This window comes from Psychrobacter sp. AOP30-A2-5, from assembly GCF_052378115.1.
Lineage (GTDB): Bacteria > Pseudomonadota > Gammaproteobacteria > Pseudomonadales > Moraxellaceae > Psychrobacter.
In genome coordinates this window covers 115,343-173,013 of sequence record NZ_JBQSXK010000005.1, presented here as the reverse complement: position 1 = coordinate 173,013, position 57,671 = coordinate 115,343, and the positions used below count along the sequence as shown (strand labels likewise).

Here is a 57,671-nt window from a genome sequence, read left to right as displayed (position 1 = left end):
AATTTTGTGCAGCAAGTTAGCATTACTTAAATCCTTATTTTTCCTACTTAATGAATCAGCATAAATTGCAAACAGCTCCTTGCTGAGTATTCTGACATTTTTTTTTCTTTTGGCAGCATCGATCAGAGACTTTCCTAACTGGTAAGAAATCGTATTTTTTTCCATTGATTTGTTAACTAACTTTCTTTCACTTTCAAGTTCGAGCGCGCTAATATAATCTTTTAGATTATCTATAGACCCTCCATGCTCTTCAACTAGATCACTGACTACCTTTAATTCTGATTCACTAAAATCAGTAGTGCTTTTAGATAGCATCTTATAAAGCTTATTTTTCATAGATCACCAGAATGAGTTCATGGAGGAAAGAATGTTGGAGGCTTAAATCCAAGGTAAGCCTAATCATAAAGGGCATTCTTACTTTATGATTAGGATGGTCACATTAGCGGTTAGTTACAAAATTCACAACACTCTTGCCAGATAAGTCTAAGTTCTCAAATTCACCATGAGCAACCAACACCAATATTACATCAGCTTGCTCTACAGCACTATTTAAAGATACCAGCATACCCGTATTCAATTTTTCAGGTAATTTACTAATATTAGGCTCAACTAATAAGATATCTGCATTATCAGCTTCAAGCATTTTTTGAGCAATATTGACCGCTGGACTTTCACGTAAATCATCAATATCAGGTTTGAATGCTAACCCTAACAATGCTACTGTCGGCTTTTCAATACCTTGTACTTTTAACTTATCGATTTCAGCATTGATTTTACCTATTACCCAGTCAGGCTTACTATCATTGATTTCACGAGCAGCTCGAATTATTTTAGCTTCATCAGGGTTTTGATTAACGATGAACCAAGGATCGACAGCGATACAATGACCACCGACCCCAGCACCCGGCTGTAGGATATTGACTCGTGGATGATGGTTAGCAAGCTCGATCAGCTCCCAAACATTGATGTCGAGCTTATCAGAGATAATAGACAGCTCGTTAGCAAAGGCAATACTCACATCACGGGAGGCATTTTCGGTCAACTTTGCCATCTCAGCAGTACGAGAGTTTGTTTCTAATAGTTCGCCTTCTACAAAGATGCGATAAACCTCTTTTGCCTTATTGGTCGATTCTTTAGTCATACCACCGATGATACGGTCGTTAGAGATGAGCTCTTCGACCACCTTGCCAGGTAACACGCGCTCAGGGCAATAAGCCACATAGATATCAGCTTCAACATCAGGTTCATGATACTTGGGAAAGGTTAAGTCAGGACGTGCCTCAGCAAGCCACTCAACCATCTGCTCTGTTGCACCTACTGGTGAGGTCGATTCTAAGATGACCAAATCGCCTTTTTCTAATAGTGGTGCCAAAGCTTTACTAACTGCATGAATATAAGATAAATCAGGGGTGTGGTCATCGCCCTTAAACGGTGTCGGTACGGCAATCAGATAAGCATCTGAGTGTACTGGCTTTAGGCTGGCTTTGAGTCTACCGTTATCCACAGCTTGCTTAACAATTGCTTCCAAACCTGGCTCAACGATATGAATCTTGCCTTGATTGATTGTATCGACCGCATGCTGATTGACATCGACACCGACGACATTGGCACCATGATGGGCGAACATCGCAGCTGTTGGCAAACCAATATAACCTAAACCAAACACACAAATATTTTTCATCTTAATCCCGTCTATTTAATATTAAGTTAGCTTAACGCTTTAGTTTTAGCAGTTTGCTCATAGAAAAATTCAACGATAGTTTCAGTGATACGCTGTGAGGCTTTACCATCACCATAAGGATTATGGGCTTGGCTCATTTTTAAATAAATAGCGTCGTTTTCAATCAGATTACTAACTTCAGCAACGATGGTAGGGCCATGAGTACCTACTAGCTTAACGGTACCTGCCTCGACTGCTTCTTGTCGTTCAGTCGTTTCACGCATGACTAATACCGGAATACCAAGCGATGGCGCTTCCTCTTGAATACCGCCTGAATCCGTGAGAATAATATAGCTAGTACTCATCAAATAGACAAAAGGCAGATAATCCTGTGGCGCAATAAGTTTGACATTATTAAGACCGCTTAGTAAGCGATTGACAGGCTCTTTAACATTAGGATTTAGATGAACAGGATAAACAAACTCATAGTCTGGATACTTTTGAGCCAGATCTTTGATTGCTTGGCAAATAGACTCAAAGCCTTCTCCAAAATTTTCACGGCGGTGACCCGTAATAAGGACCCGACGTTTATTAAAGTCCAATTCTGAAAACTGCTGCTGTAATTCCAATCGTAGTGATGCGTTATTTTCTAACTTATCTTTAACATCTAACAAGGCATCTACAACGGTGTTACCAGTAACATAGATGTATTCTGGGTTGTTATGCTCATCATACAAATTTTGCGCGGCAGCTTTGGTTGGAGAGAAGTGCAACTTGGTAATGACACTAGTTAGTTGTCTGTTAGCTTCTTCTGGCCAAGGTGAATAAAGACTATAGGTACGCAGCCCAGATTCAACGTGTCCGATCGGTATTTGTTGATAAAATGCTGCTTGTGCACCGCATAGTGTAGTCGATGTATCGCCGTGTACCAGTACTAAATCAGGCTTGCATTCTTGTAAAATAGGCTCAAGTGCCATTAGCATTCTAGAGCTAGCTTGGGTCAGGCTCTGATTGCTTTTCATGATATCTAAATCATAGTCGGGAACTATCTCAAATAGAGCCAGCACCTTATCTAGCATTTCACGGTGTTGGGCGGTCACACAAACGATAGACTGGATATCAGGATTGGCTTCTAAAGCCTTAACAACGGGGGCCATTTTTATCGCTTCTGGACGCGTACCAAAAATACTTAGAACTTTTTTCATAATAGCTTCTCTATAGTATATTTATATATGAAAATATATACACACGGTTACAGAAATATAAATAAGCTTGCTATCTTATATGTCTGAGTAATAGTTCTCAAGTAACCATATGTTGCTTTATTACTAAAGGATAATATACTACTTTAATATTTCTTAAGTATTACATACAAGATGCTTATAATCATAATGACTATTAAAAAAAATTCGTGACAAGTGGTTTTTGGTTGCTGAGATTAAATTATAAATATGCTTGATCCAGCTCTTCTGCCAACTCAAAAACGGCAAACATCACCAATTCTTGCTAGAATAAATGCTTTCTACCAAATAACTTTAAGCTCAACTATGTCCATACCTACTGATACCAAGTTTATGCCTACCAAACCTCTCACTATCCTCCATACTTCCGACTGGCATTTGGGGCGTAGGCTTTATGGACGAATGCGTTATGACGAATTTGAGTCGTTTTTAGGTTGGTTGCAAGACACCATTAGCCTGCAAAAAGTGGATATATTAATTGTTGCTGGTGATATCTTTGACACCATGACACCAAGCAATAGAGCTCAAGCGCTATATTATGAATTTTTAGGAAAAGTTTCAAAATCATGCTGTCAACATGTCGTCATCGTCGCAGGCAACCATGACTCTCCTACTTTTTTAGATGCACCAAGTAACGTACTCAAGTTTCTAAATGTCCATGTTATCGGTACGGCTTGTGAAGACTTAAACGATGAAGTATTGGTGTTAGACGATACAAATGGAAACCCCCATTGTATTATTGCGGCTGTCCCCTATTTGCGTGATCGTGACGTGCGTAGCAGTCAGGCTGGCGAGTCGGCTGATAGCAAAGATGCCAATGTCATTAAAGGCATTCGTGCCCATTATGATGAAGTGGCTAGTATTGCCAAAGCCAAGCAGGCTCAATTAATCGAAGTACACCAGCATCACATTCCCATCATTGCCACAGGGCATTTATTTGCAGCCGGTGGCACCACTACTGAAGACGATGGTGTACGTGAGCTTTATGTCGGCTCACTCGGTAAGATTTCTGCTGACATGTTCGATGAAAGTTTTGACTATGTGGCGCTTGGACATTTGCATGTGCCACAGCGTGTCGGTGGTCGTGAGAGCATTCGCTATTCAGGCTCGCCAATCGCGATGGGATTTGGTGAGGCTAAGCAACAAAAACAAGTATTACTGGTACAGTTTGGTGCAGTAGCAAATGACATTAGCAGTCAAAAATCAGCCTCAAATAATATAGTTGACAGCATTATTCCTCAGCTGACCAATGCCGTTACCCCGATTGAAAAACCTGTTAAGAAAGTAGCCAGTCAAACGACTGAATTTATGGATGACTTGTTTGGTTTTGACGAGCAATCAAAAAATAATGAGGTGACAAAAACTGCTGCTACAAAAAACATCCCTGATCAGCAAGATCAAAACAACCAATCAATGCCTAAAAATATCGATACTGCCAATAAAATACTGCACCGAGATGACTCTAATCAGATGCAAGTAGTATCACTACCTATTCCAAAGTTTCAACAACTGGCGCAAGTTTCAGGTGATTTGGAGTGCATTAATCAGGCTATAGATAAAGTCATTCAATCTCTTGACGCAACGCAGTCTGTATGGCTCGAAATTATTTATACGGGTGAGGAGATTATCAGCGAGTTACGTGAGCATATCCAAACGATGGTAGATAATTTGCCGTGCGAGGTGTTAAAAATCAAAAACACTCGTACCTATAATAAAGTACTAAATCAACAACAGATTTCTGAGACGCTACAAGATTTAAATGAGCAAGAAGTATTCGAGCGTTGCTTGATTGCTCATGATATTCCTGATGAGCAAAAATCATCCTTACGTGACGCCTATGATCAAATCGTTTATAACTTACGTCATGAAGATACTCAGGCTGAATAGCATTATTTAATCATAAACGCTGTTGATAGAAGCTAGCCAGAATAACAGCTTTATTTCTCATTATTGCCTTTTTTATTACTACCTATAAAAATAAGACCCTGCCATGCGCCTAATAGAACTAAGACTTAAAAACCTCAACTCCTTAAAAGGCGAATGGCACATTGATTTTAGTGACCCCGCTTTTCTTAACGAAGGTATTTTTGCCATTACTGGACAGACTGGTGCTGGCAAGACGACCATATTGGATGCGATTTGCTTAGCACTCTATAGCCAGACGCCAAGACTGGGCGATATCACTGGTTCAACGAACGAGATAATGACCCAAGGTACAGGTGAATGCTCAGCAGAAGTCATTATAGAGATTGATTCCAAGCGTTATCAATGCTACTGGTATCAACATCGTGCCCACAAAAAAGCCAAGGGCAACCTATTACCAATTAAGCATGAAATTAGTGAGGTGCAGACCGGCAAGATTTTAGAAGAGAAAAAGTCCAAAACTTCTGCCCATATACAAAACCTCATTGGCATGGATTTTAATCAATTTACGCGCTCCATCATGCTCGCGCAGGGAAGTTTTGCCGCGTTTTTAAAGTCTGATATTGGCGATAGAGCCGCGATTTTAGAGAAAATAACGGGTACGGCTATTTATGCCAAAATATCGTTAAACGTCCATGAAAAAAAACGCTCTGAGGAAGAAGTGCTTGGTAAGCTGCAAGCGGGCGTGAATAGCTTGTCGTTATTAAGTAATGAAGAAGAAAAGCTACTGGTAGCAGATTTAGAGCGCTTTAACCAGCAGCAAAGCACCCAGCGCCAAACCTTTAAAACCCTAAGTGAACAGCTACAATGGCTGGATAGCGTTCAGCAGCTACAGCAAAATCTCTCGACCTATCAGACCGATTTTGCAGCGGCACAGCATACGCATCAGACCTTTATTCCAGAAGCCCAGCGTTTAGATGGCGCTAATAAGGCTTTAGAGATTGATAGCTATTTCCGCGAGCTGAGCTACAACCGAAATTTGGTCAAGCAGTTGGATACTGAACAACAAGATTTGCTTAATAAGATTCCAACTCAGCAAGAAGCGCTGGCACAAGCCAATACCCACTTAAACGCTATCAATACCATTGAAAAGCAAGCCACAGATAGCTTATATGCTACTTTGCCTATTATTAAAAAGACGCGCGAGTTGGATGCTGAGATAAAACAGCACTCTTATTCTTTAGCTAGCGATAATCAGCGTAAAGAGGTATTAGTTAGTAACACTCAACAATTAGGTCAAGATATAGTTGACCACAAACAAACAGAGCAAAAGACTCAGACTCAGCTTAGCAGTGTAGAAAAGTACTTTCGCGATTACCAAGAGCTAAACGATCTCGATACAGATATGGTGACCTTCGATAACAGCTGTCGCCAATTAATGGCGCTGTTGGAAGATAATGCCAATCTAACAGCGGATAAACTTGCTTATAGTAATCAAGCCCGCATGCTACAGACTGATTTTGATAAGTTATATAAGCAGCAAGATGCAGAGAAATTATTGATAACGCAGCAACGCGAGCAACTTGCCAGCGTACAACAGCAGCAAGCCACACTCATTCAAAACCAGCCCATTGCTAATATGCGTAGCGAGCAAGAGCAAATCGATCAAATCAGCACCCAGATTGCGCAAGCCCATATTAAGCTAGAACAGCTGTCTGAGCGTACCAGCCAAATTCAACACATCAATGCAACGTTACCCACACTGAACCAAGAGCTTAAGACTTTAGAAGGTTTGATTGCTAGTCACAAGATAAGTATTGAAGAGGCTAAGCTCAAGAGGCAAGAGAAACAAGAGCATCTACATTTACTACAAAAGGTCGCTAAGCTTGAAGATTATATAGTAGAGCTAGAGGATGGGTCGCCCTGCCCGCTTTGCGGCGCACATGAGCATCCTTATGGTAAGCATCATCCGTTATTAGACCCTAGTACCAAGAATAATAATACCGACGCCAATGACGACCAAAACCAGTCGTCCACAATAAAACAGACTAAGGCGCAATTAACTCAGCAGCACATAGCTGAACTAGAGACCGCTATTGATAACCTTGATCAGACTTTATCTAAACATCATATCGACCATGCCACCAAAAAAGAAGTCATCAATAATCAACAGCAGCAGTTAGCGCCCTTGCAGCAGCAATCTAAAATTTTACACGCTGATATTCAGTCTAACCTTTCCTCGCTATTTAACACTGAAAATAGTTATTCGGAATCGACTGTGGCAATTATCAATCCACTGGCGCAGATTAACAACGATACTGATATTCATATTGATCACGGTTTATCCTTATTAAGCATCATCAAACACAAACTGACTGAGCATAAACAGTCTCTTAAAACGATAGTCGTCAAATATGACAACCTAGCTGAAAGTGCTGCAACGCTCAGTATTGCCATCGAAGCCGATGAACAGCAGCAACAGCTACTTAGTCGCGACATTAATAATCTGACGACTGATATCAAGCTAAATGCTCAAAAAGTTGAAAGTGTCGAAGATAAAATTGCCACTAATTTTTCGGCACTCATACCCATGATGACCAATATTTCATCTTTGGTGAGTAAGTACCCAACGGCTAAATACGAAAATCATTTAACGATAGCGCTCAAAGCGACTGACATTCAAGGCGCACTGCAGCAACTCATTGAAAGTACTCATAAGCAAATAGTATTAGCAAGTGCAGATTATGATAAGCATATTGACCAATTGCGGGCACAACGTCATGCTTTGAAGCAGTTAAAGCAATATCACCATGAGCAAAGTAGCCGCCAACAGCAAATCACCAATACTCTGAGCAGCCTGACTGCGAATATTGAGAGTAAGCAAGCACAGCTCACCAATGATGAGACAGCACTCAAAGAATTAGAGACATTAATTGATAATAAAACAGAGGATATCGAACAATTAAAGAAAGCTAGAAAAGCGCTATTCGCAGATAAAGATACAGACTATGAAGAAAACCAGTTACGCAGCACTGCTGATGAGGCTAAAGCCAAACAAATCATAGCGCAAAGACAGCTAGATTCTATACAGCAGTCTTTAGAGCAATTAAAACTCAGAGAGCAACAGCTAGCCAAAGAGCAACAGTCGGCGACTACTACCGTAAATTCACAGGACAGTATTTTTACTAACTTACTCACAGAGTCAAAGTTCGTCGATGAGGCGGATTTTTTGAGTGCGCGTCTGCCTAAAGAAGAGCGTGAGGCATTACATATACGTAAACTAGCGATTGATAATGCCCTACAACAGGCTAAGTTGCAGTTAAATAATACCCAGCAAACGTTAGAGCAAAAACTTGCCACGCCTATGACAGATGAAGACCGAGAAACACTTGCTGGCAAGCATCATCAAATACAGACGGATATCGATGAGTTAAGTCAAAAAATCGGTGCGATTGACCAAAAGCTTAAGGATAACGACAGCCAAAAAGGGCAACAGGCGACACAGCTGATTGCAATCGATGAACAAAAACAAAAACTACAAGTTTGGCAACAGCTTAACATTCTAATTGGCTCACATGATGGCAGAAAATATCGCACCTTTGCCCAAGGCTTAACGTTTGAAGTCATGATTAGCCATGCTAATACGCAATTGCAAAAAATGAGTGACCGCTATTTGCTCATTCATGATGACAGCAATCCACTTGAGCTTAATGTGATTGATAACTATCAAGGCGGTGATATTCGCAGTACTAAGAATCTATCGGGCGGCGAAGGATTCATTATCAGCTTGGCGCTCGCACTTGGGTTATCGCAGATGGCGAGTCACAACATTCGCGTGGATTCACTATTTTTGGATGAAGGGTTTGGTACGCTTGATGAGGAGTCGCTTGATATTGCGCTCGACACTTTAACGAGCTTACAACAAGAAGGTAAGCTTATTGGCATTATCTCTCACGTACAGGCGTTAAAAGATCGCATCTTGACTCAAATCAAGGTTGAAAAAATCTCGGGTGGTTTTAGTCAGATATCAGGTCAAGGATGTCGCCGAGTGGTCAATATTACTAATGAAAAAGCCTCGTAAGTTAAAGCGGTCATCAAGAGTCGAACTTTCATGCTTAGCCAGACAATAAAAAACCACCGTTAATTAATAACGGTGGTTTTTTTTGAAAAGACGTTTATCTTGTTTTTCACTCAATGAATAGTTACTTAGTCACTAAACCGCTTAGCTCACTCATTAGTACTGAGAGCGTAGACAGACTGATTTTACTGTCTGCACCATTAGCATAAAGCTGATCTAACTTGCTCATCTCTGTGGTGACTGACTCCAAATGATCTAAGTGACGTGAACGCCATTCACCAAATGCTTGCTTCGCATCTGGTTTAGATAATATGGCATCCATCAGTAGACGTAGACTACGTGACAGCTCATTCATCAACGCATGGCGCGCGCGGCGATCCCAGTAGTCTTGCTGTGGTAAAGTGGCGATATTGTCCATCATCCAATCTAACTGCAAGACGTGATAGGCATCAAAGTACAACGTTGCAATCTCATCAACAGGACGCTCATATTGCTCAGCGAGCAGTGCGGCATCAAGTGCATCAACATGATAAGGCAGCATCGCAAACAATGCGGCATCACTATTAGACAAATCATTCTGCATCAGGTTAGTTGTGTCTTCTTGCAAGTATTCTGCAAATTGTTGCTCAATAAAGCCACCTGATTTGGTTAATTTCTCAACACTATCGCTAAAGCGACTGATCATGTCAGCGACTTGCAAGTCTTGACCAAAGGCATTGATAAACCAAACCACACCATGCTCAAGCGCGTCACGTAGACGTAGTTCAAGATTTAGCAGTAATTTGGCATCGACTTGATTGTCCAGCGCTTCAAGCGTTTTCCAAGCTTTTGATACATTGAAGACATCACGGCTAATCGCATAACCACGCACGATGGTCGCCAGCGATTGGTCTGTTTCCTCATAAAGACGGAACAGTGCTTCAATGCCCAAACGATTGACCACGCTATTGGTCAAATACGTGCTGATAATTTCGCGATGTAAGCGGTGTTCTGTCATCTCATCAAAGAACCGCGTAGCCAGCTCATCAGGGAAGTACTTGCGCAGCTCATTGATAAAGTACGCATCATCTGGCAAGTCTGATGATAATAAGTTGTCATACACCCACATTTTGCCATAAGCCATGACAACTGCCAGCTCAGGGTTGGTCAAGCCAGTATCTGATTTTTGACGTTTGGCAATTTCTTCATCTGATGGCAGATATTCAATCGCCCGATCAAGACGTCCTTCACCTTCTAACATCTGAATAAAGCGCTGATGATCACTTAAGTTAGCCGCCGCACGAATGTGGCTAAGCTCAATGGCTTGTGGTTGAAGGTAGTTTTGACGCAATACCAGTTCTGCCACGCTATCAGTCATGCTCTCAAGCAACTCATTACGCTGCTTCAAGGTCATATCGCCTTGCTCGACTACTTTGCCAAGTAAGATTTTGATATTCACTTCATGATCTGAGCAATTTACGCCGCCTGAGTTATCGATAGCGTCGGTATAAATGCGACCACCCGTTTGTGCATATTCGATACGCCCTTGCTGGGTAAAGCCTAAGTTACCACCTTCACCAACGATAGCCGTACGTAGCTCATTACCGTTGACCCGTACTGCGTCATTGGCACGGTCACCGACGTCAGCATGACTCTCATTCACGCTTTTCACATAAGTACCAATACCACCATTCCAAATAAGATCAACAGGCGATTTTAACAGCGCACTGATTAACTCATTAGGTGCAAGGCTGTCTGCAGCGATATCAAAACGCTGTTTCATCTCGGCACTGAGCGTGATGCTCTTATCTTGGCGGGAGAATACCCCACCTCCTTGGCTGATGAGCGATTTTTCATAGTCATCCCACGTCGAACGTGGCATATCAAATAAGCGGGCACGTTCAGCGTATGAAGTGGCAGCATCCGGATTAGGATCGATAAAGATATGTAGATGGTTAAATGCGGCAACCAGCTGGGTATGGGTTGAGAGCAGCATCCCATTGCCAAATACGTCACCACTCATATCACCAATACCAACCACGGTAAAGTTATCATGGTTCTGAATGTCCATGCCGCGCATACGGAAGTGGCGTTTGACCGACTCCCAACCACCGCGTGCGGTGATACCCATGGCTTTGTGATCGTAACCAACCGAGCCGCCTGAAGCAAAGGCATCATCGAGCCAAAAATCATATTCAGTAGACAATGCATTAGCAATATCCGAGAAGCTGGCGGTTCCTTTATCAGCTGCGACCACTAAGTATGGATCATCTTCATCATGGCGCACGGTGTTGGCTGGCGGGACAATTTTTCCATCGACGATATTATCAGTCACATCGAGCATACCGCGTAGGAATGCTTGATAACAAGCAATGCCTTCGGCTTGGAATTCGTCACGACCATCTGCCATGGTTTTGGTTTTGACGATAAAGCCGCCTTTTGAACCAACCGGGACGATCACGGCGTTTTTGACCATCTGTGCTTTGACTAAACCAAGTACTTCGGTACGGAAATCTTCCATACGATCTGACCAACGCAGACCACCTCGGGCAACTTTACCACCACGCAAATGCACCGCTTCAACACGTGGCGAATACACGAATATCTCAAACATCGGTTTTGGTTTTGGCAGATTAGGAATATCTGCTGCCAAAAATTTAAATGATAAGCGATCTTTACGCTGACCATTGCTATCGGTTTGATAGAAGTTGGTGCGTACCATTGCATTAATTAAATCTAAGTACCAACGCAAGATACGGTCTTCATCTAGGCTATCCACATCTGTCAACGCAGCAGTGATCTGCTGTTGAATCTTCGCAGTTTTTTCTGTGCGCTCATCTGCACTGTACTTAGGATTCATACGGGCATCAAACAGACAGCCTAGCGCCACGCTAATATCGCTATTTTTTACCACAGTTTGCTGAATATACGTACTAGAGAATGGGGCTTTTGCTTGCATCATATAGCGTGATAAGGCTCGTAGCACCACCACATCATAAGTATCTAGATTGGTCGTCAATACCAACTCGTTAAATGAATCACTCTCAACATGTCCTGCCCAAATCTGTTTGAGACTGTCTTCAAACTGACCACGCACCACTTGCATGTTAACAGTATCAACGTGTTCTAACGTTAGCTCATACTCTTGCATCCAAATGGGCTGCTCAGGCAGATCAAACTCATAGGTTTGTGCTGAAATGACAGACACACCAAAGTTTTCAAGGATTGGCAGGACTTTGGATAAGATTACAGGCTGTTCACGACCATAAAGCTTCAGGTGGAGTTGGTTGCTAGCATCGCCCGTTGACTGGTATAAATGCCAAATCATCGGCTGCTCTGCTGTCAATACAGCCAAACGCTTGGTATCTTCAACCGCAGTACGGGCATCAAAACGCTCTTGATAAGCGGCAGGGATATAATTCAAAAAGCGACGGTTTAAAGCATTGGCTTGCTGCTCACCCACATTATCCAATAGCATTTTTTGATAGCTGTCGCTCCATGATTGCATTAACGCAGCCAACTTGGCTTCAAGTTCAGCAGTGTTAACATCTTTTACCTGACCTGGCACCGTACGCACGTGGACATGAACACGAGCGTGAGCAGATTCATTAAATTCGGTGGTAAAACCTGATGATGTGCCACCGTAGGCTTCTTTTAGGACATTTTGTACTTTGATGCGTAGCTCAGTGTTGAACTTGTCACGCGGGATATAGACCAAGCAGGAGACAAAACGCTGATAATGATCAATACGACTGAATAGGCGTAGACTCTTCTTGTCTTGTAACTGGCTAATACCAGAAACGATAGGATATAGCTCTTCTACGCTGGCTTGAAAGAGGTCGTCACGCGGTAACGTGTTAATCACATGCATCATTTTATGGTGCGCATGACCGTCACGTGGCAATTCCGCCATGGCCATAATCTTGTTGGCTTTTTCACGTAATAGCGGGATTTGTTGCACAGTCAGTTGATACGCTTGTGAGGTCAATAGACCAATAAATCGATATTCACCAACCAGCTTACCATTGTCATCAAATTTATGAATACCTAAAAAGTCCATATATACTGGACGATGCACAGGCGATACACGGCTTGATTTGGACAACATCAATACTCGCGGTTCAGTCAATAGTTGCTTTAATACTTTTGGCAATTGGCTAAAACTTTCTGAGAGTTTGTCTTCTTCAGCGCCACGTAATAGACCAAGACCGCTATTACCAATGGCGAACAAATCTAAATCAGCAGGTTCAGAATTCACTTCGACAGCCTGCCCGCCTTCTAAACGGTATTCACGGTAACCCAAGAATATAAAATGATCGTCTAATATCCAATCTAAAAACGCTTGTATCTCTTGCTGCGAGTAAAAGACTTCCGGTAATGGTTTCTTTGATAGCTCAGCTTTGATATCCGTCAGCTGTGCACGCATCTGCTTCCAATCACCAACGACTGTATCTAGCGTATCAATTTTTGCCAATAACATTTGCTGTAGCGCAGCCAGATCCTCATCATTTTGATAAGCAATTTCACAATGAATCAAAGACAGATGAGAGGTAGCGCTTTCATGTGCACCTTCAATATGGGTAATATGACCATTATCATCACGCTCAACACTGACAATGATGTTATAAGTACGATGAACATCGATACCTTCAGCCTCAAGACTCATCAAAATCGTATCGACTAAAAACGGTCTGTCATAGGCAACAATTTGAATAACCGTATGTGAGCTGTGAAAATGCTGCTCTTCTGCCTTGGGGTTCAGCACCTTCAGTTGTGGCTTGCTACCATCATAGGCTTGGAGCAACGTAAAATGATGTAGTGCCATGCCCGCTAGGTCAGCATTACTGATGGTCTCAGCTGCTTCTGCGTGCAATGGCTGATAATAGCTATGAATAAAATGATCAAATAATGATTTGTCTTTTTGTACATAACTGGTAGCAATATCGCTTATCTGGCTGATGCGCTCTTTTGCGATACTGAGGGAGTTTGGCATGTCCTTCATCCTTTTTTATAGATTTGATTTATCATTTATTTAAGTTTATTAATTCGTACTAACTAATGGCACCGCATAAATATATGGAACATTATTGGTGCTGCGGAGCAGTATATCCATTTACGCAATTTATTCTGTTTTTTTCTTGATATTTTAAGTTTCTCTCCTTTTTTCATCCTTATTTTTAGGAATATGTCGCAATCGGGATTTAATACCATTAATTTAGTGAAGTGTAACGTACATAGCGCGCCAGCTAAAGCGTACAACATCATTTCATGAATCAGCAACATGTCGATAACATTTACTCATGAGACAGGTTTTACTCTTTCTTGACGATTAATTGCTGGCGAGTGGATACTCATGGCAATCGGTACGACTTTTTTGTTAGAATATGCCAGTATATTTGAGAGTGTATGGCTAACTCATAATTAACTTTAATGCTAAGGGCAAGACGTATGATGAATATTTTGGTGATTGGTTCAGGTGGTCGCGAACACGCGCTAGCATGGCAGTGTGCAAAAGACGATAAAGTCAATAATGTCTACGTCGCGCCTGGTAATGCTGGTACAGCGCTTGAACCTAAATGCCAAAACGTTGTCCTAGTATCGACAGTATCTACGGGCGACAACGCTAGTGAGCATAGTGCAATCATCGATTTTTGCCAAAATAATGCCATTGATATGGTCATTGTTGGACCAGAAGCGCCTTTGGTAACTGGTATCGTTGATGCCTGCCGTGATGCTGGTATTAAAGCGTGGGGACCAACAGCATACTGTGCGCAGTTAGAAGGCTCCAAAACCTTCGCCAAAGAATTTATGGAGCAAAACAATATCCCTACAGCAGCCTATAAAGGTTTTACTGAAGCTGTGGCTGCCAAAGCTTATATCGATGAACATGGCGCACCAATCGTTATCAAAGCCGATGGCCTTGCCGCTGGTAAAGGAGTCATCGTTGCGGAAACTATCGAACAAGCACATGAGGCCATCGATGATATGCTTGCCGACAATAAATTCGGTAATGCAGGCAGCCGCGTGGTGATCGAGCAGTTTTTGCAAGGCGAAGAAGCCAGTTTTATTTGTATGATTGATGGTAAAAACATCTTACCGATGGCAACAAGCCAAGACCATAAACGTGCTTTTGAAGGCGATACAGGGCCGAACACAGGCGGTATGGGCGCTTACTCTCCTGCCCCAGTTGTCACTCAAGATGTCCATGAAAAAGTCATGACCCAAGTCATCCAGCCAGTGGTTGATGCAATGAATAATGCGGGTCACCCTTATACGGGATTTTTATATGCAGGTCTTATGATTGATGCTGCCGGAGACCCCTATGTTATCGAATTTAACTGCCGTTTTGGTGATCCAGAAACTCAGCCTATTTTAATGCGTTTACAATCATCAATGGTAGACTTGGTTGCACAAGGTCTAGCAGGACAGTTGCCTAGTGATGCGCAATGGGACAGCCGCCCTGCCCTCGGTATTGTCATTGCTTCCAAAGGCTATCCTGAAACATCATCAAAAGGTGATGTGATTGCTGGCTTGCCAGAGCTAGATGCCAATAATGACAACGCTGTCAAAGTCTTCCATGCTGGCACAGCCTTTTCTGACAGCGATGCTATAGACAGCGAAAAAGAAGTGGTGACGAATGGCGGACGTGTCTTATGCGTGACGGCTCTTGCAGATAGCATCTCAGACGCTCAGCAAGCCGCACTTGCAGTAACGGGTGCTATTAGTTTTGATGGTACACAGTATCGCCGTGATATTGGTCATCATGCCATTGCTCGTGAAAACAGTTAGAAACCAATAGAAATCAGGCTAGAGCTGTTCCCAGCCTTAGTCTAATGCACCAAATGATTCTTAGCTTATATGATTCGACCTAGCATCACGCTAGGTCTTATTTTTTGATATCCATTTTACAAAGATTATAATCTGAAAATATATACTGCGTCTTACAAAGTAACTGCTATTGGCAAGCTTAGGCTCATCAACCAAATGTGCTTTATATGATACAATTTTGTACCCGTACATCGCATCTCCCTTGTATTGTAGGTTTTGAACCCACAAATCAATACCAACTGGATGAATGATTATATTTATGGCAAATGATACGTCTAAACCTTCTAGCAATAAGCAATCAATCGATAACTTAAAAACCTCAGGGTTCGATCGTCGAATGTCGATTGCCAAAACCTCCTTAAATATTGGTCGCCGTTGGGCGGGTAATAGTGTGTCTGGCATGTTCTTAAATAAAGAAGCACGTACAGCACGTAACCAAGTGTTTATGGAGGCCCAAGCAAACTACCTCGCAGAAGAGCTAGGTAAGCTAAAAGGTTCGGTTGTCAAAATTGGTCAAATGTTAGCAATTTATGGCGAACATATTTTGCCACCAGAAATCACACGTGCCTTGCAAACGCTAAATGATGATACCGCTACATTATCATGGTCAACCATGCAACAAACCCTGCAGCAATTACTGGGTGAAAAATTAAGTGAATTGGATGTCGATACGGTTCCTATAGGTACTGCGTCTCTCGCCCAAGTTCATCGCGCCACAGTGATTGCGACTGGCGAGCAAGTTGTACTAAAAATTCAATATCCAGGTGTTGCTGATGCAATCAACTCGGACCTTGCTTTATTTAAGCAATTATTAAAAGTTAGTAATATCGTTCCGCAGACCCGTTCGCTAGATGCTTGGTTTGAAGAAATACGTGACCTACTCCACCATGAGGTGGACTACGAAGCTGAAGCCGCGACGACAGAACGCTTTTATGAACGCTTGAGTGAAGATCCGCGTTATGTGGTTCCCAGGATTAATCGTACTTATTCCAAAAAGCGCCTACTCTGTATGTCTTATGAGCCAGGTATTACCGTAGTTTCTGAGGCATTACAATTATTACCTCATGAGCGTCGTAACGCTATTGGTCAGGCGGCCATCGAAATCATGATGCAAGAGATTTTTGTGTGGGGTGAAATGCAGACAGATCCCAACTTCGGTAATTATCTGGTTCGTGTCAGTGAAAATGAAGATGATATCGACAAATTGGTATTACTAGATTTTGGTGCTATTCGTCAATTTGATAATAACCTTTTAACCATTGCGCATGGCTTACTAAAAGCTGGCTACCGCCATGACCATCAGGCGATGATGCTTGCGATGACGGGTTATGATTTCTTTGATAGTATGAGCGATAAAGTACGCTCTGATATGGCGTCGCTATTTTTATTGGCAACTGAACCTTTTAGCGATCCTGAGAAAAACGATGACATCCCCACAGATTGTTTGGATGAGCAAAATCGCTATATTTGGGCCAATAGTAAACTGCATTCACGCTTATCCACTAAAGCTACTCGTGCAATGCAATCTTTTGAGTTCAACCTTCCTCCAAAAGAGTTCATGTTTATTAGCCGCAAATTCATTGGTGCATATACCTTTTTAACGGTACTTGATGCACATACGAACTCTAACAATTTGGTAAAGCCATACTTATAGTTTTGAATAGTGTGCAATTTTGGCCGTCATTAGGAGACGGCTTTTTTTTGATTCAATTATATTTGCTTAGGCTATTTTATATTTATTCTCCACATTATATTGTAATGATATATTCTTAATTATATATTTTATTGCTTAGGCTATTTTTTCGTCTATTATTAAGCTTGCCAATTATCAAACCTTGTTTTGTACCATTTCGGCTTACGGATGCTTAGCTCCCAGCATACCTCTTGCCGTGCTAAATACTTCACTTCAAAATGCGTACGCTGGCTATCGACGGACACTCGGTAGCGAGTATTTGGCAGGCACCAGAGCTTAGCTGCTTGATGCTCTGCATTGTCCATATAGGATTCAATATTGGTGACCAGTATTATCTCTCCCCATACCTGCAAGCGAGATAACAGAAACTCAAAAAAGGGCATATTTAGCCATTGCTGATTAGGATTATGCTGTTCAGGGTTGGGATAAAGAATAAATATTTTAGCCACACTATTGGGTTTTAGCGCATGCACCGTCCAAGCAATCGCATCTGCATGGATCGCATCTAGATTCGGTAGGTCTTGTAGTGTAGCCAGCTTTGAGAAAGCATCAAACTTATTGCGTGTACGCTCAATGGCGATCAAATGCTTATCAGGATTTTGTACTGCAAAGCTAAGTGCGTGCTTGCCCTTCCCTGCTCCAATCTCCAAAATTAACGGCTTTTCATTCTTATTATCACTGATGATTTTTGGAATAATAAAGTCGCGCGGTGCGGAGAGTCTTTTTGGTTGAAAGGCACGCGCTTGCTGATGCGTGAACTCGATATTGTCTGTCATCTACTATCCTTAAAGCATTTGTCTTTTGTCATTATTCTGCCCCATGCTATTATATAGCCAATCTAATTGAATAGTAATATAACGATAGCCAGTACTCCTCAATTCATCACAATTTATATGATAATAAATAACTATCGTGCGCAAATAATACTAATAACATCAAGGATACTCCCACCTTTATTATGACTGACTCTAATCCCAACACTGCACCCAAAACCTACCCTTGCCCACGTTGTGGCACTCAAACTGCTTGGCAAGACAACAAATATAAGCCGTTTTGTAGTAGTCGCTGTAAGCTGATTGACTTAGGTGCTTGGGCAAATGAAGACTACACGTTACCTGCAGAAACCACACCTTTCTCTGACGAGCTATAATCAATACTCTCTTTTAACTAACTTATCATCTTAAGGATGTTTTATATGTCTGCTACTTATCTGATGCCCACTTATAACCGTCAACCCATCAGCTTTACACGCGGTTCAGGCAGTTGGCTATACACCAAAGATGAGACGCCTTATTTAGATGCACTGACTGGTATTGCCGTATGCGGCTTAGGGCATTGCCACCCGCAAGTGACTGACGCCATTCAACAGCAAGCAGCGACTTTAATACATACCAGTAATTTATTCGGTATCGACTGGCAAGAGCGTGCGGGTGAAGTGCTATGTACAGCCGCCCAAATGGACAGTGTGTTCTTTGCTAATAGTGGCGCTGAAGCGAACGAAGCGGCGCTCAAACTTGCACGGTTGTATGCACATCAGCAAGGTTTTAAACGCCCAAAAGTTATCGTTATGGAGCAGTCATTCCATGGTCGTACGTTACTGTCACTGTCAGCCACCGCCAACCCAAAAGCCCGTGAAGGGTTTTATACATTAGATGAGGATTTTATCCGTGTACCCTTTGGCGATATTGCCGCGATTCAGCAAGCCGCGCAAGATCATGATGAAATTTGCGCCATCTTTGTAGAGCCTATTCAAGGTGAAGGTGGTTTAAATACTGCTGCCAACGGATTTACGTATCTTGAAGAACTACAGGCAGAGTGTGAAGCCCATAACTGGCTATTTATGTTGGATGAAGTACAGACAGGTAATGGCCGTACGGGTAAATACTTCGCTTATCAACATAGTAATGCGCGTCCTGATGTATTGACGACAGCTAAGGGCTTGGGTAACGGTTTTCCAGTAGGTGCATGCATGGTACGTGGGCGTGCTAATGGCCTGTTTGGTGCAGGTAGTCATGGCTCTACTTATGGCGGTACGCCGCTGGCCAGTCGTGTGGTACATAGCGTATATGACGTATTGGCTAACAGTGATATCATGACTAATGCCGTTACCGAAGGGCTGTTTATTCGAGAGACGCTGGTCGATACACTAGGACAATATGGCGTCAGCAGTCGTGGTGCAGGTATGATGATTGGTATCGCTTTGCCTGAAGACATGGACTGTAGTCAGTTGGTTGAGCGTGCGCGTGATGAACAAAAGCTAATCATCAATGTCACTGGTGGGCATGTTGTGCGCTTGCTACCGCCGCTTAATATGAGCCGCGATGAGAGCACACAACTGGCTGAGCGTTTGATTGACTTGCTAAAACCATCATTTTAGATAATTGGTTACATTAAACGCTAACACTAAAAAAGCCTATAGATAATATGTCTATAGGCTTTTTGCTTTTGGAGGCTTTAAACTACTCTCTACGGTGCATTATTCAAACGTCATCTAATTGGCGTGAAAGTACTTTTTTAACACCTCTAAACAGCGAGTGATTTTGGCTGGCTGTTGATCACGGTTTAAGGTGACGGCATATAGTACAAAACTTGGTAATTGATAACCGGTCAACACTTCGACCAAATCACCATTTTCAAGCTCTTTTTTGATGTCCATTTCCATCATTCTAACCAAGCCATGACCTTCTTTTGCCAAGGTGGTCGCCATAAAGACATTATTGGTATAAATGCGTGAATTCATTTTCGTGCGCGTCTTCTTACCCGTTTCTGTCTGAATGAGATCAATTTGATTGGCATCTTTCATGATTTCAATACAAATCAGCTGATGGTCAGCCAAATCTTTAGGCGTCTGCAGTTTGGTATGTTGGCGTAGATACTGCGGTGAAGCAACCAACATTTGGCGCACATCGGTCAATGGATGACTGCTGAGGCTCGAGTCATTAATCGATGGACTCATACGAATCGCAATATCGATCCGCTCATCAATCATGTCAATATAGTGGTTGTCTGCCAGGTAGGTAATGCTAAGATCATCATGTGCCGCCATCCACGTAGAGAGTGCCGGCAAGATGTGATTAACACCAAGCTCTGGTGTTGTCGCCACTCGTAAACTTCCTGCCAACTCATCACGCAACTGATTGACCTTAATCCGGCCTTGTTCAGCAGCACTTACCACATCCTTTGCGGCTTCATAAAAGCTTTCGCCAGCTTCTGTTAAGCTCAGCTTACGAGTTGAGCGGTGTAATAGCACGACGCCCAGCTCATTTTCTAATGAGCGAATTTGCTGGCTGACTGCACTGGTTGTAATGCCAAGCTCACGTGCTGAGCCACTAAAAGAGCCATGTCCAACCACACTGGCGAACACAGCCATACCGCGTAAATTATCCAACATATTCTCACCTAAACTTCATTTCAGTTTTTAATATAACTTAACCATTATAACGAATCTTAATTTATCTTATCGTTATTAAATATTTCTCTCTTGTTTAAAAAAGCCCATTTAATCTGCAATAAAAACAAAAATATCAAGGCGATAGTACAACATCGCCTTGATATTTTATATGAAAGTTGTCTTTAATAACTATATAGACTTTTAAATAATTTTAACAACAGTTTTTCTGACTGTTTAATACAACTGAACCTTACCCATTTTTCCTTCACCGCGCTCATTCAAATACTGCATCACAGGCGTAGCAAGCAGTCTTGCTTCTGCAACCGTTTTGGCTTGCACCAAGCGCTTTTGTTGGCGACGCTCAGGCGTCTTATCCTCTGCTTGCATGACGCTGCCATCGATTTGTAAGTCAATTTCTGCTTGGGTGAACTGCTGTTGCAGTTTAGCCGCTAATTGCTGAAAAGTGGTTTGTAAATGCCGACTATCTACACTTGTTATAAATATTGCCTTGCCATCGCATAAGCCCGTCATCATGCCTTGACGCGCAAGTGCTAATTCGTCTTGAGCCAATATCTCCGCTTCACGAGCCGTTTGTAGCCAATAATCCCATTTTTCTGGTGTCCACTCACCTAGTAGTTCTTGCGGTAAGCAACGCAGCAAAGTACGAGGATCATCAAGTTGCCTTGTTAACTGAGAATTATTTGCATCAGGCTCAACAACGGGTTCAGGCTCAACAACGGGTTCAGGCTCAACAACGGGTTCAGGCTCAACAACGGGTTCAGGCTCAACAACGGGTTCAGGCTCAACAACGGGTTCAGGCTCAACAACGGGTTCAGGGCTAGTAACTAATACATCATGATTTTGCTCATCATTTTGAGCCAAACTTGGCTCAAAATTGTTATAGGTTTTGACTTGTAAATCATCATTATCTCGTGCTTGATAATCAACGCCATAAGACTGTAATGGCGGTGCAGAAGCCGATTGGCTATTCGATGACTGTGTAGAAGGTGTAGATGCCCCATCTTCTATAGTTGGTACTTCAGGTGATAAAGAGCCAGCATAAGTATGATTTAATATCTCATCGACTGGCAACGGACGAAATGCCAGCAGACGTAAAATGCACATTTCCAGCGCTTGCATCGGTGTGCTCGCAAGCTTAACACCTTCACGTGCTTGCACGACAATCTCATAATACAGTTGCAGAACATCTGGACTCATATGCTGCGCAAGCGTGTTAATATCTTGCGCCTGTGCCTCATTTACATTTAATGCCACTTCAGGCAACAGCTGAGTCAACGCCAATTGATGCAATAATTCAGTAAGACCATCAAACATACTCGTCGCATCAACCATTTGCGCGCGCATTTGTTCTATATGAGCCGCGACAGCAGATTTGTCATGGTTATAGATGTCAGTAATTAAACTGACTAGATTAGCCGCATCAATTAAACCAAGCATGGCGTTTACAGTGACATCATCGAGCGCACCTTGACCAAAAGCAATGGCCTGATCGGTCAATGACAACGCATCACGTACCGAGCCTTTGGCGGCGCTAGCCAATTGCCAGAGTGCAGGCTGCGTATAACCCACCTGCTCTTGGGTAAGAACATTTGCCAAATGCTCGCTGAGTAACGTTTGCGGCAATGGACGCAACACAAACTGCAAACAGCGCGAAATAATGGTAATCGGCAATTTTTGCGGATCAGTCGTGGCAAGTAAGAACTTTACATGCTCAGGGGGCTCTTCCAAAGTTTTAAGAAGCGCATTAAAACTGTGTGTGGACAACATATGTACTTCATCAATCAGGTATACTTTATAACGCCCCTGACTTGGCGCATACGGCACATTATCCAGCAACTCTCGTGTGTCTTCTACTTTGGTACGGGATGCCGCATCAATCTCGATAAGATCGATAAATCGCCCTTGATCGATGGCCACGCAGTTATCACACACACCGCAAGGCGTACTAGTGATACCCGTATCGCAGTTCAAACATTTAGATAAGATACGCGCAATTGTGGTCTTACCCACACCGCGTGTGCCCGTAAAGAGGTAAGCATGATGCAGGCGATTATAATCAATCGCATTAATCAATGCTTGAGAAACATGCGTTTGCCCAATCAACTCGTGAAAGTTTTTGGGACGGTATTTGCGCGCTAAAACTTGATATTGCTGCGTCATAATAAATGCCAATGTGAATAATACAAATATAGATGGAGTGTCAAACCAGTAAGCTATATTAGGTTTAGATTATAACTGCGCTTGAAGTTGTGCTAAACGTTCATATAAGCGCTGAGTATTGGCGTCAATCACTGAGCCTTTTTGATAAAAGGCATCCAAATGCACCTCTGTATTGACGCTATCATCACAAGGTCTAAACTCTACGCCAATCAAAAACAAATCATCCATCACTGGATCCTGCATTTGAGCATTGAGCTCCAACAACAAGTCTTGTTGAGACGTGCGCACCTTGTCAGCACTCAGCGAACTATTATCATCTTGCGCATAGAAAACCAGCAGATAATGGCGTCCAAACACGTGATAAGAGTGCTCATGACAAACATAACCATTCCAGCGAGAGTCTTGATCCATCGTTTTGTAAGCTAAGATTTTTTCAACCAAACAAGCATAAGTGTACATTGACTCATCGACCAAAATATCGACTGGCTCTTTTGGTAGTGGTTGACCTGCCTCATAATAATGTTTGATCAAACTATTAAACAGCTTGTACCACATCCGAGTATTTTTCTGAATCTCAGCCATGAGTGCTTTGGCAAAGACTGCCTGGTCTGGTTCTGTAGCTTTGAGCAAGCGTTGCTCAATCTGATCGATCAACTGATTATCAATCAATTGCTCTTGCACCCTAATCGCTCTTTGATGAAAGTCAGGCGACTGTAAAAACTGGGTAAGTAATGTCGATTCGTTTTGGAATGACTCAAACCCTGTCAGCTGGCTGCGATGAAAGTCTAAAAATGCGGACAAATCGCTTGGCGTAACCAATTGGCTGATGATATCGACAAAGTTTTGATGGCTAAATACCTGTAAAACACTCTGCTCATCATCCAGATCTGAAACACAGTCTTCAGCAAAAAACTGACTACCATATTCATAATCAACCGTATGCGAGGATGCTTGTGGTTTATCATCTTGATGCGTGACAGACAGTGACGTCAAACCAATGAAATAAACATCCTTACCAGCTGTCGAGGTATTACTTTCTGCCATCGACTTATCGTTTTTTAGATAAAGCTGAGCGTGACGCTTGATTAGTTGGTTGACGACTTCTTTTCTCCACTCACGAACTTGAGCGCTGTCTACTTTTTGCCTACTCGCTTGCATCACCACATCATTGACGATCAAATAAATGATAGCGCCAGAAAACTCAAAAACGAAATCATAACCTTGAAAATGCTGAGGATTGATTGTTTTATCTGCTGATAACTCATACAAAGATAAGAAACTTCGTTGAATCATCTGTTGCCAAAGTGAGGGTGACGCGTGCTGAGTATCCATGATGTCCCTATAAATGAGGTCTCATAAAGAATCTGGGACCATTCAATTGAAAGCAAAAGAGCTTTCTTATGTTCAATTTAGTCCCAGCATGGATTTATGGCAAGTAAACCAGTTTTAGCTTTCTAATTTGCGACGCATATGCGGAAATAAAATCACATCGCGGATACTAGCCGAATCGGTAAACAACATCACTAAACGGTCAATACCGATACCTTCACCTGCGGTTGGTGGTAAGCCATAAGACAGCGCTTCGATGTATTCTTCATCAAAATGCATCGCTTCATCATCACCAGCGTCTTTTTCAGCAACTTGTCCACGGAAGCGTTCTGCCTGATCAGCAGGATCATTAAGCTCGCTAAAGCCGTTTGCCAGTTCACGACCCCCGATGAATAGCTCAAAACGATCGGTGATTTCAGGATTGTCATCACTACGGCGTGCCAGTGGTGAAGTTTCCGCTGGATATTCAGTGATAAAAGTTGGCTGACGCAATTGGTGTTCAGCGGTTTCTTCAAAGATAATGGTCTGTAGTTTGCCCACACCAAACACCTCTTTCACTTGCTGTTTAAGCGTTGTCGAAGCGTACTCTGCCAAATAATCACGGTCATTGATACGTGCCATATCGAAATTTTCGGCATATTTTGCAATTGCATCAGACATAGACAAACGTATAAATGGCGCTTTTAGACTGATGGCTTCTTCTTGATAAGTAATCTCAGTTGTGCCCAAGATATCCATCGCCAATTCATTAAATAAGCGTTCGGTCAAATCCATCAAGTCATGATAATCAGCATACGCTTGATAAAATTCAATCATGGTAAATTCAGGATTATGGCGAGTTGATACACCTTCGTTACGGAAGCTGCGGTTAATCTCGAACACTCTTTCAAAACCACCAACAACTAAGCGCTTCAAGTAAAGCTCAGGCGCGATACGCAGATATAAAGGCATATCTAGAGCGTTATGATGCGTCACAAACGGACGCGCCACCGCACCACCTGGGATAGGATGCATCATCGGCGTCTCAACTTCCATGAAACGCTCATTTAACATAAACTTGCGAATGCCGCTAATGACTTGACTGCGAATCATAAAGGTATCACGAGTCGTCTCATTGGTCATCAAATCAAGATGACGATTACGATAGCGCGCTTCGACATCAGCTAAACCATGGAACTTGTTTGGCATTGGACGTAGCGCTTTAGTCAATAACTGAAACTCTTCGATATGCACATATAAATCGCCCTTACCTGAGCGACCGATATAGCCTGATACGCCAACAATATCACCCAAATCTAATGATTTAATGGTCGCTAACGTCTCTGGATCCAACTCTTTGCGTGCAACATATAACTGAATGCGACCCGTCATGTCTTGAATAACAATAAAGGCACCACGGTTCAGCATGACGCGACCTGCCACGTTGACCTGTGTTTTTTCGCCATTCGCCGCTTTTTCTTCAATTTCTTGTTTTGAGATGCCGTCAAAGGCGGTTTGCAAATCTTGCGCATAATCAGTACGTTTAAACGTATTTGGATACGGCTGTTTGCCTGAAGCACTGATATCGTCTAGCTTGGCTTGTAACTGCGCAATTAGCTCGTTAGCGTCTTCTACAACTGGGGTTTGATCTTGGTTCTGATTATTGTGCTTTGACATAACACTCTCAATATTATTAGGTAATTAAAAGAATAAACGAAAACTGCAAAATTAAATCTATACTTATTATCATAGTCGATAGCCGTAAAAAACAGCTATAAACAAACAGACACTGTCATCTAGACAGTGTCACGCTTTTATGAATTAATGATTCACGACCAGCTATTGAGCCTCTAGTCATTAATATCCTGATAGTTACTAATCACCACCGCCGATACTGGCCATCAAATCAGCCTGATGCTCACGCAACAGTGCATCAAGAATCTCATCCAAGTCGCCTTCCATAATGGCATCAAGCTTGTATAACGTCAGGTTGATACGGTGATCGGTCATGCGACCTTGTGGGAAATTATAGGTGCGAATGCGTTCTGAGCGATCGCCACTACCCACCAAATCACGGCGTATGGTATCTGCTGCATCAACTTGAGCCTGTACTTTGACTTGCTGAATCTTTGAAATCAGCATTTTCATCGCTTGCGCGCGGTTTTTGTGCTGGCTACGCTCTTGTTGACACTCTACCACGGTACCCGTTGGAATGTGGGTCAAACGTACGGCTGAGTCAGTGGTGTTAACGTGCTGACCGCCAGCACCGCTTGAACGGAAAGTGTCAAAGCGGATATCGGCTGGGTTCAGATCCACTGTATCATCAATCTCAACCTCAGGCATCACCGCCACGGTACAAGCTGAGGTATGCACGCGACCTTGGCTTTCGGTTTCAGGCACACGCTGCACACGGTGTACGCCTGATTCAAACTTTAAGCGCCCATACACGCTGTTGCCTGATACGCGAGTGATGATTTCTTTATAACCGCCATGCTCGCCTTCACTTGCCGACAGTACTTCCACTGTCCAGCCTTGTGTCTGCGCGTATTTTTGGTACATACGGAACAAGTCACCAGAGAAAATCGCGGCTTCATCACCACCTGTACCCGCTCGAATTTCCAGGAAAGCAGGCACTTTATCATTTGGATCTTTTGGTAGCATCATGACATTGAGCGCCTCTTCCATCTCTACGATGGTCTCGCGGGCGTTATCAATCTCATCGATCATCATCTCTTTCATGTCAGGATCTGATGCATCAGCCAGCATAGCCTCTGCATCAGCCTGATCCGTTTCTGCACGCACATAGTTCTGCCATAAAGTAGTGATATCCATCAAGTCGCTGTGCTCGACAGACAGTTCACGGAATTTATTATTATCACTGATGATACTAGGATCTGATAATAAGGCGGTGACCTCTTCATAACGGTCTACCATCTGGTCTAAACGCAGGCGTAAGGATTCTTTCATAAAAGGACTTTTAATTGGATGAGGGGAATAAGACCGTGATTATAGCAAATTTTTCGGGGTAAATTAAAACCTCTAAGCATTCTTCCCGTTATATTCGCAAATAGCGCCTCATTCTTGAATAATATATTGCTTAAATAATGTGATTAAATGCTCGTAACAAAAATAACAGACAAAAAAATAGCTAAGATTGCTCTTAGCTATTTTTTATTAGGGCGTGTCCTCATTTTGAAAGTGCTGATAAAATTGAGGACACGCCCTAGTCACAGGTCTTACTTTAAAAATTAAACCTTACGCACCAACACTGAACCGATAGAGTAACCCGCACCAAATGAGCAAATCACACCCAAATCACCTGATGCCAGCTCATCTTTATAGCGATGGAAAACAATCATCGGACTGGCTGAACTGGTGTTAGCAAATTCAGCAATGACACTTGGCACAATCGCTTTATCTGCTTCTTTACCAATCACAGTACGTAGGATTAAATCCAACATATTGGCGTTGGCTTGGTGCAGCCACATCATTTTAACATCAGACGTTTCGATATCGTTTTCTTGTAAATGCTCGGTGATGACTTCTGAAACCTTTGGACAGACTTCACGGAACACTTTTCGACCATTTTGTAAGAATAGCTTGTCGGTGACTGGCTCTTTAATGTCTGGATACATCTCAGTCTGTGCCGCTAAGAACTCTGAGCGATCCATAAAGCCGTATTCGTTTTTGATATTGGTCGAAAACTGGGTAAATAGCTTAGAGTTAAGAATCTCATAACCTTTTGGCGTTTCTAGCTCTTCGACGATAGATGCTGTTGCGACATCGCCAAAGATAAAGTGGCTGTCACGGTTACGCCAGTTCAGATGCGCTGAAGTAATCTCAACGTTGACCACAGCGATACGCTTAGCCAGACCAGAAACAATAGAACCGTGTGCTTGCGATAGACCAAAAGTCGCGGCGCTACAAGCAACGTTCATATCATAAGCAAAACCACCAATCATACCGATTGCATTTTGAATCTCGATAGCGACCGCAGGATAAGTACGCTGAAAGTTTGAACAGGCAAGGATGATACCATCTAGGTCATTCGCCTCAAGACCCGCATCTGCTAGCGCGTCTTTCAAAGCCGCAGTACCCATTTCTGCCATGATAGACAGCTCTTCACCTAAATGACGATAAGGAATCACTGGTGCCATGATTTCAGGATCTAAAATACCATCCTTTTCCATCACATAACGTGATTTGATACCAGATACTTTTTCGATAAAGGCCGCTGAAGAAGGCTCTAGGGCAGTCAAAGTTCCTGCTGCTATCTCGTCAGCATGCTTTGCATTATAATTCTCAACATATTTATTAAATGAATCTACTAGCTCTTCATTACTGATGCTATAAGGCGGAATATACAGGCCAGTGCCTGTGATACAAGTCGTCATGATAAGCTTCCTTGTCTACTACTATAGGGCTTGGGATAAGCATAAAAGTGGAAAAATAACAGTCGTTTGATTTCAGTGAATAACTGTAAACTTAAAATCAGAGCCTTTATTATGCCTGAATATAATTATTTTTCTAATACTTTGTTACAAATAATCTGTTTGTTGCGAAAAATAAGCAAAGTCCTGACTTCATTTTGGAGCAGCTACGTTATAATTGGCGCACTTTGCTAGCGACACGTTCACAGTTCGAGCGCATAAAACTGCGAGACATAAAACCCGCTCATATTTGGGAATACTCATGGTAGAAATTTTTAACTGGTTATTTGGACAATACGCTGACTATCCCACTGTCTTTATTGCTCTGGAATTGATTGCTGTCATATTTGGGGTAGCAAGTGTCTTACTCGCCAGCAGAACCAATATTTTGGTATTTCCGATAGGTCTCGTCAGCACCGCTATATTTGTTTATCTATTGTGGAAATGGCAATTATTTGGCGATATGTTTATCAATGCCTACTATACGGTGATGAGTCTATATGGCTGGATCAATTGGACACAGAGTAAGAAAAACACAGCCATAAAAAAACAGCAAGACTATATCAACCCTACTGGTCAGCAGCAAAATGAGTCGTTAGCAAGGACTAACGCCCAGAATGCTATTCAAGTAGAACATCTCGATAAAAAAGATGTACCAATACTCGCCTTACTAGCCTCGGCGACTATTACCTTTGTCGCGCTGGTGTATTACTTCAGACCAGTCATCAATAATAACTTTAGTTTTGATGGCGCGGTATTAGGTTTGCATTTATTTACGTGGGTCGATTACACCGATATGCTGACCACCGCGCTGTTTTTGATGGCGATGTGGCTGATGGCGCGGCGCAAAATTGAGCATTGGATACTCTGGATAATCGCCGATGCTATTTCAGTCCCGCTGTACTTTTATAAAGGTCTCACTTTTACTGCGCTACAATACGTAGTCTTCACTCTTATCGCAATTTGGGCTTACTATGAATGGCAACGACGTTACCGCTTGCAACCTAAAGCAGCATACGCCTAAATCGGTCATCAATGTCGCTATCCTAGGGGCAGAGAGCACTGGTAAGACCACGCTATGTCGCGACTTGGCAGCGCATTTTGGCTGCCCTTGGGTGCCAGAATACATGCGCACCTATCTACAAGCGAAATGGGATAAGGAACACTTAACTTGCACTTGGGAGGATTTACTCCCTATTGCACAAGGTCAAATTGAGTTAGAAAATAAACTCGCTGAAAAAGCCGCGCAAAATTCTGATAGCAGCTACTTGTTTTGTGATACCAGTCTGTTTGAATTAATGGTCTATGCCAACTGGTATTATGGTGATTGCCCTGATGCACTTACCCAAGCGGCGTTAACGCATCATTATGACTTGATTTTATTAACCGAAGTTGATATCCCGTGGGTCGCCGATGACCTAAGAGACAGCCCCCATCAACGTGATGAAATCAGTGCTTATTTTGAAAGTCAGCTGACCCGTCACCAAAAGCCATTTCATCGCATAGGTGGTGATAGAGACGAGCGGGTACAACAAGTGCTCGAATGGCTTTCTTAAACCCATCCTATACCAAGTTATAAATAAATGACCTACAACCTTTAAGAGCATTAAGAGATGTCCATGCTAAAAAATATTGAACGATACCTAGAAAAAACCATCTTTAACAGCCGCTGGATATTAGCGCCTTTTTATTTAGGGCTGGTCTTAGGGATTATTTTATTATTTATAAAATTCATTCAAAAAACAGTCATGATGTTCAATACTGTATTTAGTGCTTCTGTATCAGATGTCATTGTTAATATATTAGTGTTGGTCGACCTCTCTTTAGTAGCCAGTTTATTATTAATTATCATATTTAGTGGCTATGAAATATTTGTCTCAAAAATTGACACTGGTGATCACGTTGATCGACCTAGTTGGATGGGCAAAGTAGATTTTTCTGGTCTAAAACTAAAAGTCATCGGTGCCATCGTCGCTATTTCTGCGATTGATCTATTAAAATCGTTTATGGATATTCCTAATGAATTGAGTGAGGGTGAAGCGGACAAACTTATGTGGAAAGTCATCATTCATATGACTTTCGTGTTGTCTGGTTTATTATTTGCTATTATGGATAAAGTGGTTGGTGATACTAAAAAACACTGATGCCAGAAGATACTGATATCAGAAAACACTAAGGCTTATTTTTCCACACACTCTCCATCGTTCTTACATATTTTTTCTTCATCTCTCCTCTATGATCTTCTTTGAACCTACTGACTGTTATATGCACAGTTTTGGACTAAAGATTCATATGAGGAGCTTTCATGCAAAAAACACTATTGACTAAATTGTCCATCATCGCCGGGCTTTGTATTATTTTTGCCATCGGTCTCGGTATGATTGGCTCAGTCATCTACGAACGACAAAATTATGCCGCGTCGGTGGTTAAAGAAATTGCCCAGCAGCACGTCAATCCGCAAGAAGTCATCACCCCATTTATCATCATCCCTACCACAATTACACCTGAATGTCAGATTACAGCACCTGAAACAACCAGTAAGTGTGCACCATCATATTCAAAAAATGAAATTGTCTTTGCCAGTCAGACCCAAGCCCTACAAGATCTTGAAGTCAGCACTGATACCTATAAACGTGGCATCTATCATGCGACCAGTTATGATGGTGCGTTGACATTTGACCAGCGCTATACATTTGATCAAGCCATCAGCAGCTTATATGACACTACGAGCACAGCTAGTGACGCACAAGGCTCCATCAACACACCCGCCAATAAAAATAACGCCCAGCCCGAAAAAACCATCATCCACTGGAATGCAGCAAAATTGATTATTCCAGTATCAGATCTGCGCGGCGTGGCGACGCTACCAACGGTGACCATTGATAAAAAACCGATAAAAGCGACCTACCCTCAGACAGCGCTGCTGAAAAATCTGACCTATGTAGAAGCAGCTATTCCGCAAGATATATTACAGCGTTCAGTAAAAAATATAACGAGCCAGCAGAATGGCAATAACACCCTTGCTACGAACGGTGCTAGCGAGTCATTGACCAGTACAGAAATCGTCATTGATTTACCGTTAGCTGGTATTAGCAATGTAAACACTGTGCCGACTGGACAAAACTTTAACTTAACGATGCGCAGTAATTGGCATGCACCAAACTTTATTGGTAAGGCGCTCCCCAATGCCAAAAAACTTACCGCTAAAGGTTTTGAAGCCAGTTGGCAAAATCAGTATTTAACAATAGCCAACAATCAAGATTTGTCGCAGTGTATCAGCAGCGCTAACAACCGATGTGTCGTCACCAGTCAAGCCACTCTCGATAATAATAGCCAGTCAATGGCTTCTGGTGATGCGCTTATAGCAATGGAAGGCGCTGTTACAGCAGAAGCTACTGCCATACCTGATAGCTATCGAAACGTGCGCCTGAACAGCTTTGGTGTAAGTTTTGCTGAGCCTAATGATGTATATTTACAAACTGAAAGAACGATGAAATATGCCTTATTATTAATCTTAGTATCATTCGGCACTTTCTTCTTATTTGAAGTGATCAAATCCAGTCGTATTCACCCTATTCAATATCTGTTGGTCGGTTGTGCGCTGTTTGTGTTTTATGTCTTACTATTACCACTTGCTGAGCAAATTGTCTTTTGGAAGGCGTATGCCATTGCTGCCAGCGCCTGTGTTGGACTCATTGGTTGGTATGCTTATTATGTACTGGGCGGCGTCAAGCGAGCGGCGATTTTCACTGTCACACTGGCAGGATTGTATGCGGCGTTTTTCGGCATATTAACCACCGAAGATATGAATTTATTGCTTGGTGCTGTCTTCTGTTTTGTGCTACTCGCTTGCGTGATGGTCATGACCCGTAAAATTGATTGGTATAAAATTGCCTAACTCAGATAGGGCATGTTAAAAGCGTTTAGTCTAGGGCTGTCTTACGTTGGTATAATTGGCTATTATTAAGCCTGTCAACATAAGACCGCTCGATCTACTCATAGATAATTCAATATAGCTATCATCTCATTTATTATCATCTAACGATCTCACTATTCAAGGCCTTCGCCCAGTCTCGACATCCATTCTCACAGCGTTCACAGAGCTGATTTGGGTCAGTTATATGATCGACATAGCCGCAATGCATACATGCGTAATATGTCTCTGACTCTATCTCTTCGACAGGTTGATACTGCTTAGGGAAAAGCGGCATACCGTAGCCAGTGTTTTCAGGCGGATATAACAATATACTAAAATTACCGTCTGTCTCTAGCAAGCCTGTACGCACTTGACCCAAATGCTCGACCCCTTGTTGGCGCATTTCAGTAAAAAACTCATCATGCGACATCTTGCCCTTTTTAATCTTATCGAGTACCAGCATTCCGTCTTCTACAATATAGAGCGATTTCCCTTCTAATAAATCTTCAAAAGGTTGGAATTTCATCATGATCCACGTGCACAGTCGATAAAGCAGGATAACGGCGCTCATGACCAGCACCGCCTGAATAATCGGCAAATCCTCGTTAAACATAGGATCACCTGCGATAGAACCCAATGATAAAATAATGGTCAACTCAAAGATTGACAGCTGACGGACGCCGCGTTTGCCCGTCAAACGCAAAAACGAGATAATCAGTACAAACATGACGCTGACACGCACCAATATCTCAAGCGCAAATGCCCAAGTGGTGTCATGAATAAAGATACTTGCCCAATCCATATTACTTTTTCCTATCTATTGTTTTTATTTGATTTATGACGATTAATTTCAGCAATCGTTCTGAGTATGCGCTTGACCTGCCACCACCCTTGTAGTCAGCCTTTATTGTTAATTCAACTATCATCAGTCCAATTTAAAAAATACTTTTGCCCGCAAGTGCAATAAAATATGCTCTGTTGTAAAACACCTCCCAATTGGCAACTAGCAGCTAGCAACTCAGTTTTCGCACTTCAGCCAGTATTTTTGCTGGTAAAAAAGCAGTAATAACAACATCTTTAAAAATCAGATTTGCCTATTTTATTAAAAAACCAGCTTCTTTATTGTAGGAATTATTTTTGAAAGCCACCTTGTACACCGTTATTGCATTAATCGCCTTTGCTGCAAACTCTCTCTTTTGCCGTATGGCGTTAGCAGAGGGTCATATAGATGCTTGGAGCTTTACCATTTTGCGCCTGCTGAGCGCTGCTGTCTGCCTAGGTATTATCATGACCATTCATGCTTATCGGTTACGACAGCACGTGCGAGAGCCTGACAGTATTGCTCACGCTGCTATTTTAAACGACAAAGGTAGCTGGTTAAGTAGTCTGAGCTTAGTGATTTATGCGCTATGCTTTTCGATTGCTTATGTAGAGTTGGATACTGGTACAGGAGCGCTGATTCTATTTTCAGCGGTTCAGCTGACGATGATTGGTTGGGGCATCTATAAGAAAGAGCAATTGAGCGGCTTACAATGGCTGGCATTTATCGTAGCGGTAGCAGGGTTTGTCTATTTGATGCTACCGTCAGCAGCGGTGCCTTCGTTACTAGCGGCGGTGCTTATGGCAATCAGTGGTGCCGCTTGGGGCATATATAGCATACGCGGCAAATCATGCGTGTCACCGCTGCGAGCCACAGGTTTTAATTTCATTCGGAGTCTGATAGCAGTGCCCATACTGTTAGTGATAAGCATGACTTACCTAGACAATATAGGCTTGGAAAACATCAATTTAGGTGACATCACTATTAAGGGCGTACTTTTGGCCTGTGCATCAGGAGCGATGGCATCTGGTATGGGCTACAGCATCTGGTATATGGCCATGCCTTTGTTAAAAAACACCCAAGCAGCAGTTGTACAACTGTGTGTCCCTATACTGGCTGCGATATTAGGCGTGGTATTTTTATCTGAGCAATTGACATTGCCATTCGTTATAGCAAGCTCGGTTATCTTGGGTGCAGTATTGGTATTTATTTTAAATAGAGAAAAAGCCCCTACGTGAAATATCCTCATTCGTTATTTAAAATAAATAAGCCAATAAAGACTGAGAGGCTTAGTGATAAAAAAGACAGATAAGATTACTACCATAGCCCTCAAACACAACATGAAGTTACATTCTCTACGGTATCATGTTGCTTGAAGTAACAACCTACTTTTACCGATACTTTTGAGGCATATTATGAAAAAATTATTAGCCGTAGCACCTTTTGCTCTATTATTGTCTGCCTGCGCCACTAATGCACCAACCACTACGACCCCAGAGACCAATACTCAGCCAGTAGTCCAATCATTCACTTGTGAAGACAACGGTCAACTCACTGCTGCTTACACTGCCAATGGTCAAACTGCTAACCTAAACGTGACCTTGCCTAAAGTTGGCTTAACCAACGCAAAAATCACCATGGAGCAAGCAGTATCAGGTTCTGGCGCTCGTTATGTCAATAATGTTAACCCTAAAACCACTTACGATTGGCACACCAAAGCGGATTACGGCATCATGACCATCAAATCAGACAATGGTCAACAATACCAAGTGAACTGCCAACTATAATAATCTTAGAAACAAGCGTAAATAATACGTGGTGGTTATTTGAATAAAATCCATGTTTGTACTCACATCTATTGAAAACGAAAGAGCCAGTAATCAAACTACTGGCTCTTTTTTGTGCTTAACTTTTCATGCCTGATAATTTGATCTTAATGATCAACATTGAATTATTCAATAAAAAACTGCCTGAATACTTTATGTACCCAAGCAGTTGAAAGTCATGTCGTTTTTATATTTGTTTATAGTTATTAGAACAGCTGTTGAATCAGTCGTTAGGTATTAACTACGGCGGACCGTTAAACCACGGTTACATGCAAACGTGCATCGACATTACCGCGAGTAGCATTAGAGTATGGGCAAACTTGGTGAGCTGTTTCTATCAGTGTTTGCGCTTGAGCCTCATCAATACCCGACACTTCAACATACAAATCTATATCTAGGTTATAGCTACCATCGGCTTTCATACCAATACCCACTTGGGTCGAGGTTTTTGAGGCAGTGATTGGCAGTTTCATTTGCTGGGCGGTCAGATTTAAAGCACTATCAAAACAAGCCGCATAACCCATTGCAAAAAGCTGCTCTGGATTGACACCTTCCTTGTCTGTTTCTTGAAAAGAGACCAGATCAAAACCTAGCGAACCATCGTCAAGACCTGTATGACCAGAACGACCACCAGTTGCCGTTGCTCGCGTTTTATAGAAAATCTTCATCATATACTCCTTATGGATTGGCATGTTATTGGTATTGGGCAATACGCTGCAAATCAATCTTACTGCGTTTTGATGCCATCATTATAGAAGTGAGCACGCTAATCTGGTAGAGCATTACTCCAGAATTCTTGCCTAATCCTATAAATATTTATATCATTAGGCAAATTATAAAGTAAGCATAAATCATGAAAACAAAAACGGTAGAGCAGCTACTTAGTATATTACCCAAAAACCAAACCATCGAATCAGGCATTTCAGGCTTGTTTTTTTATTGTGCCGACAGACCAAGAAAGACTGTCAGCTATATCCAAGAACCTAGTATATGTATCGTCTTACAAGGCACGCGTGAAATTTACTTAGGTACAGATTGCCAGAAATTTGATGACAGCAACCTGATGTTCTGCCCTGTCAATATTCCTATAAGCATGCATATCAAACACGCCACTGTAGAGAAGCCTGTCATCGTATTGTCTATGAAATTAAATCTGGCGCTCATTCGTGAGGTCATGGCACAAATACCACCTCAGAAAAATGCCGATTATGAGCATCAAGGGATAAAATGGCCGTTAGAAGACACCATATTAACCGCATTCGAGCGGCTGATAGACTTGCTTAATTATCCAAGTGACATAGATTTTTTATCACCTTTAATTCAGCAAGAAATTTATTATCGGCTGCTCTCAGCACAGCAAGGTCATAAGCTTCGGCAACTGGTGGTTAATGGCAGTCACACCCACCGTATTGCCCAAGCTACCGATTGGCTAAAAGCGCATTTAGAAGAGCCCGTCATCATAGAAGATTTGGCCAGTCGATGCGGTATGAGTGTGTCGGGATTTCATCAACATTTTAAAGAAATCACTCAACTAAGCCCGCTTCAATATCAAAAAAGTCTACGATTGATGAAAGCGCGGCAGCTGATTCAACTCGGCGAGGCACAAGTATCGCAAATCGCCATGCAAGTAGGCTATGAAAGTCCCAGCCAATTTAGCCGTGAATATAAGCGGCTATTTGGAGTAAGCCCAAGCAGTGAGTTAAATATTTAGCATGATGCCCCTACTATAATGGTTTCTGACTAGGGCAATTCCTCTGCGCCTTGACAGCTTCATAATTAACTGCGTACACAATGTAATTATCTGTTTAACAGATAATTACATCCTCCCTCTTTCCAGCCAAACAAACGACGAAATATCTTACTCAAGAAGAAAACAGTTGACTTGATCTATATATTCATATTATAACATATATAATATATTCATAATTTTGCAACTATTATAATAATTTTTCTACGTGTGATCGTCAGAATACTTCGGGAGGCACTAACATGATTCGTTTAAGCTATACTCTCAAATGCTGGGCATTGGGTGTCACTTATTTTTTGGTGTTTTATTTTATGGTGGTCATGAGCGACCCTGGTTTTAGCAAGTATATTTATATGCTGGCACTAAGCACCTTGTTATTCCCCGTAGCTAAGCGTTCAGTCGATGTTATGACGGACTTTTTTACACCAAACACGGTATTATTTAATGGATTATTGCCCTCATTATTGATCAACGTGGTGATTTGGATACTCACGCCATTTATTGTAGCACTGACCGTTATAGCATTCGTGCTTTATAGTATGGGTGTGCTGACAGAAAAGATCAGCCACTAATTTTACTCAGATGCTAAATTTTAGAGCAAAGGTTCCATGACGCTACCTTTGCTTTTTTGCTTCATAAAAGATTTATCCGTCGCAAAAAAACAATGATACTTAAACAAAAGGCTGGGTTAGCAATTGCTAACCCAGCCTTTTTGTCGATGGTGAGTGAAGGTTGGTTACTTAAAATCAGTAGGGTATCCATTCGATAACCTACGCTATCAAAGCTACGCGCAAATCTCACGAATAGTTATTTGATTTTGATATTTGCCTAGAGGCCCATATTGACCGATGGGGCTAATGTTACCAATGACGCAAGTTTCGAAATATTTGTAATAGCCTTTTTGATTGAGACTTTTTGAATCTTTAATTAATAATTGCTTTGGGTCTGACACATAGTAAATAATGTTATCAGAAACGAACTCATGAATCTCAAAGCTTCTTTTAAAACTGCCGCGTAACTGCACTTCTTTTTCTACGCTTGTTGGCGCAAATACCTTCAAATTTTTATTATTACTGGCTTGTGTTTGATCACAGCCCGTACTCATAAATATAGTTGATGCAAATCCTAATATTATCAATCTACCTTTAATCATTATTTTTTATCCTGCTCAAAAACCTACATCAATATATTAAGTAACGTCCAAAAAACTTTTTGGTATAAAAAATAATAGCTCTTTCATTTAATCAAATATTATCGACTAAATCAAAGAGCTATACAAGACAATTGTCATATGTTGTCAATTATCAAGTTTTAAAAATCTAACGCTATCCTAACTCATTTTATCCCACATCTTGCTTAGGCGCTTCGGTGACACTGCCATGCGGGTTTTCATCGGTTGCGCGAATAGCTGAATACGATACTCCTCGACCATCCAGCGGTACTCACTAATGGCTTTATCATTGGCACGATTTGCCAACCGCTCCATATGTACATCAAGCGCGTATACGCCTTCGAGATCGGATTCGAGATTGTGCTCAAGCCGTTCGATACGAATTTCAAGCGCCTCTAGATAGCGCGGATACTGCTGCCAATGGCTATAATCCATACGATAAACAAAATCAGCCAAGTGCAAATCTTCTAGCTGGTCTTCGATATCTTCGATAGACTCACCAAATATCTCTCGATCGAGCATGAGTAAGCTTTGGCGAATACGCTGCCAGCGGGTATAGACATTTTTAAGGATTTTTATGACGTTTTGCCCCGTCAATAGAAAGTTACCCGACACCACTTCCAAGGTTTTCTCGTACTCTTCTGGCGTAAAGGGTAATTCTTCAGCAAGCGCTACGGCAGTATCATCAGCGCTTTCAGGCAAATCAGCACTGTGATCGAATAACACATAATGCTCTTCAAGCGACGCGTCCAATGCCGCATCGATGACGATGGTTTTTAGCTTCTCCATATCACCAAGTGGTGCGAATGCCAATTTAAATATCTTATCAATTTGGCTGGTCAGCTGTTTTTTCTTCGCGCCAAGCTTACCTTTTATCAAGGTCAAAACCCCGATACGGTGTGCCTGTAACGCGGCATTGACATCGGTATATTGATGAATCGATACCGCTTCACCTGACGCATCTGCAACTAAAGCAGCGAACTGCTTCATCACCACCCCTGCACTATGATGATTTTTGCTAAAGGCAAAATGCTCAGGGAATTCAGTATGCGTACCTTGCTGCTCATTCACCGCTTGGCGGGTCTCTTGAGCATGACGAATCTGTAGCGTTTGCAGGTCACGACCCTTTTCGATAATGCGGTTTTTGTCATCGACCACACAGATTTGCGGCTGCAAATAGCGATCAATGCTAGAGGGATTAAAGCTATCAGGCGTCACTGACATAACGCCGCGACGGTTGAGCGCTTGGCAAAGCTGTTTAAGCAATCCTTGTCCACCAGCGGGTTGCAGTTCATCAAACAAGCTATCGGCTGTATCAGGAATCGGTACAATTTGACGGCGAATATCCTTTGGTAGTGACTTAAGCAATTGCAATACTAGCTCATAACGCCAACCGGGTACGCCCCATAATAATTCAATCGCATCAAGCTGCGGTAGGGCGGCAAGTGGCACACGAATGGTCACGCCATCATCATCGCTGGACGGATCAAAGACATAACGTAGCGGTAGTTTTAGATCACCCAATTTCCACACTTCTGGGAAATCGCCTGTGGTCGGTGCTTGGCTATTAAGCACGTCATCATCGGTAAAAAATAGATATTTGGCATCGGTTTTTTCGACCTCGGCACGCCAATCTTCAAAGGCTTTGCGGCTGGCAATATGCTCAGGTATTTTTTTATCATAAAATTGATACAGTGCTTCTTCGTCAACCAACAAATCACGGCGACGTAACTTATCTTCAATGCGTTCAATGTCGGCAATTTTATCCATATTATGCTGTAAAAATGGCGCTTGACGCCCCAAATTACCAGTCACCAGACCATCACGAATGAAGATTTCTCGTGACTCAGCCAAGTTCACTTGCTCATAGTTGGTCAGCTGCTTACTAATGATTATGAGACCAAACAGACTAATCTGCGCATAGGCTTTCACTCGTCCAGTCTTTTTCGACCAATGCGGCTCAAAGTAGTGATATTTTAATAAGTCGCCTGCCGCTGAGATAATCCATTCTGGTTCAATTTTAGCAACGGTGCGCATAAAGACTTGCGAGGTTTCGACCACTTCAAAAGCCATGACCCAAGGCGGTACTTGTTTAAATACCGTACTGGCTGGGAATATTTTGGCTTTTTGCTGGCGAGCTGCTAAGTATTCACCGCGATTCTCAGTTTTGTGCGCAATCGTAGACAATAGACCTGTCAATAATGCGCGGTGTAAATTGGCATATTTAACCGCTTTGAGTTCTTCATCTTCTATCGCGGTAGGGTCGCTGGTCATGTTTTCTAACGAAGAATTTTTATTAGCGCCTTTATCGGAAGCTTTTGCCTCTTTAACATCCGTAAGCTTAAGGTTTGTGACCATTTGTACTAACTGACGATGGGTTTGATTCCACTCACGTACACGCGGGAAGCTCAGATAGTTTTTCTTGGTAAAATTCTTACGCTGATTGCCTGACAACTTATTGCCATCTTCATCTTTTTCAAATAGGGCTTTCCACAGGCTCAAATAGAATAAAAAGTCAGAATCATCTTGACGAAATTCCGCATGCTTTTGGTCGGCTTGCTGGCGTTTATTGGCAGGACGCTCGCGTGGATCCTGTACAGCAAGAGCCGCTACTACAATCAGCATCTCACGGATACAATCAAAATCACTGCCCGCAACCAACATACGTGCTAGCCTTGGATCGATTGGCATACGCGCCATTTTTTGTCCAGTTGGCGTCAGGCTTAAATGGTCGAGACCTTTTTTTGGTTTTGGCTTATTGTTTTGATGAGCAGCAGTTACTTCATTTTTAGAGATAATCGCGCCTAACTCATCAAGCAATTTATGCCCATCAGTAACCAAGCGGCTATCGGGTGGCTCGATAAAGGCAAAATCATCAACACTACCTAAGCGCAGATTGGCCATCTGTAAAATAACGGATGCAAGATTGGTCCGTAAAATCTCAGGTTCGGTAAATTCTGGACGACCGGTAAAGTCCTCTTCACTATAAAGACGGATACAAACACCCGGCGCAACACGACCGCAGCGACCTTTACGCTGATTGGCAGCCGCTTGCGAGATCGCCTCAATGGGTAGACGCTGTACGCGTGAGCGATACGAATAACGAGAAATCCGCGCAAAACCCAAATCAATCACATAACGAATGCCGGGTACGGTCAGCGCAGTCTCGGCAACGTTGGTCGCAATAACGATACGCCGACCACGACCTGACGGTTGAAAGATGCGCTGCTGCTCTTCATAAGTTTGGCGAGCAAACAAGGGCAATACTTCGGTGTGCTTGGGTCCATGACGTTCAAGCACCTCTTGGAGCTCACGAATTTCAGCTTCTGTGGCGGCAAATATTAAAATATCTGCTTGATCAGCATGACCTTTGTTTTGTGCATCGCTAAAACACTCTTCAACTGCGGCAACCACCGCGCGAGGCAGATTTTCTTCAAAGTCATCGTAGCTATCATCGTCCGAGCTGTTGACTGGCTCATCGGTCAGCGGACGGTAACGAACTTCAACAGGAAAACTACGACCTTCGACATTGAAAATAGGTGCAGGTACGTTGCGTTTTAGCTTATTATCATAGCGGCTAAAGTATTCACTAAAGCGTTTGGTATCAAGTGTTGCTGAGGTAATAATCACTTTTAAATCAGGACGTTTGGGCAGTAGCTTTTTCAGATAACCCATAATGAAATCAATGTTTAAGCTACGCTCATGCGCTTCATCAATAATGATGGTATCGTATTTACTCAAGAATCTATCGTGACCCAATTCAGCCAGCAAGATACCATCGGTCATCAGCTTAACAACAGATTGCGCCGTACCCTGCTCATTAAAGCGAATCTTGAAGCTGACAGTATTACCGAGCTGCTCGCCCAATTCTTCAGCGATACGGTTTGCCACACTGCGCGCGGCCAATCTTCGAGGCTGGGTATGCCCTATCTGCCCAGTGATACCGCGACCTGCCAGCATTGCCAGCTTAGGCAATTGCGTCGTCTTACCAGAACCCGTCTCCCCTGCAACAATAATGACTTGGTGATCAATAATTGCCTGTACTAAATCTTCTGCACGTTGACTCACGGGCAAATCAAGATTCAGTTTTTCTGCCAGTTTGTCTGGAATACTATCCATACGTGCCTGCACCGCTTGCTGTGAGCGGGTCTTGATTTTTTCATACTGCGCACGTTTTTTAGTTAGCCCATCATCCGCTTTATCGTCAGAGTTTTTTTTATTGTTAGCCACGGCAGCCCTTGCCAGCTCACGCTCAAGACGACTTAAATAATAACTGTCTTTAGCGAGTACTGGTAAATCAACAACCATATCAGGTTGTGAAGACGCTTCATTACTGTTTGCCGTAATACTTAAATCATCGTCACTTGGGTTTGTTAATTTACTTAATTCATCGGATTTAAATCCATTGGTATTGTTTCCAGTCGGCATATCTGAGGTGCTCTTAGAAGTATTCGGCATATTTACTTAGGCTATTTATTGTTTGGAAGTGGTTAGATTATGAGGGTAATTTGGGCGTGATTCAAGGTGGTTGTAGTGTTTGCTTGGCAACTATGCAGGCTACTACCTATTTGCAAAACGCTCAGTCAAAATATTTCTAAGCTCATTAGTCATAGGCTTAAATTTAAAATGTTCTGGCTCCATCTGAGCAATCAAAGCATACTGATCATTTTCAATCGAGTTATTCTCACAAGAAAAATGATTCATCTCCTGACCAGTGATGGCACTAATAATATAAAAAGAGGTATCGCCATTTTCAAATTGCGACAGCTGATAATAATTATTCGGATCCCGCATAACGAGATTAGTACCATTAGAAAGAGTCGTATAATAGGTATCCTCAGTCGCTTGCTGCGCCTCTAATCTTAAAGGATTACCTTGGGTGGCAAAATAATACTTGAGCATATAACCAATATCGCTATTAATCACATCCAAACGTAAATGATCACCCTTTTCTGTGATGCATTGATAGATCATAAAAGATTCGTAAATTCGTGGTTCAGTAGTGACATTTTATCAAATTTTTCAAACCTGCCAGCCCTATTTTATTTTTGTGAATAAATTATTTGTAAGCTCAAACGCTACTTGTATAAATAATCTGTTGATGAATAGCAGCCCCCGTAAAGAAATTCTGCAACTTTTGCAATAGCAGCCTAGGAAAAGGCAGATGCAGCGAAAGTATTAACCTCTCAAACGCTACCATTTCATCAGCTAAGGCTTGTGCGACATCGGGTTGAATCTGCGGATTTTCATACACATTATCAATCAACCAAGTGAGTTTTGGAAACTTAGCATTATCATGAATCTGATAAAGGGTCGGTAATAGCTCATCAGAGATTTGGCAACGCGATTTGCGAATCATGCCATTTTTATAATACATATTTAAAGCCATATTAGGGTAACTTCCTTAAATTTTTGATACTTAGATAACCAACATACTCTTTATCTTCATCAGCATTTGCAAGTTTGTGACTATTATGAATCATAGGCTCAATTAAAATCTGTATGTTTGAGACAAGATCATTGACGTTGTATACATCATCGATATCTACCTGAAATTTATCATCAATGTGCGATGCGGCATTAAAAGGTGTGTCTTTATCTTTAAAAGTAAATTCTTTATAAAATGTACTGTGTTTGGCTTGTTTAATAGCCTCTGCTTGAGTAGCAGCGACGATAAGCAGTTTATGATGAAACTCTTCAAAACTCCCCTGCTGATAGCCGCCTAAATTAATAAAGAACAGTTTTAAACCGTTATCATTCGCTGTTTGATTGTTTGACTCGATCAATTTAACAGTATGGTTTCCCACTTTGGTAATCGCTCTGTATGAATCAATATGCCATTTGTTTTTGACTTCAGGCCAGTGGTGATTGATATCTTCTACCAGCTCGCGCACCTGATTGGCCACACCAAAGAAAATATCATGCTGCTCAATCAAACGACCTTTGGGGCGACCACCAAGTTGTACCATAAAGAGTGTTGGCATAAAGAATTACCTTGTACGTTAATAACTTCTGAGTAAAATGTGTGATGTTAGATAAATCATATAAAAAGGATCAATATGGGCATTCTGATAGCTATTAAGCTGACGTTTATAGCGACTATATTTTTGCCAATAGTGTTGTGTTTAACTTCCTGTACAAATAAAGAATCAAGCTTAACATCAAGAGCTACTTATCATGACATCAGCAAAGTTGAAATTGAGAACCCTTATTCAAACCCTATTCTACTATCTTACGACGCAAAGCATCAGCCTGAAAAAATGCAAGCCATAGTCGATGAGATAAACAGTCAAAGCCATGGTTTTTGGCGTGAAGGTCTAGGCGGCAAAGAGGGAGCTAATGTTATTAGTATTCATATCTATAGCTATTCTGAGACGCCAGTTGCAAGCTTTTCTTTATTTTCTAATCAACTAATGGAGCGAGGACCAAATTATCGACAGCTTAATGTAGACGGTTTTTTTAGGCAAATAGATATTCAAGCGCTACCCACATTGAAAGAGGCTTGGTGTGGTCATAGAGATATTGATGCATATGATAGCTTGCAACTTAGTAAATCATGCTAAAAATAGGCAAAATCCTGATACTTATATATTTAATTGCTCATCAAGGCAATACTCGCCCTGTTCTCAGTGCAAACGCCCAATCTTCGCGACCGTTCATTGAAGCCAATTTAGCCGCAGCTTCATAATCATAAGGCACCTTGATATGCTCAACTTGCCAGCATTTACCTTGTTCAGTGTCAGCACATTTGATAAGCGCATAACTGGCATGGGGCGAATAGGTTTGCATCTTATGCAAAATAGGCAAATCATCTTTATAAGCAGGGTAACCCACGCTACCTGTATTGATGATTATCTGACCTGTCGATAGCGTGACTGTACGTGGAATATGAGTATGACCACATATGATCACTGAACTGCCAATACCGTTAAGCTGTGCCAAAATATCTAGATTATTACGTAAGGTCGGCTGACCCGTCTCAATATTTTCTAACAAATATACCATGTCATCGGTTGGTGACCCATGGCACAAATAAATATTCTCACTTAAGTGACAATCAAACGGCAAATTCTGCAGCCACTTAACCGCTGCTTTAGGCAAGTCCTCTATGATAAAAGCCATGGTTGCGTTGTTGCCAATCTCCGCCGTTGTCGCTTCATAAATCTGTCTATCCTGATTACCTCGAATAGTAATGATATCGTTCTGCTGTGCCATTAAGAGCGCATAGGTATCTTTAGGGGCAATCGGTCCGTATAAAATATCGCCCAGATTAACAATTTGATCAATATCGCACTGTTTAATATCAGTCAGCACGGCTTCAAGCGCGAAGACATTACTATGAATGTCAGAAATAGCCGCGATAGTATTTAATTGCTTGTTATTAGAGTTGGAGTTAGAGTTAGAGTGCGCCATCCTATTTATTTTCCTAACAAATCACTATGTTATACATCGACTAATTGTAAAAAGGAATAGAAAAGAGAAACAAAAAAACCCAATGGCTCGTGATTATTGAGACATTGGGTTTCATAAATTATGATTAATGTGATTGATAAACTATATTAAGAAGAAATAAGCCCACAATCCGACGACAAAGGTAGCAATGATATTAAGAATGACACCCGTACGGATCATTTCGCTCTGTTTAATCAATCCCGTACCAAAGACAATCGCATTTGGCGGTGTCGCAACGGGTAGCATAAAGGCACAAGATGCACCAATACCGATGACTAATACCAACACTTCGTGTGGTAAACCCATCTGCTCTGCAATGGCAGCAAATACGGGAACCAGCAGTGCGGCAGAAGCGGTATTAGAAGCAAACTCCGTTAAGAAAATAATAAATGCTGATACCGCAATCATCACCACGATAAGCGGTGCAGAAGACAACGCATTAGCGACCGTCTCCCCCAATACCAAAGAGGCACCTGACACTTTCAGAATCGTCGACAGGGCAATACCACCGCCGAACAGCATGAGTACGCCCCAATCCGTATTATCAGACACTTGTTTCCACGATACCAAGCCTAAGCTGACCACAGCGGCAGCAGCTGATAAGGCAATAACCGCGTCAGTATCTGTAATATCAAGCGCGGCGCCGATCTTTTTGGAGAAAATCCAGCTCAATGCGGTGACAATAAAGACGATAATCGTCACTACGCGAGGTTTATTCCATACAATAGGTTCATCTTCAACCAGTACAATTTTACGATTCAGGTTGGGCTTCAAAAACACATACATTGCACCTAACAATAGCGGCAATAATACCAGCATCATCGGCACACCAAACTTCATCCAGTCCACAAAAGCAATATTGAGCGCTTTTGCAGCGATAGCATTTGGCGGCGAACCAACGATCGTACCTAAACCACCAAGGCTTGCTGAGTAAGCGATACCTAATAGTACAAATACAAAAGTGCCTCGGTCTTTTTCACGGTCAACTTGCGTTAAAATACCCAGCGCTAATGGCAACATCATCGCCGCCGTCGCAGTATTCGATATCCACATCGACAAAAATGCGGTCACGCCAAATATCAAAAATACCGCTGTGCTTAATTTGCCACCTGACATCGATAAAATCTTCAGGGCAATTTTTTTATCCAATTGCTGCACATGCAAGGCTGCCGCTAAAGCAAAACCACCAAAAAACAAATAAATGGTCGGATTGGCAAAGCTTTGTAAGCCTATTTCAGCATCGAATTCTGGTATACCCACTAGGGCACCAACCACGACTACCAATAGTGCCGTAATCGTGACGTGCAACGCTTCCGTTAGCCACAATACGCCGATGAAGAACAATAAGGCAAGACCCTTATTGGCATTGATATCGAATGGCAATACATTATAAATAATCATACTGATAACCGCCGCAATAGCGACCACTATCAACCCTTTACCAGTACCCTTTGGAAAGGTATCGGTAAATAAATACTCATTGCCATCATCAGGAAGATGGCTATCTAATTTTTGCTCTGACATAAAATGTCCTTATTTTCCCAAAGACAGTGTAAAAAGACGCTAAAATAAAAACGCATGTTAGCGATTGACGGTAGTTCAACCAGCAACCGCAAAAAATACGCCGTTATCATAACAGATATATAACAAAAATCTGATACAACAAAGCCTTTATAAAAAAGCCCCTATAAAATTTGCAATAAATATGGTTATTTCATAGGTAAAGAATTACTTTAATGCGTTTTAGGAAATGTACCTTAAAACGGTACTTTATAGAGATGACATTTATCTCATGAGTTTTTTATTTTTGAACCGAACTCTAAGAGGGAGTGAGAGCAACTGATAACCAAGTAATTGCTTTTCATTAAACAGCAAGCCTTGTGATATGCGGTTACACATCGTCACTAAACAAGCGTACACTTAGTATGTACAAGCGTATGGTGCTATCTCATACTAAATAAGTCAAAATAAATTTCTAATACCAGTAATAGCTTAACAACTATTTTTTATTAGTATTTATATCGAAAAATGAATAACAATAAATAGGAGCACTTTATGACAGATGCAAATAGAACAGATTCAACCACTAAAATGGCACCGAGAGATATCAATCAAGACGGTTTGGCTAAAAAAGATCAGCAGCGTACCGATGACTCTGCACTCGATATGATGCAGGGCATGCATGAACATGAAGACCATGAAGATGAGAAGTAAGCGAACATTTTAGATTATCCCAAGCTACAATATAAAAAAACCAGAACATGAAAGGTGCTTATTGTTATGACAAGCGCCTTTTATGTTTTGGCTCTCTTTTTTCTGGCAGGCGATCTGAGACGTAGTTATATATAAATGCTGCCGTCAAGACGATAGCAATGGGTACAAATAGCGCTTCATAACCAACCTTGGCGAATAAAAATGCTCCAACGGCGCTGCCACCGCAAAAGCAATACCAAATAATGGCTTGGAACCCTAATGTCGGTTTGCTGATCGATCGACCCGCCAACCAGTTGCCAATCGCTGCGCCCATATCTGATGTCAAACCTGTCAAATGGGTGGTACGAATAACCGCGCCACTATAAGTCGCTACCATGGCATTCTGTAATCCGCATGCCATTGCCGCTGCCAACTGTCCTAAATAATCATGCTGCTGATACAACCAGTAGCTGGCCATTAGCAGTGCCGCCTCGATATATAGCGCACTACCATAGCGCCTACCTAACTTTAATGATGTCTGCCCAATCACATAACCGCTCAGTATCGCACCTGCCAAAAAAGACAATAGCAGCGCACCGATATACAAGATACTACGCACATCCAAGTAAGCAATAGCCGCTGCAAATAAGCTTACGTTGCCAGTGACATGAGAAACCGATAGATTGGTAAACCCCATTAACGCAGCAGTGTTAACACAGCCAGCACTGAATGCCAATACTGCCCCGCCCCACAATATCCACTTTGGTAATTTGGTTATCATATTCGCCGCCTAATGGCTTATCACCAAAAAGCATCTATTATAACCAAAAAAGGCAACCGATTGGCTGCCTTCCTGATGTATAAAACCCTACAACCGACTATTGAAAAGCATTATTTCGGCTCATCAAGCATCATTAATTGCTCACTGATAGCAACGGTATTAAAACCTGCGTCAACAAACATAATCTCGCCGGTAATACCAGATGCCCAAGGTGATAGCAAGAAAAGCGCCGCATTACCAACTTCGGTTTGTGTGATATTACGTTGTAGCGGCGCGATTTTTTCGCTGATATCGAGCATTTTACGGAATGATTTGATACCACTGGCGGCAAGTGTGCGAATAGGACCTGCTGAGATCGCATTGACACGAATGCCTTCACCGCCCATCGAAGTAGCCAAATAGCGAACACTGGCTTCAAGGCTGGCCTTTGCCATACCCATGACGTTGTAGTTTGGCAATACCGAGATACTACCTTCATATGTCAATGTCAGCATCGAACCGTGACGCATGGCCAATAAAGCACGAGCTTCTTTGGCTAATGCCACAAAACTATAGCTTGAGATATCATGGGCAATTTGACTGCCTTCACGGGTCGTCGCCTTAACAAAATCGCCATCAAGCTGATCCATCGGCGCAAAGCCAATCGCATGTACCACACCATCGATTCCATCACCCCAATGGGCAGTGATTTGCTCAAAGCAGGCAGCGATAGACTCATCAGACGCCACGTCACACTCAAGTACCAAATCTGCTTCGAACTTCTCCGCTGCCATATCGACACGCTTTTTGATCTTATCATTAGGATAAGTGAGAATTAATGAGGCACCTTCACGGTGCAGTGCCTCAGCGATAGCCCAAGCGATAGACAGTTTGCTCGCAATGCCTGTCACGACAAATCGTTGTCCTTGTAGTAGCATAATATTTCCTTTTGGGTCGATCAAAATTGTTTAATCATATTAAGTTATTTAGAGTGATTAGATACGATGAATATCACAGCGTAAAAAGTACAAATTATAAAATGAGTCATTATACACGAATTAATTTAAGTAAACAGTCGTAAACTGTATTCCCTTATAATGTCTTCTAATATCAATTAAACGCCCAACTGCTCGCCACAGCAGTATGAAGTTAAGGAGATTTCAAGTATAATCACAGCCCTTCCCAGCTTGCACAATTTTTATAAAAATCCTTTACAACAGTTATTTGCAACTGTTCGTAATTAGGGATTTAGCGTTAAGCTACACCCACATTTTGGATGGCTGCCAAACTTATGAGTAACACCCCAACAATAGCATCAAATTACCAAGAAAGCGTTGAGTCTTATCGTCAACTGATTCTCTCAACTGGCGAGGACTTACAGCGTCCCGGTCTTGAAGAAACGCCGATGCGTGCCGCAAAAGCTTTTGCACATCTAACCCAAGGTTATCATCAAAGCTTGGATGAAGTCGTCAACGACGCCCTGTTTCCATCGAGCAATCGCGAGCTGGTATTGGTACAAAATATTGAATTTTATTCATTGTGCGAACATCATATGCTGCCTTTTCATGGTATCGCTCATGTAGGCTATTTACCCAATGGTCAAGTACTGGGCTTATCAAAATTTGCCCGTATCGTCGACATGTTCGCCCGTCGCTTGCAAGTTCAAGAAAATTTAAGCGAGCAAGTGGCACAAACTATCATGGATGTCACTGGCTGTCGCGGTGTAGCAGTAGTGATGGATGCGGCGCATATGTGTATGATGATGCGCGGCGTAAATAAGCAGCACTCTACTACACGCACGATGTCGATGTTGGGTGAGTACGTACATGACAATCAAGCGCGCAATGAGTTTTTGAGTGCGATTCCTAGACGTCAGCCTGCATTCTAACGCTTCAAGTAATAATAGATAATAAAAAAGGATACTTAAGTATCCTTTTTTAATGCGTACCTTTCAATATAGCTATCATTAATAATTAGCAATCAACCATTAATTGCAATATAACGAGGTATAACTAACCTATTTTATGTCATCAATCCAATTGCCATAACCTTCTGCTTCCATCTGCGCCAGTGGAATAAAACGCATTGCCGCTGAATTCATACAGTAGCGTTTACCCGTCGGTGCCGGACCATCGTCAAATACATGACCGACGTGTGAGTCTGCATAGCGACTACGAATCTCGGTACGGCTTCCGAATATCCCTCGGTCTTCCTTTTCAACGACCATATCCGTGCTCAATGGACGGGTAAAGCTTGGCCAGCCAGTGCCAGATTTGTATTGATCACGAGAGGAATATAGTGGCTCCCCCGATATCACATCGACATACAGCCCAGGCGCTTTATTATCCCAATATTCATTATCAAAAGCGCGTTCGGTGCCGTCTTTTTGAGTGACTTTATATTGAATATCACTTAGCGACTGCTTTAGCTCATCCTGTGCAGGCTTCACAAAGGTATCTGGATTGAATCCTGTACTAGCTTTAGTAGCTGACGCATTGTTTGATGTTGCCTGTACGCTACCTGCCGCCGTAGGTTTAAACTGGCTAAAATCCAGCTCGTAGTCTTTACCATAGACATTTTCGATAAACTGATAGCGCCCAGAATTAAAGGTATAAGCCTTATAGCGGATTGGGTTTTTCTTATAATAATCTTGATGATACTCTTCAGCAGGGTAAAACTTGCTAGCAGCAACAATTTCAATCACAACTGGTTTGCTATAGATACCAGAGTCTTGCAGTGATTGCTTAGCAGCTTCTGCTATCTGCTTTTCTTGTGCATTACTATAAAAAATAGCAGGACGATACTGAGTACCACGATCTACATACTGGCCGTCAGCATCGGTTGGATCGGCGATACGCCATAACGCTTGAACGATACCATTATAGGTGATTTTCGTCGGGTCATAATATACTTGAGCCGCTTCAGTATGCCCTGTGCCGCCTGCTGATACAGTGCTATAAGTTGGATTGGTCGATTGACCGCCGGTATAGCCAGAGACCACTTCTACAACGCCAGGTATCTTTTCATAACCCGCTTCCACGCACCAAAAACAACCGCCAGCGACCGTAGCGACTGCGAGATTTGGGTCTGTTGGCGCATAAGGATTATCGATGGCAGTATTTTTCACAGCGGGCGTATTTTCGGTGGCAGCACAGCCAACGAAAACCATACTGATGGCTGCTACAGCCATCGCAATAGCGCCCGTCTTTAATTTATGATTCATCGATACCTCCTAAAAGTAATATAATATAGCCATGATAACTCTTTGACCTCACTAAACTATACCTATATTGTTATAAAAATTTAACAGTAATTAGATATTATTTAATATAATTAAACAGTATAATCCTGAATTATACACAATTTCTTAATAAGATAAGTTTGCTACAAAGTATGATTATTAAAAAAGAGCACATTACGGACAGCGTAGTGTGCTCTTTTATATTACATCAATATAGCTTATGTAGCTTATGTAGCTTAGTTACTTTTTCATTTTTCAGCAGTATGCTCATCACTGGCTTGCTGAATCTTGGTTAAAATAGCCTTGATTTCAGACGCTGATAGATACGTTGGTACGGCATAGGTATCACTGACTTCTTTTGCTGCTGCTTTAGCAATTTTATCAAAATCACTGCTTTGCATGCCTTTCACCGTTGGATCGATATTCAAGGTGGCAATCAGTTCGCGTACTTGCGCAATGAGGTGGTCGGCAATCTCAGCATCACTCTTACCAGCTTGTCCCGATTTTACCATACCAGTCTTGCGAGCCAACTCTGCCAGTCTTTTTTTACTTCCTTGACGATTGACATCAAGCACATACGGCAGCACGATGGCATTGGCACGACCGTGAGGAATACTATAATACGCCCCTAGCTGATGAGCGATAGCATGCACATAACCAAGACCCGCTTTATTAAAGGCGATACCGCCGTAATGAGCGGCAATACCCATTGCTTCTCTGGCTTTAAGATTGCCGCCGTCTTTATAAACCAGCGGTAAGTTTTGCATCACAGATTTAACCGCAGAAGCCGCATAATAGTCGGTCTCGACGCTCGCATTAGCACTCATCCAAGCTTCTAACGCATGGGTCAATACATCAATACCCGTATCCGCTGTAATATGAGCCGGCATGCCTTTCATAATAACAGGGTCAATAGCCGCTGCTAATGGCACCATTCTTGGGTCAATAGACAGCGCTTTTTGATGCGTTTTATCGTCTGATACTACTGCACCAAGGGTTGCTTCTGAACCTGTGCCAGCCGTGGTAGGAATACAATAAAGTGGAACCGAAGGCTTTCTGGCTTTAAGAATGCCGATAAGCTGTTGCGGCTTGCAGCTATTGCCTTGTGACATCGCAATCATCTTAGCCGCATCAATGACCGAACCACCACCGATGGCAATAATCGAATCGCACTTAGCATCGATAGATTTGCGCAGTCCCTCTTCGACAACTTTAAAAGTAGGGTCTGGGGTAATGCCGTCATAAACGGTATAGCTGATATTTTTGCTATCTAGATAATCAGTCACTTTGGCTGGAATTCCAAGCTTATTAAGCACGGTATCAGTGACGATAAATACATTGGTGCTGCCTTCGTTGATGGCCATATCACATAGCTCTTCACAAGAGGTCTCACCGACAAATAGCATTGGTCTTCTAATTGGAACAACATAAGCGAACGCTTTTAAGACTTTAGCGCGTGTTTTAGCAACGGCTAAATAACCGACATTCTGCAATCCATTGGTATTTACTAACTTATTATTTACTAATTTAACAATACTATTTTGTTTTTTCATGAGTAAAAATCCTTTTTAATGAGGGTAATAATAGCGATGACAATCCTTTAAAGCAGCGATTTAAACTACTCTTTAACTAAAAATTAAACAAAGTTAAGCCTCTAACTAAAGTAAACGTCTGTTTAACTTATTGTATCACTGCTATTTTTAGGATATCGCAATTAGTATGAACTGCCATGTTCTGCTTATTTGGCTCTATCTGCTTAACTCTTTTTGGCTAAGCTAAATCATACTCGCCTGCAGCAACTGCTGCGCATAGGGATGCTGTGGGCTATTAAAAACATCTTCAGTACGTCCAGACTCAATACATATGCCATCTTTAAGCACCATAATTTGCTGACATAAGGCGCGCACCACTTTTAAGTCATGACTAATAAACACATAACTGATTTGCAATTTTTCCTGAATTTCACGCAGCAAGCTAACTACAGTGACCTGCGTGGTACTATCAAGCGCGGACGTCGGCTCATCTAATATCAATAGACTCGGCTGCATAATGAGTGCGCGCGCAAGTGCTACCCGTTGACGTTGACCACCTGATAGCTCATGCGGATAGCGATGCGAAAACTCAGCTGGCAGATGTACGGTAGCAAGGCTATCCATCACTGCTTGCTGCCGTGCTGCTTTATCAACGCCTTGTACAAGCAATCCTTCTTCAATGATTTGCATCACCGTCATACGTGGATTGATACTGGCAAAGGGGTCTTGAAATACCATTTGAATTTGCGAGCGAAACTGACGTAGCTCACCCTTGGACAATACTGAAATATCTTGTCCATTAACCATTATCTCGCCACCCACACGTGCTTGATTGCTAAGTAATTGACTTAACGCAAGCGCTATCGTGGTTTTTCCAGAGCCTGACTCACCTACAATGCCTAATGCCCACCCTTTCTGTAGCGTCATATCAACATTTTTTACCGCATCAAACCAGCGCTTAGTACCACCAAACAGACTTTTTTCAATGGGAAACTGTACTTGTAAATTGCTGACTTGCAATACGGTTGATGGATGACTTTGATCTTCATTAGAGAAGTTCAGTGCTTGGCCAAAGTCTTGTTTGATTAGCGAGCGGGTATATTCGGCTTTGGGCTGATTGAACACACTTATGGTTTGCCCCTGCTCAATCGTTTGCCCTTGGTGCATGACGATGACGTCATCACTGTAGCGCCTGACCAGATTGAGGTCATGGCTAATAAGCACCATCGCCATATTATGCTGACGCTTAAGATCATCTAATAGAGCGAGAATCTCATGTTGCAGAGTCACATCAAGCGCGGTGGTCGGCTCATCAGCGATTAAAATATCAGGCTGCTGTGCCAATGCCATGGCAATCATGACGCGTTGACGTTGACCACCTGATAGCTCATGCGGATAGCGGTTCAACTTATCAATCGGATTGGTAATATTGACATCATTTAGTAAATCGATTGTTTGACTTTGCCATTGTTTCTTGGGCACACCAACTAGACGTAGTGATTCAGCAATTTGCTTGGCAACTGAATGTAGTGGATTGAGCGCCGTCATTGGTTCTTGAAACACCATGCCGATGCGCTGTCCGCGAATAGAGCGCAGCGCAGCGTTACGTGCCTTAGCACTAACACTAACATTGGCATTGGCATTGGCATTGGCTATCGGTAGCACAGTCAACCCTGCTGACCCTGCTAGCTTCACCTCACCGCTAACGGTCAAACTGTCTGGCAATAAGCCTAATAGCGCGAGACTTGCAATGGATTTGCCAGAGCCTGATTCACCTACGATAGCAAGGGTTCGTCCTTGCCTAAGCGTATAAGACAGATTATCAACTAACGTTACGCCGGTATTGGTAAGAATACTGAGCTTATCGACACTCAATATTAGCTTTTGCTGTGTATTGCTACGATTTACGTTTAGGCTGTCAGTTTGCGTATCAATCATAGTCATCTTAAGAACGCCTCGGATCAAACGCATCACGCAGCGCTTCGCCAACGAAAATCAGCAATGATAAAATAAAGGTCAAACTAAAAAATCCAGATAGTGCAAGCCAAGGCGCATCGAGATTGTTTTTACCTTGTACCATAAGCTCACCAAGCGATGGTGAACCAGGTGGCAAGCCATAACCCAAGAAATCTAGTGCCGTTAAAGCGATAATATTAGCTGTCAATATAAATGGCAGCTGTGACAAACTTGACGCTAGGGCATTGGGCAAGATATGCCTTAGCATGATTTGACTGTCGGATACCCCAAGATTACGCGCAGCACGTACATAGTCAAAGTTACGCGCGCGCAAAAACTCTGCCCGTACCAAACCAACCAGTCCCATCCAACCAAATAACAGCATCATTGCAAATAGCATAAAGATACTAGGGCTGAATAAGCTGACCAAAATAATAATCATAAACAGCTGCGGCATACCGCCCCATACTTCCATGAAGCGCTGCCCTGCCAAATCTATCCAACCACCGTAATAGCCTTGTATTGCACCGACGATAATACCAATCACTGCCCCAGCAAGTGTCAATGCTAAACCAAAAAGTAACGACACGCGCATGCCATAAAGTATCCGTGCCAGCACATCGCGGCCTAAGTCATCAGTACCAAGCCAGTTCTGGCTATTGGGCGCTGCTGGATATGGAATACCCAGCTCAACGTTTGGTGTCTGATCGGCAAATGGAATCGGCGGCATAATGTAAAAACCCTGCTCATCAATCAGCGTCTGTACCGCAGGGTCTTTATAATTGGCTTCAGTCTCAAACACCCCACCAAAAGCCGTTTCAGGATAAGCTTTTAGGACAGGAAAGTAATAATCGCCTTGATACTGCACCAGTAGCGGCTTGTCATTGGCAATCACATTGGCTGCCATACAAATGACGAATATCAGCGCAAAAATGAATAATGATACGACGCCAAGACGATTTTGGCGAAAACGGTTTAGGCGTGCCTGCCAGATAGGATTTAGGCGACGTTTTTTTGGCATAGAGACAGGAGATGCAGATGAAGGCGTTGAAGGTAATGGATAACTTGACATTAGCGCCCCTCAAAATCAATACGAGGATCAATTAAGTGATAACTCAAATCACTGATTAACTGTAATAACAGTCCGACCAAGGTAAAAATAAACAATGTACCAAATATCACCGGATAATCGCGCTGCTGAATGGCTTCAAAACCTAACAACCCCAAACCATCAAGTTTAAAAATAATCTCGATTAAGAAGTTTCCGGCAAAGAAAATGCCAACGATAGCCGCTGGAATACCCGCGATAATAATCAGCATGGCATTACGGAAAACATGCCCGTATAACACTTGACGCTCACCCAAGCCTTTGGCACGGGCGGTGAGCACATATTGCTTACCCAGCTCTTCTAAAAAGCTAAACTTAGTCAAATAAGTCAAGCCCGCAAAACCGCCAATCGTACTTGCCAGCAGCGGCAGCGCTAAATGCCAAAAGTAATCTTTGATTTTACCCAGCGCGCTTAATTGATCGAAGTTCTCAGAGGTCAAGCCTTGCAGTGGAAAGATATTCCAGTAGCTACCACCGGCAAAAAACACCAGTAATATAACGGCAAATACGAAAACGGGTATTGCATGCCCGATAGCCAGTAGCATAGCAGTAACTTTATCAATCCCCGAGCCATGATGCATGGCTTTATAGATACCTAGTGGAATCGCTATCATATAAATCAGCAGCGTGCTCCAGAGTCCAAGCGAGATAGAAACGGGTAATTTCTCGATAATTAAATCTGTTACCGACTGTCCTTTAAAAAAAGACTCACCGAAATCTAGCTGAGCGTAATTCTTTAACATGAGCCAAAAGCGCTCAGGTGCCGATTTATCAAAGCCGTATTGGGCATTAATCGCTGCAACCATTTCCTCAGATAAGCCACGCGTACCTTGATAGGTACTGTTATTTCCCGCACTACCCGCGCCAATATTACCGCCAAGCGCATTGTCTTTTTCACCTTGCTCAATAAGCGCCAGTTGCTGCTCGATAGGACCACCAGGCGCTGCTTGTACAATCACAAAGTTTGCGAGCAATATCAAAAAAAGCGTCGGTAATATCAGCAGTAACCTTTTTAAGATATAACGACCCATAACGGTGGCTTCCTAAGATAATAAATATGACGACAGAAAGAATACGCAGCTAATAACTATCAAAACGTCAGTCGAAGCGCCCGTTATGGTTTAAAAGCTATTTTTAAGCTCACGTAACGCAGCAAATACAGCCAAAGATTTATCATCATCGATAGTTGCTTTAGACTTCACCCCTGCTATCACACTCGGCTCTTGCGTCCGTAAAAACACATTGACTGCGCGCTCATGTTCTAGAGTGACTGGCAACGTCGGAATACCTTGGGCGG

General features: G+C 42.3%; 45 protein-coding genes (2 of these 45 running past the window's edge). 17 read left to right on the top strand and 28 right to left on the bottom strand.

Features of this window, described 5'->3' with window-relative positions:
• The 3 genes from ACT3S4_RS06090 to wecB form a co-directional block, all read right to left on the bottom strand.
• Positions 1–336, bottom strand: partial view of a glycosyltransferase family protein gene (locus ACT3S4_RS06090; RefSeq protein WP_444760695.1) — the beginning only. Its footprint begins 3,405 nt before the window's first position; the window shows 336 of its 3,741 coding nt (coding positions 1–336); the start codon lies at positions 334–336; the stop codon falls past the left edge of the window.
• A 103-nt stretch (positions 337–439) separates the two neighbouring features.
• Complete coding sequence (gene wecC, locus ACT3S4_RS06085; RefSeq protein WP_444760694.1) at positions 440–1,681, bottom strand: UDP-N-acetyl-D-mannosamine dehydrogenase; 1,242 nt, start codon at positions 1,679–1,681, stop codon at positions 440–442.
• A gap of 26 nt (positions 1,682–1,707) precedes the next feature.
• Positions 1,708–2,865 carry a non-hydrolyzing UDP-N-acetylglucosamine 2-epimerase gene (gene wecB / locus ACT3S4_RS06080; protein WP_444760693.1) on the bottom strand — a complete coding sequence of 386 codons (1,158 nt, stop codon included), beginning with the start codon at positions 2,863–2,865 and terminating at the stop codon, positions 1,708–1,710.
• A 342-nt stretch (positions 2,866–3,207) separates the two neighbouring features.
• Between wecB and ACT3S4_RS06075 the strand changes: the two genes are divergently transcribed.
• Positions 3,208–4,788 (top strand): exonuclease SbcCD subunit D C-terminal domain-containing protein, encoded by a 1,581-nt coding sequence (locus ACT3S4_RS06075; protein ID WP_444760692.1) that lies wholly within the window; start codon positions 3,208–3,210, stop codon positions 4,786–4,788.
• Between the two features lie 103 nt (positions 4,789–4,891).
• Positions 4,892–8,845: an AAA family ATPase gene (locus tag ACT3S4_RS06070; protein ID WP_444760691.1), complete on the top strand. Its 3,954-nt coding sequence runs from the start codon at positions 4,892–4,894 to the stop codon at positions 8,843–8,845.
• Positions 8,846–8,966: 121 nt separating this feature from the next.
• Here the strand turns inward: ACT3S4_RS06070 and ACT3S4_RS06065 are convergent, their stop codons facing one another.
• Positions 8,967–13,814, bottom strand: a complete 4,848-nt coding sequence (locus ACT3S4_RS06065) for an NAD-glutamate dehydrogenase (protein ID WP_444760690.1) — start codon at positions 13,812–13,814, stop codon at positions 8,967–8,969.
• A 458-nt stretch (positions 13,815–14,272) separates the two neighbouring features.
• Between ACT3S4_RS06065 and purD the strand changes: the two genes are divergently transcribed.
• Positions 14,273–15,610, top strand: coding sequence for a phosphoribosylamine--glycine ligase (gene purD / locus ACT3S4_RS06060; protein WP_444760699.1), 1,338 nt, complete (start codon positions 14,273–14,275; stop codon positions 15,608–15,610).
• Between the two features lie 298 nt (positions 15,611–15,908).
• Entirely contained in the window at positions 15,909–17,303 is a 1,395-nt protein-coding gene (locus tag ACT3S4_RS06055; protein WP_444760689.1) for an ABC1 kinase family protein, read from the top strand.
• 158 nt (positions 17,304–17,461) lie between these two features.
• Here ACT3S4_RS06055 and ACT3S4_RS06050 read toward each other — a convergent pair whose 3' ends face one another.
• Positions 17,462–18,118, bottom strand: coding sequence for an SAM-dependent methyltransferase (locus ACT3S4_RS06050; RefSeq protein ID WP_444760688.1), 657 nt, complete (start codon positions 18,116–18,118; stop codon positions 17,462–17,464).
• Positions 18,119–18,300: 182 nt separating this feature from the next.
• Here ACT3S4_RS06050 and ACT3S4_RS06045 point away from each other — a divergent pair, with 182 nt between their 5' ends.
• On the top strand, positions 18,301–18,492 hold the full coding sequence (locus ACT3S4_RS06045) for a DNA gyrase inhibitor YacG (RefSeq protein WP_444760687.1): 192 nt from the start codon (positions 18,301–18,303) through the stop codon (positions 18,490–18,492).
• A 45-nt stretch (positions 18,493–18,537) separates the two neighbouring features.
• Entirely contained in the window at positions 18,538–19,719 is a 1,182-nt protein-coding gene (locus ACT3S4_RS06040; protein ID WP_444760686.1) for an aspartate aminotransferase family protein, read from the top strand.
• A 114-nt stretch (positions 19,720–19,833) separates the two neighbouring features.
• Here the strand turns inward: ACT3S4_RS06040 and ACT3S4_RS06035 are convergent, their stop codons facing one another.
• The 6 genes from ACT3S4_RS06035 to ACT3S4_RS06010 all read right to left on the bottom strand — a co-directional run bounded on the left by ACT3S4_RS06035 (position 19,834) and on the right by ACT3S4_RS06010 (position 28,616).
• A complete protein-coding gene (locus tag ACT3S4_RS06035) occupies positions 19,834–20,733 on the bottom strand; it encodes a LysR family transcriptional regulator (protein ID WP_045448120.1) in 900 nt (299 codons plus the stop codon).
• 234 nt (positions 20,734–20,967) lie between these two features.
• The gene (gene dnaX / locus ACT3S4_RS06030; RefSeq protein ID WP_444760685.1) at positions 20,968–22,914 is read right to left on the bottom strand and encodes a DNA polymerase III subunit gamma/tau; all 1,947 of its coding nucleotides are present in this window, start codon (positions 22,912–22,914) and stop codon (positions 20,968–20,970) included.
• Positions 22,915–22,983: 69 nt separating this feature from the next.
• Entirely contained in the window at positions 22,984–24,246 is a 1,263-nt protein-coding gene (locus ACT3S4_RS06025; RefSeq protein WP_443563568.1) for a hypothetical protein, read from the bottom strand.
• Between the two features lie 114 nt (positions 24,247–24,360).
• Positions 24,361–25,899: a lysine--tRNA ligase gene (lysS, locus tag ACT3S4_RS06020; RefSeq protein ID WP_427547735.1), complete on the bottom strand. Its 1,539-nt coding sequence runs from the start codon at positions 25,897–25,899 to the stop codon at positions 24,361–24,363.
• A gap of 198 nt (positions 25,900–26,097) precedes the next feature.
• Complete coding sequence (gene prfA / locus ACT3S4_RS06015) at positions 26,098–27,189, bottom strand: peptide chain release factor 1 (protein ID WP_060491084.1); 1,092 nt, start codon at positions 27,187–27,189, stop codon at positions 26,098–26,100.
• 281 nt (positions 27,190–27,470) lie between these two features.
• Positions 27,471–28,616: a beta-ketoacyl-ACP synthase III gene (locus ACT3S4_RS06010; RefSeq protein ID WP_443563570.1), complete on the bottom strand. Its 1,146-nt coding sequence runs from the start codon at positions 28,614–28,616 to the stop codon at positions 27,471–27,473.
• Positions 28,617–28,914: 298 nt separating this feature from the next.
• Between ACT3S4_RS06010 and pnuC the strand changes: the two genes are divergently transcribed.
• From pnuC to creD, 4 genes are all read left to right on the top strand, one after another.
• Entirely contained in the window at positions 28,915–29,676 is a 762-nt protein-coding gene (gene pnuC / locus ACT3S4_RS06005; RefSeq protein WP_443563572.1) for a nicotinamide riboside transporter PnuC, read from the top strand.
• A complete protein-coding gene (locus tag ACT3S4_RS06000; RefSeq protein ID WP_443563573.1) occupies positions 29,627–30,208 on the top strand; it encodes an AAA family ATPase in 582 nt (193 codons plus the stop codon). The genes pnuC and ACT3S4_RS06000 overlap by 50 nt, the downstream gene beginning before the upstream one ends.
• Before the next feature lie 63 nt (positions 30,209–30,271).
• The gene (locus ACT3S4_RS05995; RefSeq protein ID WP_045447433.1) at positions 30,272–30,796 is read left to right on the top strand and encodes a TIGR00645 family protein; all 525 of its coding nucleotides are present in this window, start codon (positions 30,272–30,274) and stop codon (positions 30,794–30,796) included.
• Positions 30,797–30,957: 161 nt separating this feature from the next.
• Positions 30,958–32,550, top strand: a complete 1,593-nt coding sequence (creD, locus tag ACT3S4_RS05990) for a cell envelope integrity protein CreD (protein WP_443563575.1) — start codon at positions 30,958–30,960, stop codon at positions 32,548–32,550.
• A gap of 136 nt (positions 32,551–32,686) precedes the next feature.
• On the opposite strand, the gene ACT3S4_RS05985 is transcribed toward creD, so the two are convergent.
• Positions 32,687–33,370 carry a DUF421 domain-containing protein gene (locus tag ACT3S4_RS05985; protein ID WP_444760684.1) on the bottom strand — a complete coding sequence of 228 codons (684 nt, stop codon included), beginning with the start codon at positions 33,368–33,370 and terminating at the stop codon, positions 32,687–32,689.
• Positions 33,371–33,705: 335 nt separating this feature from the next.
• Between ACT3S4_RS05985 and ACT3S4_RS05980 the strand changes: the two genes are divergently transcribed.
• Entirely contained in the window at positions 33,706–34,626 is a 921-nt protein-coding gene (locus tag ACT3S4_RS05980) for a DMT family transporter (RefSeq protein ID WP_201601217.1), read from the top strand.
• Between the two features lie 177 nt (positions 34,627–34,803).
• Positions 34,804–35,175 (top strand): MliC family protein, encoded by a 372-nt coding sequence (locus ACT3S4_RS05975; protein ID WP_045447422.1) that lies wholly within the window; start codon positions 34,804–34,806, stop codon positions 35,173–35,175.
• A gap of 293 nt (positions 35,176–35,468) precedes the next feature.
• Here ACT3S4_RS05975 and ACT3S4_RS05970 read toward each other — a convergent pair whose 3' ends face one another.
• Entirely contained in the window at positions 35,469–35,882 is a 414-nt protein-coding gene (locus ACT3S4_RS05970; RefSeq protein ID WP_201601391.1) for an organic hydroperoxide resistance protein, read from the bottom strand.
• Between the two features lie 185 nt (positions 35,883–36,067).
• Between ACT3S4_RS05970 and ACT3S4_RS05965 the strand changes: the two genes are divergently transcribed.
• Together ACT3S4_RS05965 and ACT3S4_RS05960 are read left to right on the top strand one after the other, a co-directional pair.
• Entirely contained in the window at positions 36,068–36,925 is an 858-nt protein-coding gene (locus ACT3S4_RS05965; protein WP_444760683.1) for an AraC family transcriptional regulator N-terminal domain-containing protein, read from the top strand.
• 278 nt (positions 36,926–37,203) lie between these two features.
• Positions 37,204–37,533: a hypothetical protein gene (locus ACT3S4_RS05960; protein ID WP_045447417.1), complete on the top strand. Its 330-nt coding sequence runs from the start codon at positions 37,204–37,206 to the stop codon at positions 37,531–37,533.
• Between the two features lie 212 nt (positions 37,534–37,745).
• On the opposite strand, the gene ACT3S4_RS05955 is transcribed toward ACT3S4_RS05960, so the two are convergent.
• The 5 genes from ACT3S4_RS05955 to ACT3S4_RS05935 all read right to left on the bottom strand — a co-directional run bounded on the left by ACT3S4_RS05955 (position 37,746) and on the right by ACT3S4_RS05935 (position 44,116).
• Positions 37,746–38,114, bottom strand: coding sequence for a hypothetical protein (locus tag ACT3S4_RS05955; RefSeq protein ID WP_060491074.1), 369 nt, complete (start codon positions 38,112–38,114; stop codon positions 37,746–37,748).
• Positions 38,115–38,291: 177 nt separating this feature from the next.
• Positions 38,292–42,440, bottom strand: coding sequence for an ATP-dependent RNA helicase HrpA (gene hrpA, locus ACT3S4_RS05950; RefSeq protein ID WP_444760698.1), 4,149 nt, complete (start codon positions 42,438–42,440; stop codon positions 38,292–38,294).
• 252 nt (positions 42,441–42,692) lie between these two features.
• A complete protein-coding gene (locus ACT3S4_RS05945) occupies positions 42,693–43,106 on the bottom strand; it encodes a hypothetical protein (RefSeq protein WP_444760682.1) in 414 nt (137 codons plus the stop codon).
• A gap of 97 nt (positions 43,107–43,203) precedes the next feature.
• Entirely contained in the window at positions 43,204–43,521 is a 318-nt protein-coding gene (locus ACT3S4_RS05940) for a hypothetical protein (RefSeq protein ID WP_444760681.1), read from the bottom strand.
• A gap of 1 nt (position 43,522) precedes the next feature.
• A complete protein-coding gene (locus tag ACT3S4_RS05935) occupies positions 43,523–44,116 on the bottom strand; it encodes a DUF1543 domain-containing protein (RefSeq protein WP_045452955.1) in 594 nt (197 codons plus the stop codon).
• Between the two features lie 75 nt (positions 44,117–44,191).
• Between ACT3S4_RS05935 and ACT3S4_RS05930 the strand changes: the two genes are divergently transcribed.
• The gene (locus ACT3S4_RS05930) at positions 44,192–44,695 is read left to right on the top strand and encodes a hypothetical protein (protein ID WP_201605739.1); all 504 of its coding nucleotides are present in this window, start codon (positions 44,192–44,194) and stop codon (positions 44,693–44,695) included.
• A gap of 40 nt (positions 44,696–44,735) precedes the next feature.
• Here ACT3S4_RS05930 and ACT3S4_RS05925 read toward each other — a convergent pair whose 3' ends face one another.
• Both ACT3S4_RS05925 and ACT3S4_RS05920 read right to left on the bottom strand, forming a co-directional pair.
• On the bottom strand, positions 44,736–45,545 hold the full coding sequence (locus ACT3S4_RS05925) for a metallophosphoesterase family protein (protein ID WP_045452951.1): 810 nt from the start codon (positions 45,543–45,545) through the stop codon (positions 44,736–44,738).
• Positions 45,546–45,686: 141 nt separating this feature from the next.
• Positions 45,687–47,108 (bottom strand): SLC13 family permease, encoded by a 1,422-nt coding sequence (locus ACT3S4_RS05920; RefSeq protein WP_060491069.1) that lies wholly within the window; start codon positions 47,106–47,108, stop codon positions 45,687–45,689.
• A gap of 531 nt (positions 47,109–47,639) precedes the next feature.
• Here ACT3S4_RS05920 and ACT3S4_RS05915 point away from each other — a divergent pair.
• Positions 47,640–47,798, top strand: coding sequence for a hypothetical protein (locus tag ACT3S4_RS05915; protein ID WP_201605741.1), 159 nt, complete (start codon positions 47,640–47,642; stop codon positions 47,796–47,798).
• Positions 47,799–47,862: 64 nt separating this feature from the next.
• On the opposite strand, the gene ACT3S4_RS05910 is transcribed toward ACT3S4_RS05915, so the two are convergent.
• A complete protein-coding gene (locus ACT3S4_RS05910) occupies positions 47,863–48,558 on the bottom strand; it encodes a YoaK family protein (protein ID WP_201605743.1) in 696 nt (231 codons plus the stop codon).
• 110 nt (positions 48,559–48,668) lie between these two features.
• Positions 48,669–49,475: an enoyl-ACP reductase FabI gene (locus ACT3S4_RS05905; RefSeq protein WP_045447404.1), complete on the bottom strand. Its 807-nt coding sequence runs from the start codon at positions 49,473–49,475 to the stop codon at positions 48,669–48,671.
• 353 nt (positions 49,476–49,828) lie between these two features.
• Between ACT3S4_RS05905 and folE the strand changes: the two genes are divergently transcribed.
• Positions 49,829–50,425, top strand: a complete 597-nt coding sequence (gene folE, locus ACT3S4_RS05900; protein WP_227681719.1) for a GTP cyclohydrolase I FolE — start codon at positions 49,829–49,831, stop codon at positions 50,423–50,425.
• Positions 50,426–50,554: 129 nt separating this feature from the next.
• Here folE and msrB read toward each other — a convergent pair whose 3' ends face one another.
• The 6 genes from msrB to gloB form a co-directional block, all read right to left on the bottom strand.
• Positions 50,555–51,760, bottom strand: a complete 1,206-nt coding sequence (msrB, locus tag ACT3S4_RS05895) for a peptide-methionine (R)-S-oxide reductase MsrB (protein ID WP_444760680.1) — start codon at positions 51,758–51,760, stop codon at positions 50,555–50,557.
• A 266-nt stretch (positions 51,761–52,026) separates the two neighbouring features.
• Positions 52,027–53,331, bottom strand: coding sequence for an iron-containing alcohol dehydrogenase (locus ACT3S4_RS05890; RefSeq protein WP_444760679.1), 1,305 nt, complete (start codon positions 53,329–53,331; stop codon positions 52,027–52,029).
• A gap of 222 nt (positions 53,332–53,553) precedes the next feature.
• A complete protein-coding gene (locus ACT3S4_RS05885; RefSeq protein WP_444760697.1) occupies positions 53,554–55,248 on the bottom strand; it encodes an ABC transporter ATP-binding protein in 1,695 nt (564 codons plus the stop codon).
• Positions 55,249–55,255: 7 nt separating this feature from the next.
• Positions 55,256–56,287: an ABC transporter permease gene (locus ACT3S4_RS05880; RefSeq protein WP_201601370.1), complete on the bottom strand. Its 1,032-nt coding sequence runs from the start codon at positions 56,285–56,287 to the stop codon at positions 55,256–55,258.
• Between the two features lie 50 nt (positions 56,288–56,337).
• The gene (locus ACT3S4_RS05875; RefSeq protein WP_201601143.1) at positions 56,338–57,405 is read right to left on the bottom strand and encodes a microcin C ABC transporter permease YejB; all 1,068 of its coding nucleotides are present in this window, start codon (positions 57,403–57,405) and stop codon (positions 56,338–56,340) included.
• A 90-nt stretch (positions 57,406–57,495) separates the two neighbouring features.
• Positions 57,496–57,671 carry the 3' portion of a hydroxyacylglutathione hydrolase gene (gene gloB, locus ACT3S4_RS05870; protein WP_201601140.1) on the bottom strand. 604 nt of this gene lie beyond the right edge of the window, so only the last 176 of its 780 coding nucleotides appear in the window; its start codon lies off the right edge, out of view — the gene reads right to left on this strand; the stop codon is at positions 57,496–57,498.

Bases quoted from the DNA above. Each gene is read 5' to 3' on its own strand.
- wecC (WP_444760694.1), bottom strand. From the start codon at position 1,681: ATGAAAAATATTTGTGTGTTTGGTTTAGGTTATATTGGTTTGCCAACA.
- wecB (WP_444760693.1), bottom strand. From the start codon at position 2,865: ATGAAAAAAGTTCTAAGTATTTTTGGTACGCGTCCAGAAGCGATAAAA.
- ACT3S4_RS06075 (WP_444760692.1), top strand. From the start codon at position 3,208: ATGTCCATACCTACTGATACCAAGTTTATGCCTACCAAACCTCTCACT.
- ACT3S4_RS06070 (WP_444760691.1), top strand. From the start codon at position 4,892: ATGCGCCTAATAGAACTAAGACTTAAAAACCTCAACTCCTTAAAAGGC.
- ACT3S4_RS06065 (WP_444760690.1), bottom strand. From the start codon at position 13,814: ATGCCAAACTCCCTCAGTATCGCAAAAGAGCGCATCAGCCAGATAAGC.
- purD (WP_444760699.1), top strand. From the start codon at position 14,273: ATGAATATTTTGGTGATTGGTTCAGGTGGTCGCGAACACGCGCTAGCA.
- ACT3S4_RS06055 (WP_444760689.1), top strand. From the start codon at position 15,909: ATGGCAAATGATACGTCTAAACCTTCTAGCAATAAGCAATCAATCGAT.
- ACT3S4_RS06050 (WP_444760688.1), bottom strand. From the start codon at position 18,118: ATGACAGACAATATCGAGTTCACGCATCAGCAAGCGCGTGCCTTTCAA.
- ACT3S4_RS06045 (WP_444760687.1), top strand. From the start codon at position 18,301: ATGACTGACTCTAATCCCAACACTGCACCCAAAACCTACCCTTGCCCA.
- ACT3S4_RS06040 (WP_444760686.1), top strand. From the start codon at position 18,538: ATGTCTGCTACTTATCTGATGCCCACTTATAACCGTCAACCCATCAGC.
- ACT3S4_RS06035 (WP_045448120.1), bottom strand. From the start codon at position 20,733: ATGTTGGATAATTTACGCGGTATGGCTGTGTTCGCCAGTGTGGTTGGA.
- dnaX (WP_444760685.1), bottom strand. From the start codon at position 22,914: ATGACGCAGCAATATCAAGTTTTAGCGCGCAAATACCGTCCCAAAAAC.
- ACT3S4_RS06025 (WP_443563568.1), bottom strand. From the start codon at position 24,246: ATGGATACTCAGCACGCGTCACCCTCACTTTGGCAACAGATGATTCAA.
- lysS (WP_427547735.1), bottom strand. From the start codon at position 25,899: ATGTCAAAGCACAATAATCAGAACCAAGATCAAACCCCAGTTGTAGAA.
- prfA (WP_060491084.1), bottom strand. From the start codon at position 27,189: ATGAAAGAATCCTTACGCCTGCGTTTAGACCAGATGGTAGACCGTTAT.
- ACT3S4_RS06010 (WP_443563570.1), bottom strand. From the start codon at position 28,616: ATGACGACTTGTATCACAGGCACTGGCCTGTATATTCCGCCTTATAGC.
- pnuC (WP_443563572.1), top strand. From the start codon at position 28,915: ATGGTAGAAATTTTTAACTGGTTATTTGGACAATACGCTGACTATCCC.
- ACT3S4_RS06000 (WP_443563573.1), top strand. From the start codon at position 29,627: ATGAATGGCAACGACGTTACCGCTTGCAACCTAAAGCAGCATACGCCT.
- ACT3S4_RS05995 (WP_045447433.1), top strand. From the start codon at position 30,272: ATGCTAAAAAATATTGAACGATACCTAGAAAAAACCATCTTTAACAGC.
- creD (WP_443563575.1), top strand. From the start codon at position 30,958: ATGCAAAAAACACTATTGACTAAATTGTCCATCATCGCCGGGCTTTGT.
- ACT3S4_RS05985 (WP_444760684.1), bottom strand. From the start codon at position 33,370: ATGGATTGGGCAAGTATCTTTATTCATGACACCACTTGGGCATTTGCG.
- ACT3S4_RS05975 (WP_045447422.1), top strand. From the start codon at position 34,804: ATGAAAAAATTATTAGCCGTAGCACCTTTTGCTCTATTATTGTCTGCC.
- ACT3S4_RS05970 (WP_201601391.1), bottom strand. From the start codon at position 35,882: ATGAAGATTTTCTATAAAACGCGAGCAACGGCAACTGGTGGTCGTTCT.
- ACT3S4_RS05965 (WP_444760683.1), top strand. From the start codon at position 36,068: ATGAAAACAAAAACGGTAGAGCAGCTACTTAGTATATTACCCAAAAAC.
- ACT3S4_RS05960 (WP_045447417.1), top strand. From the start codon at position 37,204: ATGATTCGTTTAAGCTATACTCTCAAATGCTGGGCATTGGGTGTCACT.
- ACT3S4_RS05955 (WP_060491074.1), bottom strand. From the start codon at position 38,114: ATGATTAAAGGTAGATTGATAATATTAGGATTTGCATCAACTATATTT.
- hrpA (WP_444760698.1), bottom strand. From the start codon at position 42,440: ATGGTTGTTGATTTACCAGTACTCGCTAAAGACAGTTATTATTTAAGT.
- ACT3S4_RS05945 (WP_444760682.1), bottom strand. From the start codon at position 43,106: ATGATCTATCAATGCATCACAGAAAAGGGTGATCATTTACGTTTGGAT.
- ACT3S4_RS05940 (WP_444760681.1), bottom strand. From the start codon at position 43,521: ATGGCTTTAAATATGTATTATAAAAATGGCATGATTCGCAAATCGCGT.
- ACT3S4_RS05935 (WP_045452955.1), bottom strand. From the start codon at position 44,116: ATGCCAACACTCTTTATGGTACAACTTGGTGGTCGCCCCAAAGGTCGT.
- ACT3S4_RS05930 (WP_201605739.1), top strand. From the start codon at position 44,192: ATGGGCATTCTGATAGCTATTAAGCTGACGTTTATAGCGACTATATTT.
- ACT3S4_RS05925 (WP_045452951.1), bottom strand. From the start codon at position 45,545: ATGGCGCACTCTAACTCTAACTCCAACTCTAATAACAAGCAATTAAAT.
- ACT3S4_RS05920 (WP_060491069.1), bottom strand. From the start codon at position 47,108: ATGTCAGAGCAAAAATTAGATAGCCATCTTCCTGATGATGGCAATGAG.
- ACT3S4_RS05915 (WP_201605741.1), top strand. From the start codon at position 47,640: ATGACAGATGCAAATAGAACAGATTCAACCACTAAAATGGCACCGAGA.
- ACT3S4_RS05910 (WP_201605743.1), bottom strand. From the start codon at position 48,558: ATGATAACCAAATTACCAAAGTGGATATTGTGGGGCGGGGCAGTATTG.
- ACT3S4_RS05905 (WP_045447404.1), bottom strand. From the start codon at position 49,475: ATGCTACTACAAGGACAACGATTTGTCGTGACAGGCATTGCGAGCAAA.
- folE (WP_227681719.1), top strand. From the start codon at position 49,829: ATGAGTAACACCCCAACAATAGCATCAAATTACCAAGAAAGCGTTGAG.
- msrB (WP_444760680.1), bottom strand. From the start codon at position 51,760: ATGAATCATAAATTAAAGACGGGCGCTATTGCGATGGCTGTAGCAGCC.
- ACT3S4_RS05890 (WP_444760679.1), bottom strand. From the start codon at position 53,331: ATGAAAAAACAAAATAGTATTGTTAAATTAGTAAATAATAAGTTAGTA.
- ACT3S4_RS05885 (WP_444760697.1), bottom strand. From the start codon at position 55,248: ATGATTGATACGCAAACTGACAGCCTAAACGTAAATCGTAGCAATACA.
- ACT3S4_RS05880 (WP_201601370.1), bottom strand. From the start codon at position 56,287: ATGCCAAAAAAACGTCGCCTAAATCCTATCTGGCAGGCACGCCTAAAC.
- ACT3S4_RS05875 (WP_201601143.1), bottom strand. From the start codon at position 57,405: ATGGGTCGTTATATCTTAAAAAGGTTACTGCTGATATTACCGACGCTT.